Source organism: Myroides sp. DF42-4-2 (assembly GCF_030326445.1).
Lineage (GTDB): Bacteria > Bacteroidota > Bacteroidia > Flavobacteriales > Flavobacteriaceae > Flavobacterium.
Window position 1 is genome coordinate 57672 of record NZ_JACAKI010000012.1, and the last position, 56812, is coordinate 114483.

Annotated in this window: 56 protein-coding genes (1 of these 56 running past the window's edge); 22 read left to right on the plus strand and 34 right to left on the minus strand. The window is 36.8% G+C overall.

Features of this window, described 5'->3' with window-relative positions; translation table 11 throughout:
* The 4 genes from HX062_RS10185 to HX062_RS10200 all read right to left on the minus strand — a co-directional run.
* Positions 1–410: the start of a S9 family peptidase gene (locus HX062_RS10185; protein ID WP_286467302.1), read on the minus strand. 1651 nt of this gene lie to the left of the window's left edge; the window shows 410 of its 2061 coding nt (coding positions 1–410); its start codon is at positions 408–410; its stop codon lies beyond the left edge, outside the window.
* An 89-nt stretch (positions 411–499) separates the two neighbouring features.
* The gene (locus HX062_RS10190; protein WP_286467303.1) at positions 500–1165 is read right to left on the minus strand and encodes a GNAT family N-acetyltransferase; all 666 of its coding nucleotides are present in this window, start codon (positions 1163–1165) and stop codon (positions 500–502) included.
* A 100-nt stretch (positions 1166–1265) separates the two neighbouring features.
* Complete coding sequence (locus tag HX062_RS10195) at positions 1266–1817, minus strand: NADPH-dependent FMN reductase (RefSeq protein ID WP_286467304.1); 552 nt, start codon at positions 1815–1817, stop codon at positions 1266–1268.
* Positions 1818–1828: 11 nt separating this feature from the next.
* Positions 1829–2146, minus strand: a complete 318-nt coding sequence (locus HX062_RS10200; protein ID WP_286467305.1) for a GNAT family N-acetyltransferase — start codon at positions 2144–2146, stop codon at positions 1829–1831.
* A gap of 181 nt (positions 2147–2327) precedes the next feature.
* Between HX062_RS10200 and HX062_RS10205 the strand changes: the two genes are divergently transcribed.
* Both HX062_RS10205 and HX062_RS10210 read left to right on the plus strand, forming a co-directional pair.
* Positions 2328–2651, plus strand: a complete 324-nt coding sequence (locus HX062_RS10205) for a YbaB/EbfC family nucleoid-associated protein (RefSeq protein ID WP_286467307.1) — start codon at positions 2328–2330, stop codon at positions 2649–2651.
* A gap of 3 nt (positions 2652–2654) precedes the next feature.
* Positions 2655–3392, plus strand: a complete 738-nt coding sequence (locus HX062_RS10210; RefSeq protein ID WP_182627268.1) for a DUF4369 domain-containing protein — start codon at positions 2655–2657, stop codon at positions 3390–3392.
* An 80-nt stretch (positions 3393–3472) separates the two neighbouring features.
* Here the strand turns inward: HX062_RS10210 and HX062_RS10215 are convergent, their stop codons facing one another.
* Both HX062_RS10215 and HX062_RS10220 read right to left on the minus strand, forming a co-directional pair.
* The gene (locus tag HX062_RS10215) at positions 3473–4984 is read right to left on the minus strand and encodes a PH domain-containing protein (protein ID WP_286467308.1); all 1512 of its coding nucleotides are present in this window, start codon (positions 4982–4984) and stop codon (positions 3473–3475) included.
* Positions 4981–5559: a PH domain-containing protein gene (locus HX062_RS10220; protein ID WP_286467310.1), complete on the minus strand. Its 579-nt coding sequence runs from the start codon at positions 5557–5559 to the stop codon at positions 4981–4983. The genes HX062_RS10215 and HX062_RS10220 overlap by 4 nt, the downstream gene beginning before the upstream one ends.
* 495 nt (positions 5560–6054) lie before the next feature.
* On the opposite strand from HX062_RS10220, the gene HX062_RS10225 reads away from it, so the two are divergent.
* From HX062_RS10225 to HX062_RS10270, 10 genes are all read left to right on the plus strand, one after another.
* A complete protein-coding gene (locus HX062_RS10225; RefSeq protein WP_286467311.1) occupies positions 6055–6474 on the plus strand; it encodes a hypothetical protein in 420 nt (139 codons plus the stop codon).
* A 133-nt stretch (positions 6475–6607) separates the two neighbouring features.
* A complete protein-coding gene (locus tag HX062_RS10230) occupies positions 6608–7993 on the plus strand; it encodes a TolC family protein (protein ID WP_286467312.1) in 1386 nt (461 codons plus the stop codon).
* Between the two features lie 12 nt (positions 7994–8005).
* Positions 8006–11179: an efflux RND transporter permease subunit gene (locus HX062_RS10235; protein ID WP_286467313.1), complete on the plus strand. Its 3174-nt coding sequence runs from the start codon at positions 8006–8008 to the stop codon at positions 11177–11179.
* 23 nt (positions 11180–11202) lie between these two features.
* A complete protein-coding gene (locus HX062_RS10240; protein ID WP_182627256.1) occupies positions 11203–12285 on the plus strand; it encodes an efflux RND transporter periplasmic adaptor subunit in 1083 nt (360 codons plus the stop codon).
* Positions 12286–12294: 9 nt separating this feature from the next.
* Positions 12295–12825 carry a TlpA family protein disulfide reductase gene (locus HX062_RS10245; protein WP_182627254.1) on the plus strand — a complete coding sequence of 177 codons (531 nt, stop codon included), beginning with the start codon at positions 12295–12297 and terminating at the stop codon, positions 12823–12825.
* A 299-nt stretch (positions 12826–13124) separates the two neighbouring features.
* The gene (locus HX062_RS10250) at positions 13125–13472 is read left to right on the plus strand and encodes an SdpI family protein (RefSeq protein WP_182627252.1); all 348 of its coding nucleotides are present in this window, start codon (positions 13125–13127) and stop codon (positions 13470–13472) included.
* 316 nt (positions 13473–13788) lie between these two features.
* Positions 13789–14070: a DUF2089 domain-containing protein gene (locus tag HX062_RS10255; protein WP_182627251.1), complete on the plus strand. Its 282-nt coding sequence runs from the start codon at positions 13789–13791 to the stop codon at positions 14068–14070.
* Between the two features lie 25 nt (positions 14071–14095).
* The gene (locus HX062_RS10260; protein WP_286467315.1) at positions 14096–14680 is read left to right on the plus strand and encodes a hypothetical protein; all 585 of its coding nucleotides are present in this window, start codon (positions 14096–14098) and stop codon (positions 14678–14680) included.
* Position 14681: 1 nt separating this feature from the next.
* The gene (locus tag HX062_RS10265) at positions 14682–15617 is read left to right on the plus strand and encodes an alpha/beta hydrolase (protein WP_286467316.1); all 936 of its coding nucleotides are present in this window, start codon (positions 14682–14684) and stop codon (positions 15615–15617) included.
* 10 nt (positions 15618–15627) lie between these two features.
* A complete protein-coding gene (locus tag HX062_RS10270; protein ID WP_286467317.1) occupies positions 15628–15969 on the plus strand; it encodes an SdpI family protein in 342 nt (113 codons plus the stop codon).
* Here HX062_RS10270 and HX062_RS10275 read toward each other — a convergent pair.
* The gene (locus tag HX062_RS10275; protein ID WP_182627245.1) at positions 15966–18164 is read right to left on the minus strand and encodes a B12-binding domain-containing radical SAM protein; all 2199 of its coding nucleotides are present in this window, start codon (positions 18162–18164) and stop codon (positions 15966–15968) included. The two genes, HX062_RS10270 and HX062_RS10275, sit on opposite strands and share 4 nt — an antisense overlap.
* A gap of 135 nt (positions 18165–18299) precedes the next feature.
* On the opposite strand from HX062_RS10275, the gene HX062_RS10280 reads away from it, so the two are divergent.
* Both HX062_RS10280 and bshC read left to right on the plus strand, forming a co-directional pair.
* Complete coding sequence (locus HX062_RS10280; protein WP_286467318.1) at positions 18300–20204, plus strand: T9SS type B sorting domain-containing protein; 1905 nt, start codon at positions 18300–18302, stop codon at positions 20202–20204.
* Positions 20205–20306: 102 nt separating this feature from the next.
* Positions 20307–21896: a bacillithiol biosynthesis cysteine-adding enzyme BshC gene (bshC, locus tag HX062_RS10285; protein WP_286467319.1), complete on the plus strand. Its 1590-nt coding sequence runs from the start codon at positions 20307–20309 to the stop codon at positions 21894–21896.
* Between the two features lie 54 nt (positions 21897–21950).
* On the opposite strand, the gene HX062_RS10290 is transcribed toward bshC, so the two are convergent.
* The 5 genes from HX062_RS10290 to porU form a co-directional block, all read right to left on the minus strand.
* Positions 21951–22367 (minus strand): GNAT family N-acetyltransferase, encoded by a 417-nt coding sequence (locus HX062_RS10290; RefSeq protein ID WP_286467321.1) that lies wholly within the window; start codon positions 22365–22367, stop codon positions 21951–21953.
* A gap of 158 nt (positions 22368–22525) precedes the next feature.
* Positions 22526–23917, minus strand: a complete 1392-nt coding sequence (locus HX062_RS10295) for a hemolysin family protein (protein WP_182627238.1) — start codon at positions 23915–23917, stop codon at positions 22526–22528.
* Positions 23918–24137: 220 nt separating this feature from the next.
* Complete coding sequence (locus tag HX062_RS10300; protein WP_182627236.1) at positions 24138–24620, minus strand: cytidine deaminase; 483 nt, start codon at positions 24618–24620, stop codon at positions 24138–24140.
* Between the two features lie 84 nt (positions 24621–24704).
* On the minus strand, positions 24705–25847 hold the full coding sequence (gene porV / locus HX062_RS10305; protein ID WP_182627234.1) for a type IX secretion system outer membrane channel protein PorV: 1143 nt from the start codon (positions 25845–25847) through the stop codon (positions 24705–24707).
* A 40-nt stretch (positions 25848–25887) separates the two neighbouring features.
* Complete coding sequence (gene porU / locus HX062_RS10310) at positions 25888–29739, minus strand: type IX secretion system sortase PorU (protein WP_286467322.1); 3852 nt, start codon at positions 29737–29739, stop codon at positions 25888–25890.
* Between the two features lie 205 nt (positions 29740–29944).
* On the opposite strand from porU, the gene gldJ reads away from it, so the two are divergent.
* From gldJ to HX062_RS10345, 7 genes are all read left to right on the plus strand, one after another.
* Positions 29945–31471 carry a gliding motility lipoprotein GldJ gene (gldJ, locus tag HX062_RS10315; protein ID WP_182627230.1) on the plus strand — a complete coding sequence of 509 codons (1527 nt, stop codon included), beginning with the start codon at positions 29945–29947 and terminating at the stop codon, positions 31469–31471.
* Positions 31472–31537: 66 nt separating this feature from the next.
* Positions 31538–32842: a UDP-N-acetylmuramoyl-tripeptide--D-alanyl-D-alanine ligase gene (locus HX062_RS10320; protein WP_286467323.1), complete on the plus strand. Its 1305-nt coding sequence runs from the start codon at positions 31538–31540 to the stop codon at positions 32840–32842.
* Between the two features lie 64 nt (positions 32843–32906).
* Positions 32907–33359: an NUDIX domain-containing protein gene (locus HX062_RS10325; RefSeq protein WP_286467324.1), complete on the plus strand. Its 453-nt coding sequence runs from the start codon at positions 32907–32909 to the stop codon at positions 33357–33359.
* A 393-nt stretch (positions 33360–33752) separates the two neighbouring features.
* Positions 33753–33944 (plus strand): hypothetical protein, encoded by a 192-nt coding sequence (locus HX062_RS10330; RefSeq protein WP_286467326.1) that lies wholly within the window; start codon positions 33753–33755, stop codon positions 33942–33944.
* Between the two features lie 61 nt (positions 33945–34005).
* On the plus strand, positions 34006–35022 hold the full coding sequence (locus HX062_RS10335) for a hypothetical protein (protein ID WP_286467327.1): 1017 nt from the start codon (positions 34006–34008) through the stop codon (positions 35020–35022).
* Positions 35009–35422: a MauE/DoxX family redox-associated membrane protein gene (locus tag HX062_RS10340; RefSeq protein WP_286467328.1), complete on the plus strand. Its 414-nt coding sequence runs from the start codon at positions 35009–35011 to the stop codon at positions 35420–35422. Before HX062_RS10335 ends, HX062_RS10340 begins: the two co-directional genes overlap by 14 nt.
* Positions 35419–37458 carry an outer membrane beta-barrel protein gene (locus tag HX062_RS10345; RefSeq protein WP_286467329.1) on the plus strand — a complete coding sequence of 680 codons (2040 nt, stop codon included), beginning with the start codon at positions 35419–35421 and terminating at the stop codon, positions 37456–37458. The genes HX062_RS10340 and HX062_RS10345 overlap by 4 nt, the downstream gene beginning before the upstream one ends.
* Positions 37459–37677: 219 nt before the next feature.
* On the opposite strand, the gene HX062_RS10350 is transcribed toward HX062_RS10345, so the two are convergent.
* The 21 genes from HX062_RS10350 to HX062_RS10450 form a co-directional block, all read right to left on the minus strand.
* Complete coding sequence (locus HX062_RS10350; protein WP_286467330.1) at positions 37678–38151, minus strand: hypothetical protein; 474 nt, start codon at positions 38149–38151, stop codon at positions 37678–37680.
* The gene (locus HX062_RS10355; RefSeq protein WP_286467331.1) at positions 38148–38678 is read right to left on the minus strand and encodes a glycoside hydrolase family 73 protein; all 531 of its coding nucleotides are present in this window, start codon (positions 38676–38678) and stop codon (positions 38148–38150) included. The genes HX062_RS10350 and HX062_RS10355 overlap by 4 nt, the downstream gene beginning before the upstream one ends.
* Positions 38665–39195 carry a hypothetical protein gene (locus HX062_RS10360; protein ID WP_286467332.1) on the minus strand — a complete coding sequence of 177 codons (531 nt, stop codon included), beginning with the start codon at positions 39193–39195 and terminating at the stop codon, positions 38665–38667. Before HX062_RS10360 ends, HX062_RS10355 begins: the two co-directional genes overlap by 14 nt.
* Positions 39196–39206: 11 nt before the next feature.
* A complete protein-coding gene (locus tag HX062_RS10365) occupies positions 39207–40559 on the minus strand; it encodes a hypothetical protein (protein ID WP_286467333.1) in 1353 nt (450 codons plus the stop codon).
* A 5-nt stretch (positions 40560–40564) separates the two neighbouring features.
* Positions 40565–41605, minus strand: coding sequence for a hypothetical protein (locus HX062_RS10370; protein ID WP_286467335.1), 1041 nt, complete (start codon positions 41603–41605; stop codon positions 40565–40567).
* The gene (locus HX062_RS10375) at positions 41596–41799 is read right to left on the minus strand and encodes a hypothetical protein (RefSeq protein ID WP_286467336.1); all 204 of its coding nucleotides are present in this window, start codon (positions 41797–41799) and stop codon (positions 41596–41598) included. Before HX062_RS10375 ends, HX062_RS10370 begins: the two co-directional genes overlap by 10 nt.
* Before the next feature lie 5 nt (positions 41800–41804).
* On the minus strand, positions 41805–43490 hold the full coding sequence (locus HX062_RS10380) for a hypothetical protein (protein ID WP_286467337.1): 1686 nt from the start codon (positions 43488–43490) through the stop codon (positions 41805–41807).
* Positions 43490–44629, minus strand: a complete 1140-nt coding sequence (locus HX062_RS10385; protein WP_286467338.1) for a hypothetical protein — start codon at positions 44627–44629, stop codon at positions 43490–43492. The genes HX062_RS10380 and HX062_RS10385 overlap by 1 nt, the downstream gene beginning before the upstream one ends.
* Positions 44630–44736: 107 nt before the next feature.
* On the minus strand, positions 44737–46707 hold the full coding sequence (locus tag HX062_RS10390; protein WP_286467339.1) for a hypothetical protein: 1971 nt from the start codon (positions 46705–46707) through the stop codon (positions 44737–44739).
* Complete coding sequence (locus HX062_RS10395) at positions 46707–48800, minus strand: GumC domain-containing protein (RefSeq protein WP_286467340.1); 2094 nt, start codon at positions 48798–48800, stop codon at positions 46707–46709. Before HX062_RS10395 ends, HX062_RS10390 begins: the two co-directional genes overlap by 1 nt.
* Position 48801: 1 nt before the next feature.
* Positions 48802–49002 (minus strand): hypothetical protein, encoded by a 201-nt coding sequence (locus HX062_RS10400; protein WP_286467341.1) that lies wholly within the window; start codon positions 49000–49002, stop codon positions 48802–48804.
* A 149-nt stretch (positions 49003–49151) separates the two neighbouring features.
* Positions 49152–49400, minus strand: coding sequence for a hypothetical protein (locus HX062_RS10405; protein ID WP_286467343.1), 249 nt, complete (start codon positions 49398–49400; stop codon positions 49152–49154).
* Between the two features lie 103 nt (positions 49401–49503).
* The gene (locus tag HX062_RS10410) at positions 49504–49923 is read right to left on the minus strand and encodes a hypothetical protein (RefSeq protein ID WP_286467344.1); all 420 of its coding nucleotides are present in this window, start codon (positions 49921–49923) and stop codon (positions 49504–49506) included.
* 1 nt (position 49924) lies between these two features.
* Entirely contained in the window at positions 49925–50266 is a 342-nt protein-coding gene (locus HX062_RS10415; protein WP_286467345.1) for a hypothetical protein, read from the minus strand.
* Positions 50259–50792, minus strand: a complete 534-nt coding sequence (locus HX062_RS10420) for a hypothetical protein (RefSeq protein WP_286467346.1) — start codon at positions 50790–50792, stop codon at positions 50259–50261. Before HX062_RS10420 ends, HX062_RS10415 begins: the two co-directional genes overlap by 8 nt.
* Positions 50785–51120: a phage head completion protein gene (locus HX062_RS10425; RefSeq protein ID WP_286467347.1), complete on the minus strand. Its 336-nt coding sequence runs from the start codon at positions 51118–51120 to the stop codon at positions 50785–50787. The genes HX062_RS10420 and HX062_RS10425 overlap by 8 nt, the downstream gene beginning before the upstream one ends.
* Positions 51111–51653: a head-tail connector protein gene (locus HX062_RS10430; protein WP_286467348.1), complete on the minus strand. Its 543-nt coding sequence runs from the start codon at positions 51651–51653 to the stop codon at positions 51111–51113. The genes HX062_RS10425 and HX062_RS10430 overlap by 10 nt, the downstream gene beginning before the upstream one ends.
* A 31-nt stretch (positions 51654–51684) precedes the next feature.
* The gene (locus tag HX062_RS10435; protein ID WP_286467349.1) at positions 51685–52083 is read right to left on the minus strand and encodes a hypothetical protein; all 399 of its coding nucleotides are present in this window, start codon (positions 52081–52083) and stop codon (positions 51685–51687) included.
* A 3-nt stretch (positions 52084–52086) separates the two neighbouring features.
* Positions 52087–53358: a phage major capsid protein gene (locus HX062_RS10440; protein WP_286467350.1), complete on the minus strand. Its 1272-nt coding sequence runs from the start codon at positions 53356–53358 to the stop codon at positions 52087–52089.
* Between the two features lies 1 nt (position 53359).
* Positions 53360–53953 carry an HK97 family phage prohead protease gene (locus HX062_RS10445; RefSeq protein ID WP_286467352.1) on the minus strand — a complete coding sequence of 198 codons (594 nt, stop codon included), beginning with the start codon at positions 53951–53953 and terminating at the stop codon, positions 53360–53362.
* Positions 53946–55133: a phage portal protein gene (locus tag HX062_RS10450; protein ID WP_286467353.1), complete on the minus strand. Its 1188-nt coding sequence runs from the start codon at positions 55131–55133 to the stop codon at positions 53946–53948. The genes HX062_RS10445 and HX062_RS10450 overlap by 8 nt, the downstream gene beginning before the upstream one ends.
* A 105-nt stretch (positions 55134–55238) precedes the next feature.
* Between HX062_RS10450 and HX062_RS10455 the strand changes: the two genes are divergently transcribed.
* Complete coding sequence (locus HX062_RS10455) at positions 55239–56366, plus strand: hypothetical protein (protein WP_286467356.1); 1128 nt, start codon at positions 55239–55241, stop codon at positions 56364–56366.
* A 107-nt stretch (positions 56367–56473) separates the two neighbouring features.
* Here the strand turns inward: HX062_RS10455 and HX062_RS10460 are convergent.
* The coding region (locus HX062_RS10460; RefSeq protein ID WP_286467357.1) for a transposase at positions 56474–56812 on the minus strand (339 nt) is incomplete at its 5' end.

Here is a 56812-nt window from a genome sequence, read left to right on the forward strand (position 1 = left end):
TCGGAAACCGTAATCCCCCTCAAGTGGAAATACGCATAGGGGGCGGCCATTTCATTACAGTCGAACATAATTTCTTCAGCTGCCTCTAAGCTTCCTTTTTTACGCGCGTGAATGGGGTAATCTTTCCCTTGTTCAAAACGCGTAATATAGTAATACCCGTTGTAAAAATAGGGCACAGATGAATCATCTTCCTTGATGCGGTTCTTCATCTCGTGAAACAGGGCTTCTTGTAGGGGTTTTGTGTGTTGTGTAGCTGCTTGATAGTATGCTTTTTCTTGATTTAGGTAAGCAATTACTTCTGGGTTTTCTCTGTCGTTTAACCAAAAGTAATTGTCTACTCGGGTATGCTGGTGCGCGGTTAATTCACGCGCTATTTTTTTTGCTACTGGAGCTTGAATAGATTCGTTCATTTTTATTATTTAAAATACAAAAATACTAGTTTTTAATGGGCTTCACCAAGATTAAAGCGCTTAGTTTCCCCTGTAAAAATTCGACAGCTTTACAATTTTGCTTGTAGATTTTTTTTGGCTTCTTCCAACCATTCTTCTTTCAACAAGCCAAATACGGCACTATCTCTTCTTGTGCCATCCGTTCGGATTTTGTTTTTTCGCAAAATTCCTTCTTGTGTACACCCCAAACTTTTGATGGCAGCTAAACTGCGTTTGTTTTCATTATCTGCTTCGAACTCTACGCGTTCAAAATGCGCTTTTTCGAATAAAAACTCAAACAACAAATACTTGCAATTTTTATTCACTCCTGTTCCTTGGGCTGTTTTTCCATACCAGGTATAGCCAATTGCACTTACTTTATTGCGCAAATCCATGCGGTAATACCGGGTGGAACCGACGATTTTATTTTGTTTTTTATCCCATACTACAAAGGCATAGCCCTGTTTTTCCTTTCGCATAGCCAAAGCTGCTTTGATATAGAGGATCATGTTTTCGTTGGTTGTAGGTTTGTCTGAGGAAAAGTACCAAATATCCGATTCGTGTAAGGCATAGTACAGCAAATCTGCGGCATATTTTTCACTTAAAGGAATCAATTTTACGCGGTCATTTTCCAAAACATACTCTTGTGCAAAGTCAAAAGTGTGCAGCGTTAAAGTTTGAGGTTTAGTTTGAGCCATCATGTAGAGTTTTGGTTGCGCTAGTTTATTTTGTTGCATCTAGTATTCAAATATATTCATACTTTTTGGGCTATGAATGTACATTTAACAGCATACTAACAAAAAAGAGATAGCGTATTTCCCTATCTCTTTTCTATGTTTAGTTTACTTCTTTTATTTTTTCTTTGAATTGTGCTAGCGCTTGTTCAAATTCCATGCGTAATTCATCGGGTATAATTCCTTGTTCAGCAGCGAAATTCTCGTGAAATTTAGGCAATGAAAAAGTTTGTACGATATTACCTCCGAAAGCGGGAAATATTGTTTTAGCGATATTTAGTGCATTTTGTGCGGCATATCCTCCTGGTGAAGTGGATAGCAACAACATGGGTTTGTTTTGCAAGAGTTTGAGGTCCAATCGCGAGCACCAATCAAACAAGTTTTTAAATGCTGTAGTCCAGTTGCGATTGTGTTCTGCCATGGAACAAATCAACACATCAGCTTCTTTGAGTTTGGCTAAAAAAGCTTTTGCTTCTTCAGGGCAATTTTCTTTTTCGCAATCTACAGAGAAAATAGGTACTAAATAATCATTTAAGTCGATCAATTCAACCTCATCTTCTTTAAAAAACTCTAACGCATAAGAGGCAAAGCTTTTATTGATGGACGTTGAAGAAATACTTGCTCCAAATCCGATAACTTTCTTTTTATTTTCCATTATCCTGTTATTTATAATTTATCATAAGCAGGGAAGCTAGGGTCTACCAAGCGCTTCCATGCTGGATTTTTTTTAATAAATGCAAACACCAAGGGACAATACGGCATCACCTTCTTGTTATGCGTTTCAATAAACTGCAGGGTTTTCTCAATTAAGGCCGTTGCAACGCCACGCCCTGCTAGGGCTTCTGGGCTTTCTGTATGAGTTAAATGAATGCGTTCTGCCTCCTCTTTATAATCAATAAAAGCAGTATGTCCGTCCACCGTTAATTCAAACCTTTTGTTTGCTCTATGCTGTTGTACGTCTATGTCTAAAAACTCTTCTTTCATATTTTTATTATTTACGGATCGTGTACGTTCAAAAATACGAATTATAAAAACGACATCTCTTATTGTACATTAATTTTCACCGAAAGATCAGCTAAAAATAATTTGGTCTTCCCTCACATTTGAAACAAAACTTGAAAAGAATATACTATTTTTGTGGCAGAAAAATTTTAATTTATATATTATGTTTGGCGATTTAATGGGAATGATGGGTAAATTACAAGAGACCCAAGCTAAAATTGAAGAAACGAAAAAGAGATTAGACACCATTCTAATTGATGACAAGAGTAATGATGAATTGCTTCACGTTACGTTGACGGCAAACAGAACTATCCGTTCTATATCCATTTCGGATGAACTAATGGAAGATAAAGAACAATTAGAGGATTACCTCGTAATGGTATTGAATAGAGCGATAGAAAAAGCGACTACTATTCACGAAGCAGAATTAGCAGCAGCAGCTAAGGATGGTATGCCTAATATTCCTGGTTTAGATTTATTTAAATAGTATATGATAAGAAAGTATTTGGGTGCAGCTCTAGTTATTGCTTCCCTATTTGCCGCTTGTGGCAAAGACACAAAAGGAACTGAAAACTTAACGATCACTGGAAAAGTAGATGGTTTAAAACAAGGAAAAGTTTTCTTATACCACGTTCAAGACACGACATTTGTGGTTCTTGATTCGTTGGTTGTTGATGGTAAATCTTCTAATTTCACCTTCAAACACCATTTGGAATCACCGGAAATGTTGTTTTTATCTTTAGATCGTGGGCACAGCAGTTCGATAGACAACCAACTGTCATTCTTCGCAGAACCGGGGACTATGACCATTGAAACGACGTTGAAAAACTTTTTTAAAGACGCAAAAGTAAGCGGATCACAAAGCAATGAGCTATACAATGAATATTTAAAGTCGAGAGCGCTTATTACTGATCGTCAAAACGAGTTGTACGTATCGCTTTTTGAGGCACAAAAGACGAATAATACCGCAAGCTTGGACAGCTTGCAAGAGGTAAACAAGAAACTGACAGGCCGTTTGTTTTTAAATGCCATCAACTTTGCGTTGAACAACAAAAACTCTGACGTTGCACCTTATATCGCCCTAACAGAGCTGTATGACCGCAACATCAAATACTTGGACACCATTTACAACTCCTTATCTCCTGAGATCGTGAATCACAAATACGGAAAGAGTTTGAATGAATTCATTCAAGAAAGAAAAAAAGAAGAAGCGAAAGCAAACGAATAATTGTAAATTGTCCTTTTACTCCAAAAGGACAATTTTTTTTTATGCTATTTTACTGTTCACTGCCAGCTGTAAACTACTCTCTACATCCAAGCCTTATTTTTACTTTCGATTTCGTATAGCCATTGGTCTTTTAGCTGTTTCAATTGATTGTAATCAGAAGTATTAAAACTCACCATGCCACCAGCGGTAAATAGGGTTAAGCTTCCTACATTGGCCGATTTTTGCCACCATAGTTGAGACAAGACAATCTTTTGAATTTTGTGTGGTTCTACTATAGTGTGGGTAATATCCCATACCCCTGATTTCACCACGATAAAATTAGGAGTAATGATTAGACGACCAATTTTAAAAGAGCGCCAAATCAATAAAGTTACTATCGCAAAATAGGTTGCTGCGCTAGAAAATTTCCACGTATCTTCTACAGCATCGGAAATAAAAAGCAAGAACAACACAACGGGAATACACGCCAAGAGGAAAAAGCGAAAACCAAAATAACGATAGTTATGTTTGAGGGTGGTTCCTTCTAATTCAAGGGGTTTGTTAAAAATCATTTCAAAAAACTCCTTGGTTTCTTCATTGGAGCAACCAGGAATTTCTAGTGCTGTTTTTTGATTTAACGATTCTTTGCCAAAAACTTGATGAATTTTAAATCCCGCGATTCCCCATAATTTCTGAAAGTAATTGCGGACAATTTTCACCAACTGCACGCGAGAAGGCTTGATGATTGTGCTTTTTGTTTGTAGTAATCCGTATGATAAAAACAGTCTTTGGTGCTGTACAACCATTTTATAGTTGTAAAACTTAACCACCGTACGGATAATATTAGCCACAAAAATGGCAGCTAAAAAGAATAGCATCACAACTAATCCCACATACAAGGTCACTCGTTCCTCCAAAAAGGCATCAATAGCCTCATCGTCAAGTGAATCTTCAAAAAATTTAGATCCTTCGTATACTAAGGAATTGGCGAATAGCAAAACAATTCCCATCGTATAGAGGTAATTGGTTGTTGCACCAACTTTTAATAGGGTTCCAATGCTAATATGGCGAACATCTCTAGGGGAAACCGTTGGGTGTTCTACTGATGGATTGTTTGTACTTTCGGTAGATTGGATTACATTTTCTTTATACGTGAGTAGGGTTTGTTTTAAGGCTTGTGCTACTTCGTGAGAAACAGATTTGATGATTCCTTCTTTGGCAACACTACCCGCAGAATCTACTTCGATCGAATAGATCCCCAACAATTTATTGATAAATGTCTGATTGATATTTACTTGCTGAATTTTAGCTAATTTAATAGTCGATTTCGTTTTATTAAAAATCCCTTTTTGAACAACAAAAGATTCTGTTTCCTTTTCGATGTGAAAGGTAAAATTGCGGTAATTCAAATAGGCAATGAGGAGTACCACAACAAAAAAAGCAAGTATACTCAATACAATCCAGGGTATGATTAATGTCCATTCTCCTTTGGTTACACGCAACAGCATTAGGATGAGCAACGGAAAAAAGGCCCGCACTAATTTTTGTAATCCATAGACGAAATTAACGACAATTCCTATGGGTGCTTGTTTATTTGGGACAAAGAAATTCATTCGCCTTCTGAATTAAGGTTTACCTCAGGAGCTTGAGTTGTTTCTTCTGATAGGGGCAACACTTGCTCGATAACAAAGGCTTTGATCTTATCTGCTTCATGTAACAACAAACCTGGAATTTTGAGATCGCCTAAATTTCCCCCTGCCGTAAAGAATTCAATTTGACACAAGCCAAATAAGCGCAGTAAAAATCCTTCGTAAATCTCGACGTGTTGTACGCGATTAAATGGAATGATAATTTGTTTTTGGTTGATTAACCCGGTTTTGTACATAATGTCGTGTTCTCTAACTACATATCCTTTTTTATGAACACCTGCCATTCGCAACACCGCTAGGCTAACAGCCAATACGATGCTGCCTATCAGTATCATTTCTTTGTACGCTACTAATAGGGCTTGCTCTTCATTTAGTGGTAAATAAAACCCCGAAGCGCCTACTGCAATAAGAATCAATACAATTGCGAATGTTGTAATTAACATTACCTGTTTGTATTTCGCATGAAGCGGTTCAAATTGTACAGCAGTTATTTCTGGCAGTTGTGAATTTTTAATCTGTCGGTTGCTAAAGCTCTCCATATGAAATAGGTGATTTATAATGAACAAATATATTCTTTTTCCTTATTGATCGTACGCTCTTCTGTGGAAACAAAAAAATAGCCACCACACCAGGTGATGACTATTTTCCAAAATTGATTTATAGATATAGAATTAAAACTAGTCCGCTACGTCTAACTTATCAGAAAGATATTTAATCCTTCGGTTTACAGGACCAAAGAGACCTTTTTTTATCTTTCTGGAAGTAAGTATTCGCGTCTTTGTTGATTTTCCTTTTTTACTTAGCTGCTTACAGTAGCTAGCATTTTTCCTATTCCGTATTTTGCTTTAGGCGATATCCAACTACAGCAAGCTACATACTACTATGCAAAAGGTGTACCAAAAAAGTAAAAATAAGCGCTTGTATTTAAGCTTTCGTGCTAAAGGATTAAGCATTCACGCTTGACGTATTTCATTCAACACTTAAACGATAAAAATCTTGTATTTATATTTGAAATATTATATGTTTGTCTCCATATGAAAATAAACGCATTACATAGCACACTACAAAAAACGTACAAAGCCTTGGCTTTATTTTGTGCGGTATGGCTTATTTTCTCTACTTGTTCAATGCAGACAAGTTTGGCACATTTACTTCATGATGATGCTGTTTCCATCGAACAACGCATAAAAACCAATAAAGCAAAAAAACATACAACAGTAACAGAACGCAACTGTCAGCAAAATGTTATACAAGATGACAACGCTTCGCTTATACAACAAGCAGGTTGGGATATTGCCAATCCGTTTGTGGCGCTTTTCGTTTCTACTTTGTTATTTTTATTTTTTGGTTTTCGCATAACTGGCGATACAAACAATCACCCGTTATACAAAGATACTTCCCAATTTCAGGGCAAACTGCCTCTATTTATCGAGTTTCAGAATCTCAGAATTTGATTGTTATTGTTTTTACTGATTAGTGTAGTGTAAGCTGTGAAAAGCTCACCTATACGATAGCTAGTATCTAGCGTTCAAACAATTCAACAACTAAGAGGTCTATATGCTTAGATCTCCTTCAATTCTATTTCACATGAAAACGAATTTTCGTTCGGCTACATTGCTGTGGTTGACCTGCGTATGTATTACGGTACAGGCACAGGAACATCCAGTGGCAACTTTGGGTAGCTTATGGCAAAAAGTAGAGCATAATTATCCTGGTTTACAAGCACAAGAGGCATTGGTTGCGTCCACTGCTAGCCAAAAACAAGCCGTAAAAAGTCAAGCTTTACCCCAATTAAAATTTCAGGCCCAAAACTCTTATGGTACTTTTGAGGGGAGTAATGGGGCATTTTTTCCACAACCTGGCTTTTTTAACGTCAGTGGAAATCCAAATTTACTTGATGGCAGTGATCAAACATCTAATACGTTTGGATCGGCCGTCATAGAATGGGAGGTTTTTGCCTTTGGAAAACAAGTACAAGAAAACAAAGCTGCCTCAGCGCAGCACAACCAATCTATTGCACAAAAGGAGCTCTATGTGGTAGAGCTAAAAAAGGAATTAGCCCTTCGCCATATTAAAAATTTATATGCGACAGCTAATTTCGAATGGATGAGTAAAAATGCGGCTCGTTTAAAAAATATAGAAGGGATAACCAATAGTTTAGCCTTATCGGGATTAAAACCAGAGGCAGACAATTTACTGGCTCATGCTTCTTATTTACAAGCTGCGGGACAGCAAAAATTCTGGACAGGTACCAAACAAGCAGCCCATATTGCAGTAGTAGAACTTGTAGGCGAATCTTTAGTACCCATTGATTCTACAGCAGTACAGCGCTTCTTGACGCATGCGCTACTACAGGAATCAGTCCTTGAAGCTACTGAAAGTGTGGACCACCCTATTTTACAACAATACAAACAACAAGCTTCTTATTTTGAACACAGTAGCAAATCTATTGGTAGAGCGTCCTTACCTAGCATCAAACTACTCGGGGGCTATGCCCTTAGAGGTACGGGTATTCAGGCAGAAACCGTATCGGATAAATGGAAGGATGGTTTTTCAAATTCGGTTGATAACTACCTAGTAGGCATTGGATTAACTTGGAATTTCTCTTCTTTATTTACAAATCAACACAAAAAACACGCGCGGAGAAAACAAGCAGAAAGCGCGGAGAAAAAATACAGTACGTATGAACAAGCGCTTCACGCCAATATCGAAGCGAGTCAAATTCAGATTCAAGAGCAAACACAACAGCTCGTACAAACCCATCAAGCGGTAGAACAAGCCACACAAGCCTATGTAATGTATATGGCGCGCTATAAGAGTGGTCTAATCACTTTAACGGAATTACTGCAGATTCAACAGTTGCTTGAACAAGCAGAAAAAACACATATTGAAGCCACCCAACACTATTGGTTACAGCTTGTTTCTGCTGCAACACTAACGGCCAACTTCGACTTTTTATTTACTAATTTATAATATAGACTACTTATGAATCTTATCAGATTTGCCTTAAGAAGACCTATAGTCATTCTTATTATTGTAATGGCTTTGGGATTCTTATCGATTAATTCTATTAAGAAAATCAATGTCGATATCTTTCCAGAAATAGAACTTCCTTCGATTTATATTGCTATGCCTTATGGGGGGCTTTCACCTGCCTATATGGATGGTTTTATGGCGAATGAATTTCAGAAAGTACTTCTCTTTGTGGGAGGGGTACAAAACATTGATTTTAAAAGCGTACAAGGGTTAACCTTGATGAAGCTTTCTTTTTATCCTGGAACTGACATGGCACAAGCCGCGGGAGAAGTTTCAACACAGGTATCCCGAGCCATGGGGTTCTTACCTCCAGGTGCTGTGCCTCCGATGGTGGTGCGCTTTGATGGGAGCTCCCTGCCTGTGGGACAATTGGTATTCGAGAGCCCTCAGCGGTCTATTACGGAATTACAAACCATGGTACAAACTAGAATTAGACCGATGTTTGTTGAAATTCCTGGAGTTACAGCTCCTGCACCTTTTGGAGGAAACGTGCGTTCAATCATTGTCAATATTGATCCGCATGCCATGCAAGCCAACGGATTAAGTCCGGAAGAAATTACGTTAGCTATCACCAAAAACAGTCATCCCTCACCTGCTGGGAACTTGCGCATCGGAGATCAAAACTTCATGACTCCCATCAATTCTATTGCCAATAATCCTGAAGTTTTCCTACATACTCCTATACGCACAACATCCGATAGAACCATTTACGTCAAAGACGTAGCTCAAGTTATTGATGCGGCGGATCAAACCACGGGATACGCCTTGATCAATGGCACGCGTTCTGTTTATTTGCCTATTATCAAAAAAGCAGATGCCTCGACCATTGACGTGGTGAAAAACTTAAAAGCGTCTTTGCCAATGTTGGAAAATACGCTACCTGAAGACGTGTCGATTCGCTATGAATTTGACCAATCCAAATACATTGAGCGCTCCTTGACCAACTTGATTCACGAAGGGATTTTAGGAGCTTTATTCACGGGATTAATGATTTTCTTATTCTTGGGAGATACCCGTGGAGCCATTATAGTAATCCTGACCATTCCTGTAGCTATTTTATCAGCTGTGGCGGCTTTGTACTTCATGGGACAGACCATCAACATCATGACCTTGAGTGGCCTCGCCCTCTCCATAGGAATTCTCGTCGATGAAGCCACGGTAACCATTGAAAACATACACCAGCATTTTGAAATGGGGAAATCAAAAGCTAAGGCCATTTTAGATGCGCTTTTGGAAATTTCCATTCCTAAATTGCTCATTCTACTGTGTATTCTTGCGGTGTTAACACCTGCATTTATTATGACGGGGATTCCCAAAGACATGTTTATGCCGCTATCTTTAGCTGTAGCTTTTGCCATGTTCTTTTCTTTCTTGGCTTCTCAAACCTTTGTTCCCATTTTAGCCAACTGGTTAATGAAGAACAAACACCTGCAGATTTACGATAAGAAAACCAAAAGACAACGCAAGTTCTTTGAGCGATTCCGCTTGCGATATTCACAAGTTATCCGCGTTTGGCACAAGAGATCCTTCGCGCTTTTTGTTGGTTATATCGTTATTGCTGTGGGCTGTATTGCGCTTTTACTTCAATTTATTGGAACGGATATTATGCCTACATCTAACAGTGGTGATTTCCAAATTCGAATTGAAGCACCCCAAGGCAGTCGAATTGAAAAAACAGAAGAGATTGTGAAAGAGATCATCGGTGATATTGCTAGTATACTGCCAGAAAATGGAATCTCCATTACGTCTTCTTTTGTGGGGATGCATCCTTCGGGAACGCCGATTAACCCAATATTCTTATTCACTAATGCATCACACGAAGCGGTGTTACAAGTCGCTATCGACCAGCAAGTGTACACGGGATCGATTGCGGAATTAAAAGAGGAAATCAGAGCAAAAGTTAGCGAAAACAGGCCTGGTGTCTTGATCAACTTCGAACCGATGGAATTAGTAGAAAAAATCATGGGGCAAGGAGCGATGACGCCGATTGAGGTTAAAGTTGGCGCGAGACAAATCAAGATGGCGGAGAGTCATGCGAAAAAGATCGAACAAGAACTAAAGGAAATTCCTTATTTACGCGACATACGAATTGCAGAACCCCTAGATTATCCCACCTTACAGATTGAGGTAAATCGCGATTTACTTGGTCAATTTGGTTTAACGATGAGCGATGTGACTCGAAGTTTAGCAACAGCAACTTCTTCCACGCGTTATACGGACAAAAACTTATGGGTAGATCCCAATTCGGGATTAGTATTTCAGGTTCAAGTACAAATACCAGAAGGCACCATTGACAGTGCGGAAAAACTCAAAGCGATTCCTCTAAAAAAAGGTAGCTTACGCCCTATATTGGAAGATGTAGCCACAGTAAAACTGGTCAATGAAGCTGCTCAAGTGAATCGAAAAGGTCCGAATCGTTACGTAACGGTTATTGCCAATATTCACGACAAGGATTTAGGAACAGCATCCAAAGCGGTGAAAAAGGCTATTGCCAGTGTAGGTGAACCCCCACGAGGAACTATTGTGTGGACAGAAGGAACATTGAATCTCCTAGACGAAACCTTGGGTAATTTACTTATTGGGTTAGGTGTTGCGGTTATTACGATTTATTTGATGCTATCTGCTTACTATCAATCTTTCCGACTGCCTATGGTTATTTTATCGGTATTGCCAGCTGTAATCGCAGGAAGTTTGATTCTATTATACCTCAGTGGAAGTACCTTGAATTTGCAATCCTATATGGGTATCATTATGTCTATTGGTGTTTCGGTTTCCAATGCAGTTCTACTGATTAATCAGGCAGAATACTACCGCAAACAAATGAAATTGCGCACGGTTAATGCGGCCCGTTTGGCTGCGTCTTCGCGATTGCGTCCTGTACTGATGACTGCTGCAGCAATGATTGCGGGTATGTTACCCATGTCGTTAGGCTTAGGAGATGGTGGAGAACAAGTGGCTCCGCTTGGGCAAGCCGTTATTGGTGGACTAATCGCCTCTACTGTTACTATCTTACTCTTGTTGCCTCATTTCTTTACCTCAACAATGAACAAAGCGACATTAGTTGATCCATCGCTCGATCCAGAGGATCCCAAAAGTAAATTTCACTCACTTGAAACCCATTAATTTTGATTTTTAATAGCTCAATTATGAAACGATATTTCATTTTATCTATTGTTGTATTAGGGAGTGCTGTTTTAGCAACGGCATGTAAGGACCAGGCTACAGTAGAAACAACGGAAACAAAACCCAAAACTACAGTTGATTTAAGTACGTCTCCAATACGCGAGTTAAATCCTTCGTATTCTATTACCCTACCAGGGGAAATAAATCCTTATGAACAAGTAGCTTTACACGCTAAGGTTAGCGGATTCATCAAACAACTCTATGTCGATCGCGGTGACTATGTTAGAAAAGGACAATTGCTCGCTCTACTAGAAGCCCCTGAGATGAATCAGCGGGCGTTATCTGACCGTTCCATTCAGGACAAGGCCTACAGTGATTACCTCTTAGCAAAACAAGTATACGATCGCTTGGTTGAGGCTTCCAAAACAACTGGAGCTGTAGCTCAAATAGAATTAGATCGGGCACAAAGTTCGATGAACAGCGCGAAATCTGCTTTTGAATCTGCGAAAGCGAGCACGGCACAGGCCAATCAATTGCAAGATTATCTGCGCATTGTTGCTCCTTTTGACGGTATTATCACCCAGCGTAACCTATCTACAGGCTCGCTAGTTGGCAATGCGGCGAATCAACCGATTTTTGAAATGGCTCAAAATGACAAGTTACGCCTGACCTTATCCATTCCTGAAAAACATGCAGGATCGATTCCTGAAGCTGCTACCGCAACTTTTAGTATCAGCTCTTATCCCGGTGAAGTTTTTACAGCCAAGCTCTCGAGATCATCTGGTGTACTCAATTCAAAAGATCGTTCTCTTACCTTAGAATTTGACATCGACAATAAGGATCGAAAACTACAGGGAGGAGATTACGCCCAAGTGAAACTAAACCTACAACGTAAACAACCAACGCTGTGGGTTGCAACAAAGAGTATACTCAATACGCAGTCGGGCAATTTTGTGATCACCAAAAAAACAGGCGATGAATTAGCGCGAATCCCAGTCGAGTTGGGCGTACAAATGGACAGCATCACCGAGGTATTCGGCTCGTTACAAGCCTCTGATCTCGTGATCAATAAACCCTCTGAAGATATGAAAAACACAAAAAAATAATTTTACTAAATGAAACTACAACAAAAAATTAAACATTCCATTTGGGGAATAGCCTTAGCTATTACCTTAGGATTAGGGAGTCAAACACAACTATTTGCCCAGCAAAATTCTGCTCCTAAAGTCAATACTACAACTACAGATGCAGTGTTTCTCGATGCTACTGGTAAAAAAGTATCGTTGAGTTCACTGCAGGGCAAGGTGGTTTTTGTCAATTTCTGGGCGACTTGGTGCCCGCCTTGTATAAAGGAAATGCCTTCTATTGAAGCCCTGAAAAATAAAATGAAAGGAAAAGATGTAGTCTTCCTCCTAGTTGATGTCGATGGCAAATACGACAAGGCAAAAGCTTTTATGGATAAGCGTAATTTAGACTTACCTGTTTATACTCCAGCTGCATCTATATCTAGTACATATTTAGGTTCTTCTATTCCAACTACAGTTATCTTTGATAAAAAAGGCAATATGATACAGCGCATTGTAGGTGGCGTGGACTTTGCTTCGGAAGAAGTAGAAAAATTTATGGAGCAGGTTTTAAAACTGTAAATTCATTGTTTTCAAATAGTTATATTTAAGGGTTCACTTCTAGTAAGTGAGCCTTTTTTTTGTAATTGTCCCCCTACCACCCTCCTACCGACTATAACACTTCTTATATTAATTACCCAATTTAATTGAATTAACAATAATAAAAACAACTCTTAACTAAAAACAAAAGAATAATCAAGGAGGTATACCTTAATTTATTGAAAAACAAATAATTCTCACTTTTTACCATCAAATATTAAGTTTAAGTTAATTTTTTGTTTATTTTAGCAAATACCAAAAAACAACAAAAACATATTATTATGACTATTCTATATTTATTTCCTATTCTACTCGGTAGCATAGGTATCCTAAATTTTCTCTTTCATCACAAACAAGTGCATCTTGTGGGGTATAGAAGTCACAATGCAATTAAAGATGATAAGCACTGGCGTGTAGCGCAAAGAACAAGTAGTTCATCCTTAGTAGCGGCGTCATTATTCTTACTATGTTTGAATTTTACGCTAACTCAATTTGAATACGCCTTGCAAACACAACAAGCGATAATGATTACCGCAAATATATTTTGTGTGTTATACACCATCATCCATACAGAAACTGTATTGGAGAAAGTAAATCAGAAAATCAACCAAAACTATATTCAAAAATAATTTCAATTATTATTATTTCTTCCTCTTTCTTGTGCTAACGATGACAACAGCCAGAAAATATTTACTTTGCTTTAAATCACTACTACTATATTAGTCAAGAAAGAGGTTTTTTTTTAAGATAATTATTATTTTACTTACGTTAAAAAAGGTGTAAACTAGCTTTTAGTTTACACCTTTTTTAGTTCATATTGAGGTAATCGTCTCCTTCTTATAAGGAGCAACCTATAAATACCCGAAAATAAATGTAATTATAATATACATATTTCTTATTTATAAATGAATTTTATTAAATTAGCTTTTAATAAAATTAAACAAATTGAAAACAAAACATAAATTACCTACGCATTGTCCGAGTTGCACAAATAAGCTTCACGTTACCCAATTAGCTTGTGAAAATTGTGAAACAACGGTAGGAGGACAATTTGAATTACCTCTACTCACTCAATTGACGCAAGAGGAGCAAGACTTTATCTTACAATTTTTTCTTTACAGCGGTAGTTTGAAGCAAATGGCACAACAGATGAACATTAGTTACCCAACTGTTCGAAACAAATTAGACGATATGATTGAACACATTAAAACGCTACAAGACCTATAACACAACCTTAACCACCACCAACAACATGAAAAACAGTTTACTCAAACCTTTTACGTATTTTCAAGAAAAGCAACTACTAGTCTTTGGACTAGGTATTAGTCTACTTTTTTGCTTGGTTCAATTGACCACGCATTCACGTACCATTTCTATTTTGCAAATCGCTAGCGTTGATCAGGCTCCTCCTACTTTGTTACAAGTGCTTGCTGATTTGGCAATTAGTTCTGGTATTATGACTCTTGCATTATATATTTTTGGTCGTATCATTAACCCAAAGACTCGATGCATTGATATTTTTAATACAGTAACCCTTGCAAGGATTCCTTTATTTCTTTGTATCCTTTTTGATGTCAATGGGTATTTGAGTTCAAAACAAAAAATTCTCCTACAATATATTAACGATCCCGAAGCCCTTGCAAGTCAAACAGCACTTCTTATTCCACTTGCGATTACCGGCATACTTACTATACTTCTTTTAGTTGGCTTCGGATATTATATCTATCAAGGCTTTAAGACCGCTACCCACATGAAAAAGCCCCTGCACATTATTGTATTTATTGTGCTAATTCTAAGTGTTGATCTATTAACCCGTTTATTAACAACAGTATATTAATATGAAAGCATTTATTCACTTCTTTATTTATCTCCTAACAACTCTATGTGCGTTAATGGGGTTTGCACAAGCACCACAAACCAAAGAGATTACAATTGATTCTCAGTTAATTGGCGATTTATACAGCAGGTCGACGGAAAACGACGATCTCGTTATTATCGTTCCAGGATCGGGTCCAACCAATCGCAATGGCAATAGCCATATTGGATTAAAAGGAGATTCTTATAAAATGTTAGCCACCGCATTGTCGACGGCGTCGTTGGATGTATTTACCTATGACAAACGCATTATCGCTCAATTAAAAGCCAATCAAGTTAAAGAAGAAGATAGTCGTTTCGAAGATGGAGTGGCTGATTTAGCCTTGATTGTCGATTATTTTGCTCCCCTATATTCTCGTATTACCTTAGTGGGGCATAGTGAAGGTGCTTTACTAGCTAATCTACAAGCAAACAAGTCTACGGCAATTACAAAGTACGTTTCTTTAGCAGGAGTAGGCACAACTGCTGATCAAATCATTTATGATCAAATCATGCAACAACTACCAATCTTAGGTCCAAGGGTAAAAGAAATCAATAGCGCATTAAAAAGAGGAGAAACGGTAGACCATATTCCTCCCATGCTTATGGCTTTATATCGTCCTAGCGTACAACCTTATCTAATTTCATGGATACAATATGACCCTAGTGTCGAAATAGCAAAAATAAAACAACCTACCTTGATTATTGATGGGGATAAAGATCTACAAGTTCCTGTCAAACAAGGAGACTTACTGAGCCAAGCAAATTCCAAGGCAAAACGCGCGACTTTAAAAAATATGAATCACGTCTTAAAACAAATAGAGAAAGACGAAGATAATATGAAAAGCTATGGGGATCCTTCTTATTCACTACATCCTGAATTGGTTCCAACCCTTGTTTCATTTATTCTAACACCTTAAACAATTTCATATGTCAGATAACCTTCTTTTTAACCACTTTTTTACACCTGTTATATTTCTTGCCATCGCTTTTATTCTGCCGCAGTGTAAGCAAATTGGTCCAGTAGGATATCGCACGCCACGTAGCATGAAAAACCAAGAAAATTGGGATTATTCACAGAAACTAAGTGGACAACTCCTACTTATTTTTGGTCTAACCCTACTCCTTGTCAATACGCTTTTTTACTTTGCTATCTTACCTTCCATGTATTTTACGTTAGTTGAAATGATTTTGATTGGTGGTGGTCTTCTTTCAATTATTCTCTATACAGAATATCGTTTATATCGCTTTGAAAAAAGCAGCAAAATTTAAACCACGAGCAAAGCCATTTCGCGTAACTGTTGTACGGGCTTGGAATACCAAAAGGGTTCAAAGTCCGTAGAACAAGTAGCTTCAAAACTATTTTTCATCTCTTGGTAGGTCTTGGTCTGTGTGGTACTTCCTTTTAATTCTTCAATAAACGCCGCAAACCAGTCTCCTTCTTCTCGATTCAGACTAACCGTAAGCGTATCATTCTTAGTGTAAAAGATGAGGTTGACCATCTCAAAAACATTTCCTTTTTTCTTTTTCTCGAAATACTCTTTATATGGATAGGTCCCCAACCAAATAATCTTTTGATTTCCTCTGTACGTGGGCAAAAGCTCACTTTCCAAGCAAGTCGCAATATAATCAGGCGGAATGGATGTACGGGGTACTTTGAAGTCAAACCATTCATTCAATGGCCAATCCAAACACATGCCGTGCATATAGTTAAACAAAGATTTCTTTAAGCCAAAGGAAAACTTGTCGTGTATAGCTCCATTCATTTCTACGTGGGGCACATCATTATTGGCAAAAGCACTGTGTTCCGTTTTCTGTGCAATGACTTTGTATTCCTCAGGATTCATTCCTACGGGAGAATGGGCTGTCATCGCAAATTGATGCCAAAAACCCGATTGCATAATCCCCGCTTCAAACAACTGGCGTACCATTTCTAGACTATCAATGGTTTCTTGTGCTGTTTGTGTTGGAAATCCATACATTAAATAGGCGTGTACGAGAATACCAGCTTCGGTAAAATTTCGATTCACCCGTGCCACTTGTTCCACGGTCACTCCTTTTTCAATGAGCTTCAACAAGCGATCAGAGGCTACTTCTAATCCTCCTGATACTGCAATACAGCCAGAAGCCTTTAACAAGAAGCACAAATCACGGGTAAAACTCTTTTCAAAGCGAATATTTGTCCACCATGATACTGTAATTTTTCTTCGGATAATTTCCAAGGCAACTTCGCGCATCAAGGCAGGTGGTGCCGCTTCATCTACAAAGTGAAAGCCTGTTTCGCCTGTTTGTTCAATTAACGTCTCCATGCGATCGACAATCAACTTGGCTGCTACAGGTTCGTAAATCTTAATATAATCTAAGCTGATATCGCAAAAAGTACATTTTCCCCAATAACATCCGTGTGCCATAGTCAGCTTATTCCAGCGTCCATCGCTCCACATGCGATGCATGGGATTGACAACCTCTATAACCGAAATATAATCATTGAGTTTGAGATCAGTATAATCTGGCGTTCCTACTTCTGCTTGTTTATAATCGCGTTTTAATGGATTATTGATGTAGAGCACTTCCTTGTTTCGACAAATAAACGTGCGTTTTAATTCCTCTTGAGCGATCTTCCCCTCTACGTATAGAATCAAATTTTCTAAAGGAGCTTCACCATCGTCTAAAGTAATAAAATCAAAAAACTCAAAAACGCGTACATCAGACAACGAACGAAGTTCTGTATTTGGATAACCGCCTCCCATGGTGGTTTTTATTTCAGGATGGTGTTGCTTAATCCATTGTGCACAGCGAAAAGCACTGTAGAGATTCCCCGGAAAGGGAACTGAGAATCCAACGATTTTGGGAGTAGTCTCCGTCACTAAAGGCGCTAAGAGCTCCAACGTCAACTCATCAATAAAGGTCAAAGGTTGTTGGAGCGAATGATATAATTCGTCAAAAGTATGAGCTGAACGCCCTAATCGCTCTGCATAACGGCTAAAGCCAAAATGTGGATCTATCGTGTCTACAATGAGATCGGCAATATCTTCTAAATACAAGGTTGCCAAATGCTTGGCTTGATCCTGAATTCCCATGGACCCAAAGGCCCATTCCAATTCTTCTAGCTGATCGAATCGGGAGGCACGTGGCAAAAAGTCTTCCTTTATAATCGTATGTGCAAACGTGGGATTTTTTCCCTGTAAAAATTTTATTACTGCATCGATCGTAGCAATATACTCTGTTTCTAACGCCAACATTCGATGGGTATTGCCGTTTACTTCTTCTACAACGCCGTGAATGTGATCAAACAATCGCGTCATTCCCTTTTTACTAAACAGCTTTAAAATAACTTCTATTCCCAAGTCACTATGGTGACTCGAAATGTTTAGGGTATTTAAAAAACCCTTGATATAAGCAGTAGCTGGATAAGGCGTATTCAGCTGCGTAAAAGGTGGTGTAATTAAAGTAATGGTTGTTTGCACAGTACAAAATTTGAAAGCAAAATTACCTACAATTTTTCACTCTAAATAATATTTTATTTTTTTCTACTTTTAATCGTAAATTTAAGTTAATATTAACTTATATTTACAAATAACCAATCCTAAAACAATAACCATATGAAATATTTTTACCTATTAATACTAGCATTATGCTCTAATTTAATACATTCACAACGAATAAACCCAGAGGATGTGATTCTAGTTTGTTCTAATCAGCAAATTGTTGGACAAACGCCACAAAACACTGCATACAACAATTTATATACCAGTTGTAGTGACATATTCTCTCCACTGACGAGTTCCCTTGCCTTATTTTTTGTTGAGATAGAATCAGGCAGTACCTTTACGTTTACCATCAGTCCTCAAGGACCCGTCGACTATGACTTTGCATCTTGGCAAAATCCCGATTTCAATAATTTAGGTTTATCCGATCGAGGTTCTCAAAACGATGGGGTTAACACTGCTTTATACGATATTGGATTATCATTAACCGAAACCATGTTATGTGAAGGTCCTGGGGTTCGCCCTGGAACTGGTGCTGCAACAGTACCTGGTTTTGTACGCTATTACGATGTGCAACCTGGAGATGGTATTCTTATTGCCATCAACCGATGGTCACCAGAAGACGCTGGATTTACACTTTCTTTTGGAGGAGATGCCGTGTTAAACTGTGATATATTGGGAAAAACATATGAAAAATGTGATATCAATCACGACAAAAAAGAGGTTTTTGATCTACAACCGATTAAAGAGGAAATCAACAATATCAACAATACCTTTATCATTGACTTCTTTGAGTCGATTGACGACGCGCGAAATGTAAATGCAACCAATATTTTACCTTCTCCTTATACTGTAAGTGTAGAAGATTATATAAAGAAAATTTACGCACGATTTAAAAGAAGTAATGGACTTTTTGTCAAAACAATAGAAATTACGTTAATTGCCAATGAAACACCTAAAGTACCCGATGAAGCCTTAAAAGACGCCTTGTGCTATCAAGAAGTGATAGCTGGTAAAAATGTGGCCACTTTTGATTTAACAAAGTTCGAAACGCAGCTTTCTGAGGGACATATCAATCCTATTACTTTCAGCTATTGGGAACAAGTCAATGGTCTACCTCAACAAATTGCCAACCCAACAGCCTTTAAAACAAGCGGTCAACCGATCACTATTCACATGGAGATTAATGGAAAATGTCCCGTTGAAACTACGCTCACCTTGACCGTAAATGATTTGGGTATTGAACCTACATCTTTTGTGTATTCAGAGTTTTGCGGTATAGAAACCGAAACGGGGATTATGTACAACCTAGAACAGACTATTCCTATCTTACTTCAAAACAAAGATAAAGATCCGTTTAAGTTACAATTTTTCACCAGCCTTCAAGATGCTGAAAACGAAAACAATGAGATCGTAGATCCTGCGAGATACTTGCTTCCCTATGACCAAGTTCAAACTCTTACCGTTAGGATAAGCGATGACAATTCTTGTTTTACCTATTCCGAAATTACACTAAATGCTAAACCAAGATTTAGAATAGCGGATCAGGTGAACACCGATTGTACGCCTTTTCTATTACCTAGTTTACCAGAAGGATATACCTATTATTTGAAAGCAAATGCAGAAGGAGAATCCTTGGATCAAATGGCTGCTCCACATCTCTTTTATGGGCCTAAAACAATTTATATCCACGCCAAAAAAGAATATGACCAACCGACATTAAATGTGTGTACGTTTGAAGATAGCTTTACCATTACAACAGAAGGATGCATAATTCCAAAGGGAATTTCACCGAATGGAGATGGGAAAAATGATTACTGGGATTTAACGCCTTATGGTGTACTCAACCTGAAGATTTTCAATCGCTATGGGGTTGAAGTATACAAAAAAACAGGGGGATACAAAAACGAATGGTATGGACAATCCAATGGCAACACCAAATTACCAAGCGGCACCTATTGGTATTACTTCGAAGGACTTACAGGTGTTTATACCGGATGGATTGAATTAATCTATTAATATTTGAAATAAAACCGTATTTTTACTATACTTAAAAAAGTTTTACTATCGATTAGTAAAACTTTTTTTTTAAAACAAACTTTCTAATTGGCCTTGTGTCTTATGCATATACCTACTATTACATTTCAAAACTCAGGTTACTTTTCCAAGTTGATGGTGGATTACCTCAACCAAGAAGAGCACATCAAACCGTTATATCAACATTTTCCAACGTTAGAGAACTTTAAACTGCAGCTGCAAGCGAAACAAAAACATTTTTCCAAAGACAAACGCAGGGTGCTACACCGCGCGCTACTCGAGCAATATAAAACAATAACTCCTTCTGCTAAAACGCTTCAAAACATAGCGCTATTGCAAGAGGAAAACACATTTACCATTACAACAGGGCATCAGTTGAACTTGTTTACAGGTCCGTTGTATTTCTTGTACAAGATTGTTTCGACAATTAACTTGACCGTCCAACTCAAACAACAATACCCTGATTATAATTTTGTGCCGGTATATTGGATGGCTACAGAAGACCACGATTTTGAAGAAATTAACCACTTCTATTTCCAAGATAAAAAAATCTGTTGGGATCAAGAAAGCAAAGGTCCTGTTGGGCGATTGAGTACCGCAACTCTTGACAAGGTATTTGATGTGTTCAAAGGACAATTGAACGCCGGAACGAATGCTAAAAAGTTAAGAGCGCTATTTGAAGCCAGCTATTTGCAACACGAAAATCTAGCAGATGCTACGCGTTCTTTAGCCAATGCGCTGTTTGAATCCCACGGCTTAGTTATTGTAGATGGAGATCACCCTCAATTAAAAAAGGTGTTTGCTCCTTCCATACAGCAAGAACTACTACAGCAAAACGCCATCAGAGAGGTAGAAAAAACCTATGAGATTCTACAAGACTACTTTATACAAGTAACGCCGCGTGATATCAACTTATTCTATATTCAAGATGATCTGCGCGAGCGAATTATCTGGGAAGACAACCTGTATAAGATTAACAATACCAAACTTTCTTTTACCAAAGAAGAGATTCTGTTGGAACTAGATAATCACCCAGAGCGATTTAGTCCCAATGTCATTTTACGCCCTTTGTATCAAGAGACCATCTTGCCTAATTTATGCTATATCGGAGGTGGAGGCGAATTGGCGTATTGGTTGCAATTAAAACCCGTTTTCGATTTACATCAAGTGGATTTTCCTATGCTGTTATTGCGTAATTCTGTACTTCTTGTAACTGAAAAACAAGTCAAAAAAATGAACAAGTTACAGCTATCTTGGACCGATATGTTCCAGGATACGGAAACCTTGCTCAACAGCAAATCAGCTGCTTTATCTGATGTTTCTTTCGACTTTGAAGCGCAGCGTCAAGTCTTACAACAGCAGTTCGAAGCGCTGAAGATTATTGCCAAACAAACGGATGCTTCTTTTATTGGAGCCGTAAATGCACAAGAGAAAAAACAGCTCAAAGGTCTAAACCACCTAGAAAAACGCTTGCAAAAAGCAGAAAAAAGAAAAAATAAAGAAACGCTGGATCGAATCATTGCGATTCAACTGGAATTATTTCCTAAAAATAGCCTACAGGAACGCTATTACAACTTCGCTCAATTCTATCAAGAAGCAGGCGACACCTTATTGCAAAAGCTATTTGATCAATTAAAACCTTTATCACACGATTTCGATATCATCGAACTATAAAAAAAACGCAAAGCTTAAAGCTTTGCGTTTTTTGTTCATACTCACTTGGGGTTCCTATTTTTTTGTATAGCCCATACCACGAGAGACAGGCCATACATCCTTGAATCCATATTGTTCATACAAGCGATAAGCTTCGCCGTCTGCAATTAAATTAACATAACAAGAATCGGGTATATTTGCCTGAATGAATTCATCTAATTTTGTCATGATTCGTTTACCTAACCCGCGTTTTTGATGCGCTGGAAGAACACAAATATCCACAACTTGACAATGACAGGCACCATCGCCTACTAGACGTCCCATTCCTATAATTTCGTTGTTATTCTCTCCATCTAATACGGCAACACAACAAAGTGAATTGCGCAATCCAATGGTTGCTGCTTCTGGTGTTTTGGGAGATAATCCCGATTGTACACGTAAGTTACAATAGGTGTGTACGTCTATATTTTGGTAGATAACTTGGTAATTCATTTTTTTGTAAAGTTTGTTATTTGCTCTTTGTGCGGTTTGCTCTTTGCGCGGTTTGCTCTTTGCGCGGTTTGCTCTTTGCGCGGTTTGCTCTTTGCGCGGTTTGCTCTTTGTGCGGCTTGTTAACCGTAAACCAAAAAGGAACCTTTCGGTTCCTTTTTTTAGCTCTGCGCTATATCTTCTAAATGTTCGTCTTTTAAGGTTAACTTCATCTTTTCTACTGAATTTCGATACATATTCTTCACTTCTCCAGTATAGTGTTGTAAATCGACGACATCTCCTTCTTTTAATTCTTGATCTGGGCAAACTTCGCTGATTAATCCCGCTAGGGTATCGTAGTGTTCACTTTCTTCAAATTTGAAAGGCAACCATCGGTTGATATCTGAGATATTAGAGTGGGCATCGACCATATAAACTCCTTCACCAACAGATACTACAATCGGTTCTTCGTTGTCGTATTCGTCCTGAATTTCACCTACTAATTCTTCAAGAATATCTTCCATTGTAATAATTCCGGTGAATTCTCCAACCTCATTCGTCGCAATTGCCATCTGCAAGTGTTTCGCTTGAAACTGTTTCAATACGTTTTTAATCAACGCATTTTCTGCTATATAAATAGGCTCTCTCATCAAAGAAGCAAGGGATACATCTTCTTTTTCTTTGATCATTGCTTTCATCAAATCCTTGGTATAAATTACACCTTTGATATCATCTAAAGAGTCATCGTAAACTGGAAAACGAGAATACCCTTCCGTAATTGCATAATCGATAGCTTCTTTTACACTGGTGTTAATTTCAATGGCAGAAACATTTTTACGCAGGGTCTGAATATTGTTTACACGTCTATCGTCAAACTCGAAAACATTTTGAATCAACAGGCGTTCTGTTTCTTCAATTGCTCCACCAGCTTGACTTTCGGTAATAATCATTTTTAGTTCTTCTTCTGTGTGTATATCTGCCCCATGTACAGGAGTAATACCAAACATACGCAAGATACCATTTGCTAATCCATTCATCAACCAAATAATTGGTTTAAACACAAAGTAAAACACACGCAAAGGCAAAGCAATCGAGAATGTAGTCTTTGTAGGGAAGTGAATCGCTATTGATTTAGGAGCTAATTCTCCAAATACGATGTGTAAAATAGTAATGATCGCAAATGCTATAGGGAAAGATACACTTTTAGCTACTGAATACCATTCAGGTCCGGTCATACCGAATAATTCAAAAACCTTCATGATAACTGGAGTCAATGAACTTTCTCCAACCCATCCTAATCCTAGTGAAGCTAAAGTAATACCTAATTGAGTAGCAGCTAAGTAAGCATCTAGGTTTGCTACAATATTTTTTGCAACACCTGCTACTTTAGAATTTAATTCTTGGTGTACTTCAATCTGTGAAGTTCTTACTTTTACGATTGCAAATTCTGCTGCAACGAAAAATCCATTTAGGAATACTAAGAATAAGGTAAGCAATAACTTACCAACTGAAATTTCTTCTGGTACAATACTAACGTTAGCTAATATTGTCGTGATCTGGGGGTATATGTCCATTTTACAAATTCAAAAGGTCCTGGTTAGATTTTTTAAGGACCTATAGAGCGAAGTTTTAGTTTCATCGCCAATTCATATCAAAATTAATAATTATTTTGATATAATATCAAGGTTAACACTCGTTTTTTTTGCAACGAGCAATTAACTCGGTATCAAGGAAGTAATCAACTAGCCTTTCTACTTTTTTTTCTGAGTACTTGTACTTCTAATGCTGTGTATATCACATTGATTTTGCTTCAAAATGAAAAGGCAACATATTAATTAAGGAAGGGGAATAGCATACAATTCCCTCAGCCCCCATAAAAAACAGTTCGATGGGTTGTGCTTGTTTCACTTCGTATTCCAAAATACTCTGCCTACACGCTCCACAAGGAGGAATAGGATGATCTGTTACTTTTAAGTCTGAGGTTGCTGAGATTGCTAGTTTTAAAATTCTTTTTCCTGGATGCAAAGCCCCAGCTTGAAAAATAGCCGTTCGTTCTGCACATAAACCTGAGGGAAATGCTGCATTCTCTTGATTTGAGCCTAGCACTATCGTTCCATCTTCCAAAAGCAAGGCCGCACCTACGCGAAATTGCGAATATGGCGCATACGCATTTTTTCTTATTTCAACAGCTTGTTGCATCAACACTTGGTCTTGCTGTTCCAATGCCGCTAGAGATTCATACTCTATAAAGGTTGTTGTAACTTCTATTTTTTTCATAACTCAAACAATTAGAGATAAAAAATCCAAACTCGTTTTTACTTCAACGGTTTGGATTTGGTTACAAATATAATACTTTTCTATTTATCCTTTGTGATAGGTCTTTCTTCCTAAGTCAATACTCAGTGAAAAACGCAAGGTATTTTCAAGTGGATTGGTTACTTTGGAGGTAGAGAACAAATACGATAAATCTACAGTAATAGCACTGTATTTGAATCCTGCTCCTAAAGTAGCATATTGTCTAGCCCCCTTGTTTTTGTTTTCACTAAAATAACCTGCGCGGAAGGCGAACACATTGTCATACCAATATTCTGCTCCAAACGACCAAGCTATTTCTTTCATTTCTTCGCTAAATCCTCCTGGTGCGTCTCCAAAAGATTTGAATACACCTTTAAACCAACCAATGTCGTTATACTTGCGCATTTCTTCTGAATCTCTGATATCAGCTGGAGGCGTCGGTACCATTAATTTATTAAACTCCGCACCAATTGTTAAGGTGTTATAATCATCTAAGATAAAATCAAATCCCGCACCTAATTTTAGGTTAGCCGGTAAGAAATCTCCAGTAGGTCTATCGCTATAGCTAATTTTAGGACCTAAATTTTGCAAGTTAAAACCAAATCTCCAACGACCGTCAAAATCAGCAAAAGACATGCGATCCGATTGATAGAATCCTGAAATATCCACCGCAAAAGTGCTAGCACTATTTGAATCTCCATCTCCTGTATCAGGTAGTTTTAGATTGGAATTGATGAAACGCCCGGTTACAGCTCCTGAAAAATTATCACTTAATTTCAAAGCGTAAGAAGCATCAATGGCAAATTCACTTGGTTTATAGGTAGATCCCATACTGTTGTAGTCTTGTCGATAGGTTACCTCCCCCATTCCAAAATAACGAAATCCTACGGCAAAGGCACTTCTCTCGTTGTATTTGTTGTAATAGTTCATTTGTGCCAAAGACATATCATTGGATATTTTTGACATATAAGGAGTATAGCTCAGCGCTACCCCTTGGTCTTTCTTAGCAAAAGCGTATTTTGAAGCATTGTGTTGTTGTGAAAAAACATCTGTCGTTGTAGCCACCCCCATGTCTCCCATACCTGCGGATCTAGCATCGGCTGCAATTGTAAGGAAGGGCACTCCCGTTGTGATCGGATGCATATCTGTTTGTGCATACAAGGCAGATCCACCAAGTATAGATAAAACTAATGCGGTAATATTTTTCATCCAGTTGTGTGTATTAATATTATACAAATATAATTGTTTCCTAAAGTATAACTAATTTTTCTATTTTCTCTACTTTTTTTCCTGTCTGCGTAGAACGGACAGTCATGCGGTAAATGTACACTCCTTTTCCTATTCGATCGCCAAAGTCATCTCGACCATCCCATTGGATTTCTCTACATAAATTTCCTTCTGTGACCACCTGCTGGTTAATTGTTTTTACAATTCTTCCAGCAATAGTCATGATTTGTACTTGTACATCCAATGGCTCTAACGGTCGGTTATGAGTAAACCAAAACTCGGTATAGCTGACAAAAGGGTTTGGGTAATTGAGGACATGCTCAATTTTTAAAGCCTCGTCTTGTTTAACCACAAATTGTATCTCACTTGTTGACAAATTATTGTAAACATCCCATACTTTAAATTGTATGGTATGTACTCCTGGCTCAAGATCTTTCAACTGATAGGTGACCTTTCCCTTTCTGAAGTTGTCCACTTCTGTTTCGTAATAATCATTGAGAACAACAGCTTGTTCTTCCTTGTCATTTACAACAATTGAGATATCGTGTCCGATCCCACTTGCGGTATTTATCCCACTCTCATCTTCAACAAACGCAAGAAATATTGGATTATTGTCTGTCAATCCTCCCGAAACAAAAGATTCATTGTCCATATAAAGTCTCGCCATCGGTGGTGTAGTGTCCTTTGGTGCATTTTCATTAAACCCTCCTATCACTACCTCATCATTACTTCCGGTGTATTCGACTTGATTATTAGCAGAATAAAAACTCACTTTGCCCTTGCCTTCATTCAGACGAATGTCTTTAGGCATAATAAAATCAAAGGAAAAAGCCCCGTTTTTCACACTGGCATTTCCGCGAAAAACAACTTCGCCTAGCGTTTGAAAATCCATTAAAAGCAACCCTTCATTTGTTGATACATTGTCATTACCTAAGGTTTTCTTATCCAAATACTTATCAAAAACCTCAACCGCTAAACGACCCGTATACGATTCGACTAGGTTGTCTTGTTCGTCTTGTACCTCACCTTTCATTTGCACATAATCCAGCGCTTTAACCGGTTGTTGTGTCGTTTGATCCACCTCGTTCTCATTTACTTTGGACAACACAACCTTTAATTTGGGCAGGGCGATTTTTAATGCTGGATCTCCAATAAAAGACACGACATTTTTATCGCGATTGGTATATTTATTTTTAGTGTGGCGCAGCGCATCTGCTACAGAATAGGTTGTTGAATGCTCAAAAAACAAATCCGTAAACGTGCGGTTTAACAATCGTCCAATATCAATTCCGATCTCTCGTGTAGTCCCTACCAAGGCGATTGCTCCTCCTTTAGTATTGTTGTACAGCACTTCCCCTCCACTCGTATAGTTTGGATCGTCAAAACGACTAAACTCACATGTAATGATCGAAAATACAGGGTATTTGTTTTCATTGGTTAATTTTCGGGCGTCCTCAATTGTAAATACGCGTTCCTGTCCTAGACCATCTTCCCCACCGTGTCCTAAATAATTGACAAATAACGCGCCCTTTTCAATTCCATCCAAGAAATCCATACGCGCTTGAGGATAGCGATTTCCACCCGCAGCTGTTTCTTGTACATAGGCATCTAGGTAAATTTTCTTTGGATTAAAGAACGGATGATTGGCAACAATTCGCTTGACAATCGTATCGGTTTCAACTTGCAAGGCATAATCTGATTCTTTATCGACATCATCTGCCATGGCGATCAAATTGTTCTTCCAACGTCCTTTTGCCTCCTCTCCGTAGTACGTTATAATTTTTTGAACCGCTTGATTGGCTTCATCTAAATTCTTGACCAACATTCTTCCTACCGTTACGTCAATTCCAAAAGCCAAGCTATACATATCGCCCTCACCTTCATCGAGCAACCCGTAAAAATCATCCGACATAAAGGTGGTATACATCGAGAAGTTGGCATTGCTATTTTGGGCTTTTTTGTTTTTATTCATCCCATAATGCAACGGAACAATATTTGTATTTTGCTCTATGCGCTGCTTGTAATCATAAGATCCTGTTCCTACTATATTAAGGTATCTTAACTCACTGCCTTTTTGTTGCATCGCTTCGGAAACAAAGCGAACAAAGTTACGAATTGCCGTACCATCTTGCTGACCTGACGAAAATTCATTGTAAATCTGCTCCACAGCAACCACTAAGGGGTTCAGTTGACTGTGTTGACGGTGAAACTGTGCCAACTGCTGTGCTGCTGGAACTAAGGCCTCATTAGTAATAAGGAGGTAATCTACTGCAGCTTGAGCGTGAACCATGCCTTTGAGATCCTGATTGCGCACCCGACTGTTGTTCACCATTTTTGGACTATAGTAATCCGATGGAATTTCAACTTGAAAGTACTGTGTGCTTCCTCCTTGTGTTTTAAAGCTAAACTGCGGTTGATTTCCTACGGCAATAACGCGAATCGCACTCGGGTCAGTGACTTCCCAAATGCGATGTACCGCGTTGGTTTGGGTTAAACTCCAACGCAACACACCGGCCGTTGTTTTTGTTTTTGCATTGGAAAAACGATACTGTTTATTTCCTCCGACCAAAGTCCCTGTGTATAGGAATTCAATATAATCCAAATAGCCTGTCGAATTGGGAACACCTCCATTTTGGTAGGTTACGGTTACCTCAGCAAAAGGAGAACTCAAATACTCTTCCTTCTCTACATAGCTTTCGTAGGCTTTAGTCGTTGCACTGCGTATAGGAAAAAAGGAAACTCCTCCTACATATCTGCCATTAATTTCAAAGGAAAAAGAAGTATTTCCATAGGAACTTGAAGCTGAATTAGCTCCAAACACAACCGGTATACTAGGATTCAAATGCAGTAGCTCGACTGAAAAACTCCGTTCATTTACCAAACCAAACTCCTCACCAAACCACTTGCGTCCCAGTTTTCCAATATTGACCAAATCGCGTTCGTGAAAAACACGTCCATCAAATTCTGTAATTGTCTCTACTTCTCGTCCGCTAGGTTCAACCATATTGGAGATGCGCAATCCCTGTTGTTGTCCATAGGTAAGGAAGTAGATTCCCTCATCTGTATATAAATTTTGATAGGTTAAACTCTCCTCATTCCACTGATCTACCCCCGTGGCATAAAACAAAATATAGTCATTTGCATCTAGGGATCCCTTTTCTTCTCCGTGTACGTAAATACTATTTTCTTGCAGGTCGGTCGGATAATCGCCTTGATTGACGAGGGGCAACATGCTTCCTCCACTTCCGAAAATCTGAATCGTTCGTGGATCCACCCCTTGAGGCACCCCCAACTGAGTCAGAAAATTGCGATCAAGCTTGTAAATTCCAGTTTTCTCAACACCAAATTTGAACCAATTTCCCTGGCGCAAGACGGATGCAGTGGCGCTATTCTGTCCCGTTAAGAGTCGTCGATTCTGCACTGATGAAGAGGATATAGACTGATTTTCGAGACTATAGGACAAGCTTTTTACGCGTTTTAATCTACCATTTTCGTACACAATAGGAGAAAAATACAGCAAAACTTGTGGTTGATTGTTAGTATAAATCGTCTTTAATTGGAGATTTAACCCCTCTTGATATAGATTTTTCTTCTCACTTGACAGCAAATTACTGTCTAATTCTTCGTACGAAACTTGCACAATTCGTGCAGTATTTTTAAAATTAGTTGAATTATTTATTTCTGAAATTATGTAAATTAACTTATTATTAACACTTTCAAATGTTAAATTTTTATCTATTTTGGACACATCAAAATCAGAAGTTGTCAACGCGCGTTCTACCAGATTATTGTCCCACTTCAGCTCTAATCGGTTAGATTGAGAAAAAAGTGTAAAGCAAGTAAGAATCAGTAGTGTATTAATAATTATTTTCATATATATTTGCATGAGGAAGAATTGTTCCTAGGCAAAAATAATTATTTTTTCCATACACAATACGCTTCTAAAAAAAGCGTTATTTAAGTGATCATTATTATTTTGAAACATAAAAATTAAGTTTTTTTTAAAATATTCACAGCAAGGATATTGCTAATTAATCGTTAATTCTTATATTGCGTCAAATTATTTACCCGTTTTTAACATGAAGATTAATAGACTTATGACTTTACAACTGCTTGCTGGCCTACTAGCTACAGTTGGTTTAACGAGTTGCAGTAACACAAATAATGGAGTTTCTTCTGCTACTGGTTGGAAAATAAATGATAAAAAAGGAGGCTTTCAGTACAACACTAATTTTGAACAGCAGAATCCTAAGGGTATGGTATCCATTGAAGGGGGTGCTTTTACAATGGGAAGAGTACAAGATGACATCATGGCTGATTGGAACAACAATCCAAAGCAACAGTATGTGCAATCTTTTTATTTAGATGAAGCTGAGACAACAAACATCGCGTATAACGAATACTTATACTGGTTAAAAAGTGTTTTCCCTCCTACGAATCAGGTGTATGCAGAAATTTACAAAAGCGCTTTACCCGACACAACAGTTTGGAGAAGTGGTTCTGGATTTAATGAAACACTAATTTCCAGCTACTTAAGACATCCTGCTTACGCAAATTACCCTGTAGTTGGAGTAACTTGGTTGCAAGCCAATGATTATGCAAAATGGAGAACAGATCGAGTTAATGAATTAACGTTAGAAAGAGCTGGGTACCTAAAAAAAGATGCTAAAATTGTGGAGGCTTACGCTGATGCACACTTTAGCACTGAAACTTATTTAGCAAATCCTGAAGCTGTATACGGTGGAAATAGTGATATCGTATACCGCGGAGTAAAAAATAAAGCAAAAGAAGGTGAGAAAAACCTCTATGCTACAATGAATTACGGACTTTTCACTGCAGAATACCGCCTACCTACTGAGGCAGAATGGGAATATGCTGCAATAGGAATGGCTGGAACAAGAGAATACAACAACTACCAAGGAAGAAAAACATATCCATGGGAAAATCCTACGAAAAAGAGAGGAAGCAATGGACGTAACAATACGTTAAAATCACAATATGCTAACTTTAAACAAGGTCGTGGTGATTATGGAGGAATTGCTGGTTGGGCAACTGATAACGCAGATATTACCAATGCGGTAAAATCATATGCTCCAAACGATTTCGGTCTATACGACATGGCTGGAAACGTTGCGGAATGGGTAGCTGACGTTTACGATCCTCAAATCGACCAAATTGACACTGATTTCAACTTCTTCAAAGGAAACATCTACTACAAAAATCAAATAGGTCCTGACGGAAAACCGCAAATTGTAACAGATCAAACGGTTGTGTTTGACACTTTATCTAATGGTCGTCTACGCGTGCGTAACTTACCTGGACAAGTAGCTCAAACGGTGTATGATGCTAATACAAATGAGGCTACAGGAGAAGAAAACGCTGAAGAAACACAAACTTCAAGAGCGAAAAAACAAACGCAAATTGCCAATATTTACAACGAGAAAAGCCGTGTAATTAAAGGTGGTTCATGGAAAGACAGAGCTTATTGGTTAGATCCTGCTACAAGAAGATTCCATCCAGAAGATCAAGCTACTGATTATATCGGATTCCGTTTAGCCATGACGAAAGTGGGGCAAAAACAAGTAATCCGCAAAACGAAAAACTAATATATAACGCTATATTTCTTTTAAAAGTCCTAATTTTAATTAGGACTTTTTTTTTACTTTTGACTTATGAATATACAAGAACTATACAGCTGCTTCTTAGAGGCTGACGGCATATCAATTGATACGAGAAATATTACTCCTAACAGTCTTTTCTTCGCTTTAAAAGGTGATAACTTCGACGCAAATGAATTTGCACAAGAGGCTTTGAACAAAGGTGCGCGTTATGTGATCATGGACAATTCCAAACTCGTAACGGATCGCGATAAGATGTTTCTTGTTCAAAATTCTTTAGTCGCGCTCCAACAATTAGCCAATTACCACAGACAACAATTGGGTCTTCCTATTATTGCACTAACGGGAAGCAATGGAAAAACAACGACCAAAGAATTGATCAAATCTGTTTTAAGTCAAAAATACAACGTCAAAGCAACCCAAGGGAATTACAACAATCACATTGGCGTTCCTTTAACTCTGTTGCAATTTGACGACGAAACTGATATAGGCATTGTAGAGATGGGTGCAAACCACCTCAACGAAATTGCTCTTTTATGCAGCATTGCACAACCTGATTACGGCTATATTACCAACTTTGGCAAAGCTCACTTAGAGGGATTTGGCGGTTTTGAAGGCGTAATTAAAGGGAAAAGTGAGCTCTATGACTACCTTGAAGACAATCATAAGATGGCATTTGTCAATGCAGATGATCCACGTCAAGATGCCAAAACGATGACCTTTTCACGATTTACCTTTGGCTCCAAAGACACAGAACCCAACCTAGAGGTTACTTATCTTCCTACAGCAGAAGTAGCTCGTATTCAAGTCGGTAATCAAGAGATACACTCACACCTCACTGGAACATACAACGCCACAAATATGGCTGCAGCAGTAGCCATTGGACATTATTTTGGTGTTAGTCTTGATGCTGCAAACCGAGCCATTCAAAATTATGTTCCAACGAACAATCGCTCACAATGGATGAAACAAGCGCCTTTTACCATTCTACTTGATGCGTATAATGCCAATCCATCAAGTATGGAGCTATCTATTGCCAACTTTGATCAATTGACTGCCACTACGCCTAAAATTTACATCTTAGGGGATATGTTTGAGTTAGGAAGTGCAAGTGAGAAAGAACACCAAGCCATCGTACAACAACTAACAGAAACCACACACGCCAAAGCGTTTTTCATTGGTAGAGAATTCTTCAAAACAAAAAAATCAACTCAAGTAGAATCCATGGAGTTCTATGAAACCCTCGATAATTTCTTTACGCAATACCCCAAGATAGAAGAACTCTTGGCAAATAAAACCGTTTTAATTAAAGGTTCAAGAGGAATGGCTTTAGAAAAAATCGTTTCTTTTTTAAAATAATCCAAAGGCTGAATAACGTATTCAGCCTTTTTTGTTTTACCTTCATCTCCTCAAAACAACAAAAATGCAAGAAAAAGTTTATCCTAACGCAATTCCCACAGTGGATATTGCGGTACTGCGTTTAAATGCAGACCAAACCTATTCCCTATTACTGGGTAAAAAAGAAAATGAACCCAAATGGCGTTTTGTAGGCGGATTTGTCGATGCAGATGATTCTAGCTATGAATCAGCCGCTGTAAGAGAGTTATTCGAAGAAACCAACCTCGTAGCTACTCCAGACGAGATACGCTACTTAGGCTCAACTAAAATCGATGATCCCCGCTACCGCAACCACAAAGACAAAATCATCACCCATTTGTATCTGTTAGAAATTCCTGCAACAACAGCAGATATTCAACCCAAAGATGACATCAAAGCCTTACAATGGTTCCCGCTAACTACTTTCTCTACAGAAGAGGTTATGGAAGTGCATCATCCCATCGTTACGCTGTTTATGCAGTATTTTGAAAGACTTTAATTTCCTAAAATAATCAGGTCAAGGATAAGCTCAAAAGCTTATCCTTTTTTATTTTCATCAAAACAACTCTTTCTCATTTTCCTACATTACGCTTTTACAAAAAAATCACATCGTGAGCTCATTGGAGTAAAATCAATAAGTACCCACTAAATTTTGACTATACTCTAAGTATTAAAAGGGGAACTAGAGTCGTCAAAATTAAGATCATTATGACATATTCAGAGTTTTTTACAAAAGATTCAATGTATACGAATTGTCTTCTTCTTCTACTTACCATCTACTTTTATAAATTTCATATTTCACCTCCTAAATACGAATACTTTCGAAATAAATTAAAAAACAGGACTGCTTTTTGAAGGCATCATGAATATAACAATTTAAAATTTTTATACCATGAAAAAACTACTTTTATTAGCCCTATTATTTCTATCTATTGGTTTGTATAGCTTTAGTGATGCTTTAAATCTTAATCAATTAGAAGGTTGTATGGATGATGGTAACACTAGCGCTATGAATACGGATGCTCCAACATGTCAAGGTGGAGCACGTACTTGTTGTGTTGCAGTAAGTCAGAAACATTCTTAATCTACAAGGAATTAGTAAAAAAAAGGAGGTTCGATTAAGCCTCCTTATTGCACTCGAGAACATGAAAAAAAAAATAATTAATATCTTAGTTATCTTACTTTGTTCACTATCATTCATATTTTTATTATTGATAATATCAACTAAGGAAAAACAAAAAATACAATTCATTGGTGAACGATCTTTTAAAAACACTCCTACAATTATCAGCAAAACACAGCTAGATAATAATTACGCACTTTTAAAAATCTACAAAGAAGATATCCTTGTTACAAGTTGGGAAGGAGATAATAGAGGGGTGATTTTTAAATTAGACTTAAATTCTAATAAGTTCAAACAATTAATAAATTTAAAAGAAATAGTAAATAAAAACACTTCAATAGCTGATTATCAGTTCATTAATCAGGATGGAAATGATTTATTATATTTTGTAAATATTTCAGATTCAAAGAATATATTTATCGCTTCGAAAAATAAAATTATCGACAAATACTCGACTAATCATGCTATTCAAAGAGTAAATTTTAGCATAGAAGGGATATTTACTACAACGTGGGATTCTACTATTAGTCCTCAGTATTTTAAAAGTAACTTAAAAAATAGAATTACCAAACCTATTCCCTTTAATTATTCTAGTAAATTTAATTACGATGGAATATTACTTGACGGAATTGTTAGTTCTAATGAAAATTATATAACTATAACTTCTTATGCACAAAATGTAGTATTAATATTTGATAATAATTTTACATTTATTCGAAGCATGAATTTAAATTTTGTCAATCCTGAATTTAAATTTAACGAGATTTCAGGTAGAGGTCCTGTAATTAATCCTAATAATATTTATCCTAATATACATGCCGATTTATATAAAAAGCATTTGTATGTTTTGACTAATGATACAGGTGTGTTTGAAGATGGGGACTATTATATCGATATGTATGATCTGGTTACAGATAAGTATTTAAAAAGCTATAAGTTTAATTTTTTAGCAGGAGAAACACCAAAAGAGATTAAAATACTAGAAGATAAAATCTATTTATTAACTAATAAAGCTTTATATATATATGAGAAAAATTAGTTTAAATACTTTCAGGTATGGATTAGTTATTTTATATTTTTATACTTTAATCCATAAGCTTATGGACTTGAGTTTTCTTGAAGAGAATTTAAGAAAATCAGCGTTATTAACAGATTATGCTCAAAGTGTTAAATATATACTTCCAGCAATTGAAATTTTAGTAATTATTTTGTTGGTGTTTAATAAACTAGCTTTAAAGGGGCTATATTTTTCATTATTATTGCTTCTATCGTTTACATTTTATTTAATTGCTCTCAATAACTTTTCTTTCTTTGAGGGGTGCTCATGTGGTGGTATTTTCAATGAAATGGAATATCAAACACATGTCTTTGTAAATATCGCTTTTATTGTGTTCAATGTGATTGCTATAATTTTATATGATCCTAATGATTTGATATGATAAAAAAGGTATTAATTATTTTGATACTCTTTCATCAAATGAACGGCATTGCTTCTGATTATTTTTTATTGTTTTCAAAAGGGATAATACAAGATACTATTTCAATAAAGAGTCAAGATTCAATAGTAATGAAAGAAATTATAATTACGAAGCAAGATTTAAAAACAGATAAAGGAAACGTTATTTTTGATGTATGGAGTTCAAGGTTTAAAGAAGGTTTTCAATCAACTGATATATTAAAAAGAATGCCATTTATAATTGTTTCTGATCAAAACATATTTATTAAAAATCGAGATAATATCATTGTGTATGTAAATAATGTTAAGATAAATTTAGAAGGAAAGGAGTTGATCGAATATCTTAATAATCTCCCTACTGATAAGATTAAAAGAATTACGATTAGTGGAAATAATTCATCTAAATTAGAGTCCAAAGTTGGAGGTGTAATTTATATAACATTAAAAAACACAAAAAATGAAATTGGATATTTTTTAAACTCCTCTGTGATACAGAAGCAGTACACCAATTATTCTAATAATTTTTCAACTAATTACAATAAAAATAATCTTACTCTTCGTTATAGTCTAAATTTACTTAATAATAACACTATTTCTGATGTAGAATCTGAGTTTAGAGGAAAAGAATCTCAATGGCTTAAGACATTTTCTAAAGTTGATAGAAATAAAATTTCTCAAAATTTAGATTTAGATTATCAAGTAAGTAGTAATTTAAATATAGGGATAAATTATAATTTAATATTAAATAAGTCAAATGTAGAAAGCAATAACCAATTAAATAATAATGATTTAAATAGTCAAGAAGATTATTATAAGAGAGAAAATATTAAAAATAATATTTTACTTTTTTATTCATCCTATAAAATAGATAGTTTAGGGAGTAATTTATCTTTTAATACAACTTACTTAAGTCAGCAATTAACTGATAATAATGAGTTGTATTCTTTGAACTATTTAGATTATAAAACCTCTACTCAAATAAAAAATTATGATACTAAATTAGATGTATTATTAAAAAGAGAGAAGATATTTTATGAATTTGGTACTAAGATTAATTTAACAAATAATGCTTACACATTAGAAGAAACATTTAATTTTAATGAAAATCTTTATAGCTTTTATGCAACTACAGGATTTAAAATTATTGAACCTATAGATATAAAAATCGGTTTACGATATGAAAATTATAATTATAAAATTGTTGAAAATTATATTAATAGAAATTTTTTAATTCCTAATCTATTGATTTCTTATACAAATAATCAACATGCTTTGAGTTTTTCTTACAATAAAAGAGTTATAAGACCCTATTTTATATATCTTAATCCTCATAAACGATGTACATCTAGTGAATCATTTATACAGGGTTCACCAAGTTTAAGCCCCTCAATATATCACGATTTGAATTTAACTTATTCATTGGACAACAAATTTTTCTTTAATTTATATTACTCTGATATGAAGCAGCTAATTTCAGCTACTGATAAATTAAATCATGGAGTAATAGAGAAAAAATATGTTAATGATTCTGATTTAAGAGTTGCTGGTACAACAATAAATGTTTTATTATCTCCATTTCCTTGGTTAAGTTCGCAGATGCTATTGGATGGACTTTATTCTAATTCTATCTTGTATGATAAAAAGGCTATTTCCAAAAGTGGATTTGCATTTAATTTTTATTTAAATACTGATTTTAAAATAAATGACAATATTTTCCTTTCAACTTCTTTTTCATATATCCCATCAAGTGCTTCTTTAAATGTTATTTATAAATCAGAATCGTCTTTATCACTCGCAATGAAAGGGACAGTGATTAAAAATAAATTAACATACAGAATATTTGCAAATGATATTTTTAGGCAAGGACGAAAAGATCAAAAAGTTTATTTCCAAGATTATATAAATATTGTGCATAGTTATAATGATAGTAGAAGTATAGGCTTTTCTTTAAATTATAAATTTGGAAAAAAAGTAAAAAGTAAGTATTCAAATCTTACTATGGAACGTGTTGAAATATGATAAGAGTAAGTAATACTGCCTATAATAGTGTTCTCTCATAAAAGATACGGAGAATAAAGGATAATGGATAACCATAAAAAAAGCAACTTAAAAGTATTTTTTAAGTTGCTTTTTTTTATTACTGTGACCGGAATGGGATTTGTTTTAAGTCAAAAATAAAGGATACAATAAGCTATAATTCAATAAATTACTAATTAAAAATAAAATAAATTGTATACTTTATGTATACTTAATTTTTTTTAATGGTTTTCTGAATAAGTAAATTAAAAAGGCAATTACTGCTATTGGTATAATAATCCCCCACCAATTAAACTGTTTTCGATCAATCTTTACATCGTCTCGACCTTCTTCTTTCTTTTCATTTTGGTTAATGTAAAGGTTAGTATTTTCTTCCTTTGTTAATTGATTTTCTTGTTCTTCCCCAGCCTCTTTATTTTTCAAATCAATCTCATCGCCATTGGCCGTTATGGAACCATCAGTATTAAAAGTAATAGATCCATTACGAATATTCAGCTCTCGCATAATTTCAAACACCTTCTTACGATCAAAATGAATCTCAGTCACTTTGGCTAGTTCCTGGAAAGAACTGTTCGTTTCTTCAATAGACAGTTTACTGTGCTTCTCAACTTTTCGCGATCCACAAGATTGTGCTGCTAAACCTAACAGCACAACCAACAACACAACTACTCTCATAAGCGTTTAATTACCGATTTAGCGACGCTTTTAAGGTAATCTGCGTAATTATCCGCAGTTGCATATCCAGCTTTGGCAATCTCTTCAAAAAAGCGATTGTAATCACCGCGAACTTCCCAAGCTTTAGCATAGCGCTTATTCTCCTGAAAGAACAAAGCATGGTCCTGAAAGCTTTGTTCCGGTGTATCGTATTTTCTAAAGTAATCTTTCACTTTATAGACGTACTTTCCATCTGCGCGTCTTGTCATAGATAATACTTCAGGAAATTTCACATTTGGACTCCAAAGAATTTCAGTTGTTGTAACGAGCTGCTTCTCTCCTTTTCCGGTCCATTTGATACCAAAGAAGTTATTTCCAACCACTTTTAATCCCCAACCACTCTCAAGCGCTGCTTGTACCAGAATAGCAATGTAATTCAAACCTGTTTGCTTCTCGATCTCTTTGGCTGCTTCTTTGTACGTATGTACAAAAATTGAGGCATTGTCGAGTGACAACGCTTCAAATACTTCAAAATTAATCTCCTTCATTTTCTTTTCCTTTTTTTAATTTTTCAACACTTAAATCCTTTTGGAAACTATCAAACTTGCCAACTAAAGCAGCTGGAGGGAACACCCCTCTTGTTACAAAATTCATATTTCGCATTGCGGATAGTCCTGGGTAAATACACACAATTAAACGCGTTGTCATCTTGAGATAAGTATAGACTAAATCTTGTTCTTTGGTAATATGTGCCAACCCTTCAAATATTAATCCGCCACACAAAACCATGGATAGTTTAATCATCAAACCAATGATATTCTTTGGCCATTGAAAATCCTTCTTTAACCATAGATGCACACCAGAACCCAACAAATGATCTACTGCAACTAATCCCAGAGCGATTACAACATAATCGATATTCTCACTCCACCACTGCGTAAATACTCCAGACACATTTCCTACAACTACTGCCAATACTCCTACCACTCCTGATAATTTTACACTCACCCCAATCTGCTGCAGATTATACAACAGATATTCTTGTAAATCGATTAAATACTTCATTGTTTTTTTTTCTATAAATTTTGAACTAGCTGAGCGTACCATTTACCATCTACCATAAAAAACATCCAAAATTGATTGCGATTGATTTCTACCTCTTGCATATTAGCAGTGTAATATATATCACTCCCACCATCTACACGAACCTTAAACATATAAGTATCGTATAATGTTCTTAAATACAATACCTTCCCATTGTGATTAGAATTAACACCTGGATTTGGTAATTTTAAATCAATCCGCCTAGAATTACCATGACACAACAATAGTCCTGCCTGAAGGTAACGATCGTAGGTTAGATATTTCACGTATTGATTTCCTTCAATAAAATCGTAATCAGAATTTCCAATCACCAAGGCGTAGATATTAAATCCTCCATAAGCCCCGGCAGTAACATTTATTGCATAATTAGCATTAGAAGGACCGTGAGAAGATAACTCTATTGCAGGATTAGGTGTATTCACTAGTGCCGATTTAGATTCTACCTTTATAGCACCAACCCCCTGATTAATTACATCCGGTTGCTCTTGAGAATATCCTCCAATTAATACCTTTTTACTAGTATGAGTACCAAGGACATTTTGAACCCACAACAACATATTATTACGCTCAACCAACCCTTGACCTTGATTAGACAAGGCATTTCCTGATAGAAATAAATTTCCAAACCAACCATGTTGAGCCTGAATTGCGCCTCGAAACACACCATCTGTAAAAACTACCTTACCCGTCTTCCCATCTATAGAGATAATCGGATTACCATCCTGATCCTTATCCTGACTAATCAGTTTATTTTCCTTAAATATTAAACCTCCTAAATTCGCATTTTCAGCAATTAATAAATTTACTGCCAACTGCTCCAAAGAGTTCAACTGGATAAAAGCGTTGCTTGGATATATTCCTGCAACCACATTATTATATCCTGGCTTTAATTTCCACCAACTATCTGTTGCACGGTGATAGATGTAATCAACTACTTCGTCATTGTTTCGGTAAATATCCCCAACCTTCCATTCGCGTTGAATAGGCAATTGCCCTGGACGACCTTGCGGACCGTCTATAACCTTTGAAATGGATATCGAATCTTCGTATTCTTGGTTTTGGTTGTTCTTTACAACAACGCGATAAGTTTCCACTGTAGCGACTTGGTTGTTTGCTACTACAAAATTTTGATTTGTTCCCACAATCACAGCTCCTGCCCCTTTATACCAGGCATAACTAATCGCTTCAAAATTCTGTGCAACTGCCTTTAAAGTAATGGTTGAAGGAGTGTTGCTTTGAAACTGTGTCCCCGTAGCTTGAATGCGCACCGATTTGATGCGCTCTCTAAGCCCTATTCTTCTTGATCCTCGTACTACTTGTCCCATACACTTTAGTTTTCTTGCGCTTCAAATAGCACACTAATTTCACTTACCCCTGCAGCTTCAATTTCTGCATAAGTAATTGTCAAACTAGCGCCGGTTGTTTGCGCCCCGATATTCGAACCATTCAGTTTAATTTTTTGATACTTATACGTCCATGTACCCGATGCAGGAGTAACCGTTCCTCTATACACAACCTTAGGCGTATACTTGATCGATCCTCCAGGTTGCAAGTCGTCTTCAATCCCTTCAACATTATACATCAGCTCTAAACTATCCGTTTCATCTCTCACCGGCATTGTAGTAGACTTAACGAACTGACCATTTTCAAAAATATCTACCATATAGGTATCGTATGTTTGAATATCCGCTGCAGTCAAGGTCAACATTTGTTGTGTTTTCCCAGGCAATAACATGCGGTTATCTGCTATTGGATCGTTAGCCAAGTCTTCTGATTCATCCAATGTACTTTTATACCACTGATAGGTTATCCCTGTTGTTGTGACAATTCCACCTTTCTCTAAGATTGCTTTTAAAGTCACCGTAGGATAGGTTGTAGTTATCGTCGCTCCACGTCCATTCGCATCGACTATGTACGCATTATAAGTGTTTGCACTTATGTTTTCCTTGACTACATTAATAAGCGCAGAAATCGCAGTGGTATAGCCTCCGGTGTATGCATTCGCGTTAAACTCAATTGAACTTGTTGTATCGATTGAATTCATGATATCCGCTTTAATCTTTAAAGCAGGCACTTGAACAGATCCGATATTATACATTGTTTTTTCAAAACGAGTATCTTCGTCTGATATCACTTGTCCATTGAACTTCCAAACAGCGCCTGTTAATTGCGCAGTTGACAATGGTGCATTGGTAAGCGATGTAAGAACCTGCGCATACACTGTGCGGTGTTCTGCTTCATTGCTCCAAGAACCAACTACAACACCATTCTGATACTTGGCTACAAGTGGCTTATCTGCAATAAGCGAACTAGAGATCGTATCACCTTTTTTCCCGAGTTTAATCGTTCTCGCTCCTCTAACTAATTCCATGATTCAATTCTTTCAATTGCTTCTCGCGTTTCTAATTCTTCATATTCGAAATCAACCTGATTCCCTTGCTGACCAAAAATGGTCAAGATATCCTTTTTAAAAATCACGTCACCATCCTTTTGAGGATAGTAATGACCTGTTGGAATAACCCCTTTCTCAATAGCCGTAGCCTCTTGCATTAATACATACTTCATTTTCTTTATGGTTTTAAGGTTAAATCTTCGCGCAGTTCGTAGTCCAATTGTTTATTTGCGTCGTTCAATGCCTTGATGTCCGCAATCGCTATATTGACTTTAAATCCCTTGTATTTAAAAGTACCATTCGCTTGCTTGAGCCATCCAACAGAAAAGAATCGCTCCGGTTGTTGGATAATTCCATTGTTCGTATTTAATACCATTTCCACTTGTACTGTCGCTGACTCAGGCGAAACAGAAGTAGGATATAACACTTCTTCATGATACTCAGGAAACTTTTTCATCAGCATGAAATCTGCTGTATAAAGTTTCGCTGGTTTTGGATTAGGACGATAGTTTTCTGGGAGAGATGTTTGCGTTTTGTAGTATTCTTTTTTTTGATTGATTAAATCCTGAATATCCTTTTTAGAAGGAGACCAAACTTCACTTTCAGTATTAACTGAGAGCTTTAAATTTTTAAAATAGAAACCAAAATAATTAGGGTTAGAGTATTCTCCAGCAGGACGCCTAGCACCAATTAAAAACCTTGCGCCAACCATGTTTCGAGGAACTGAGAAAACTAATTCCATCATATGTCCTTTATTATTAGCTACAATATCCACATCAGTTATTTTTTTCCATTTAATAACATCTAACCCAATATTACCTGAAGGATGCATTATATAACAGTAATTCAATAGTGTTTTCAAGTCAGGATCAAAATACGGAAGTGCGAGTAATTGCACTTTATACTCAACATCTTTAATCAAATCGAAATTCGTCGAATTAATTACTCCCACAGCAGTAGATGTCGTATCATTTACCTTCCAAACACGCACCGAATCGTAATCAGGTATTTTAACTACATTAGTATAAGTAGCCCATTTTCCCCAATCAGAATTATATTTACCAATTAGGTTCTCAGACTCTTGTTGATACAATCTTCTCCACTCAACCACCTCCGGATCCGCTTCGACTTTCTGATCAACCAAACCATTAAAATACTCTGAACAATCCGCGACTTCGCACTTAAATACATCACCCGTTTTTGATAAAGCTGAAGCAGGAACAAATAATTGATTCTTTGCTGTACCGAAATAACCATTACTATTGGTGAGTAGGGTATTTCCCTTATACCACCAGTAAGCAGCAGGAAGCTTTTCAGCCCCTTGATACAAATCAGCTTGACAAACAAGCCCTTGGTTGTTTTCCGTTGGAAATAGATTGTATCCCACAGGCGCACTAGTTTCGATCAATATTGGCGCCTGAGCAACAGGTAACGTTATAAGATTAAAAGACTCTTGAAAGTTTACGACACGCTTTGTCGTGCTATCCATGAATCTTGCAGAAAACAAAATAGTTACTGGATCCGTATCGCTTACATTTTTAAAGATGGTGATCTTTCCTTTGTCTGCTCCAGTACCAATTTTAAACTCTCTATCAGTCGCCTCGATTTCTTTGTAACCCGATGGTGTTGATTGCTTCCAGCTAACATCGGTTAGATTAGCATTAACCAATCCCGTTACAATATCGTGCGTATCGTTTACCCCGCACTCGACAAGCACAACGTACGGGTCAATACGCCGATCAGGCTCAAAATAACGCGTGTTAGCGTTGTAATTTTGTCTATTTGAACCACTGCGCACAACTACATTTTTGTACGTGTTTAACGGCTTGTAATCTACTTTTATCTTTAGAATTCCCTTTTTCATTATCCTATATTTGTTTGAGCAATTAAACGTTGATTTTGCACGATCGCCTGGCATGTGAATACAATTGATCGCGAGTAAATATTTGGCGTAAAGTCAGCTGCTGTTAAGTGAATAATTCGTTCGGTTTTTCCTTGGGACCATATTGCATCTGAATCGTGATCTTCTTGTGTATCACCTGACTCGCGAAACCATTGCCAAGAAACAACCTCGTTGGTGTAGTCGTTGAAGTATCGCTCGACTGTTGCCGTTAAAGTGGTTTGTAAATTATCTGCTGCGATGGTTTCACCTTCTGAACTGTCGATGAATAAATGTAGAGAATCAGTCCCTAGGATATCATCTACATTTTGATAGGTCAATTGGATATCTAATCCACCACTGACAACAAAGCAAGCTTCATTTTTGACATATTTTAAAACGATAGTTTCATTCGGGCGCAGAAAATAATCCTTTTGCGTGTACAGCTTAATTGGAAAATCAACCCCTACAGCATCGTGAACAATGGTTATATAATCCGTTCGTCTGTTTCGTATCGATACTTCAAAACCATCAGGAAAATTTTGATCAACCAACAATCCGAACACTCCGTTCATCACACCATTAATAAAACTATTCCCACCGATCACCTCAATATTTCGCTTATTAACATCAGCTGCTAAAAGTTTATCCTGGTGATTGACTTGCACCCAACGATACGAAAGTTTAGATACAAAATCACCCACAGCTTCAGATCCTACATTTTGCAAGCCTACATCACTCACATACAAATATAGATACGGTAAGTAGTTTCCTGCTATACGAGGAACAACGTATCCCTCTGCGTTTTCTATTCCAGTGATGAGCTCAAACGAACCACTTGCATTTGCCGCAACTACATCCACTCGATACTTTGCCCAATCCGCTCGCGATACAATAAAAGTAAAATCAACAGCACTTTCAATTTCTTCACCACCAATCTGCCATTTAAAGCCTGTATTGAGCGTAATCGAATTACCCATTAAAGAATACCCTGCATCGTAAATAAAATAATCCTTCTGAGCAATTTTGTCGATTCTCTCATCTAGGTATTGAAAGTTTCCATCCACTTCTGCAGCATTCAACTGCACCCCCTTCTCTCTTCTATATACTATTCTATCTGACATAATCTTCTACACAATATTCATCTACACAATAAATTCGCTCTCTTGTTATGGGGCCAAATACCTCTCCTGGTACGCGAATAAAAACTACATGTCGGATCCAATAATCATTAGTATACGCCTGCAACATGTTCAAATACGTTTTCAATCATTGTTAATTCTGTCTTCCCTTCTGAAAAATCAAGCTCAATACGTGTGGGAATAAACTTTTTATTTTCTCGCCAATGGAATTCAAATAACGTCAACGGACTATGAACCCCAACTGCACGGCCATCTATTTTAATATGTGGTTTTGGTTGCACATCGTGCACCATGCGAGCAAAACATTCTCCATAGCGCAAACTCTCATTTACCCCATTTCGTTTCCAACTTTGTCGCCAGGATTTCTGCTCACTTACCCCTTCTCTTTTAAAAATGAATTTTTTCTTACTATTATCTTGCGCATTGTCTATATGGGACAATCCTATTGTTTTTTTAGTAGAATAATCAATCAAACGAATCTTATTTGAAATAAATTTATTTTTCGAGGATACTTTAATAGACAACTTCGCAATACCAATATCATTGAAAACCGGATCGAAATTATTTAACAATACTGGAGGATATAATCGCAACTGCAACCAACCACTCTTATCGATAAGAAGGTGTTGTTTTTTTACTTTACCACTCAAAGAACTACGAGATTCTATCCACACACGATTGACACCAGTACTATTTTCATTCTGCCACTCATTACGACCTTGAGAAAAACGCAAATCCAAAACAGAATCTTTATACTTTTCTGAATTCGGAAAATTTGAATTCAAAACTTCATTCCCTAATAACAATTCGTAACGCATTACATCCTCATACTCCTTATTATCAAACTTTTCCTTAGTACCATTAACCGTATAAGCCACCAGCTCCAGTTCAAAATCTACTTTTTTCCATTCCCATTGCGAATCGGACTTTTCTATCCATATAGGTTTCTCCAATTCGATATATGATCCACGGACATCAGACTCTATTTTCCACCCAGCCGGACCTATAACTCTAGGCCAACCAGGATTTATATCAGGAAAGGTCTGCCCTGGATAGGTAAACTCATAAAACCATTTACCCTCAGAAGGAACCTCATTAATAGCACAGTTGACTCTTTTCCAATGAACGTAAGGATTATTTGAAAATACCGTCTGATCCTTTTCATAAAACTTCTCATTCACGACATCCTTATCCGCATCATAGGAAGCAGTAACTTCCACCCTCTTCCAAGGAGATTGAACTGAAATCAATGGATCTGATAGAAATGTAACTCTTTCACTATGCAGGGACACTTGTTCCACACCTTTATACACACCATCATACCCATAACGAAAGCAAGAAATCACATCTTTATGTTGCTGATTTATACCAATCAACCACCATTTTCCATTAAACGTAAATAATTTACAGCCTAGATCATGTACAATATTTTCAAGAACATCATAAACAGAATCCTTTTCCCAAGTTCCCGCTATTCCAAACTCATCCTCTTCATAATCTTCTGTATAAAGTCGGCCGTTTACATAAATCTCATCCCAACGGAAACCATTTCCTGCAACAATTGCAGGAGAGAAATACAAATCTTGCAAAAGTCCGGTTGCTTCTAAAGCCTTACATAAGTAACTAATAATTGAATTATCACTGGTGTAGTAAGTATTATCCGAAAACTCTTTTCCCTCAAGAGCCGCAATACCATCTGTTGCTGTCATAGACACAAATAACGTTGGAGATTTATAAGGCTCACTATACTGATCAGGCAGCAAAAAACCTCGCCATAAGAGCACATTATGTTCATCCGTTAAATCCACTCGATATCGAGTTTCAGAACCAGTAAACAAATGATAGAATTTACCATCAGCCCCATCTTTAACCAATAAATCAAACACCAAAGACGATGTCATTAAGGATTGATACTTATCATCAGCCCCTTCATAGATAAGTTTTATAGAGCTTTTCGCAGCTTGATTTTCAATTGTTTCAAACGGAAATAACGCTGAATCAATAGACTGAACAACAACATTTCGTTGTGTATCAATAATCTTAATCACAACTTGCTTCATTATCCTACTCTTTTACGTCTTGTTGCATGTCGATCTAGTACTAACTGTAAATCGCTTCCACTAGCTATCAATTTACCTCCTAATAAAATTTGAGTCACTCCACCATTCGCTGGCTCAATCAAATCTTTTAGTTTATTCAAAGGAGCAATAACCTCCGGGTTTCTAGTTGCCCCAGCATATTCCCCCATTAATCCCAAGGTAGGACCGTATACAACCCCACCATCTGCAAATTTTGGAATAGATGCAAATGCACCTAATATTCCTGCAATAGCTGTAGCTATAAATACCGGAGTAGTAAATACAGCAGCAGGCCCTGTAGAATTTGCTGATTGCGTTGCTCCCACAATTGCATTAGCCATAGCATTGGACAATGCCATTGCAATTAGCTTTAAGATTGTTGCTGCCATTGCTTGCCCAAAGCGTGCCAATCCATCTTCAGCTTGCCCCATGGAGTCTAAGAAGCTATTACTCATTTGACCAAAAGCACCACTAACAGATTCGGCGTAAATAACCGCTTCTTCCCGTTGTTGTGTTAACAGCTGCTGACTTCCCTTTGCTTGACCTTCAATAGAATCTTGAAGGTTCCTGATCGATTCTTTTGCAGTACTTAAGGCAGATTCATTCGTCTTAACTTTAATTTCAAACTCAATGTCTTTAATTTGATTAGACAAGGCTTGATATGCAATATTAGCTTCGCCAAAAACAACTCGGATAGCTTCCCGCTGTTTCTCTAATGTTTTAATTTGTTTTTCCAAAGCAACTGTCGACCCCTCTATTGACGGACTATAATCAACCGTCACTGCAGTTGCTTTTTGTCTTTTTCCTGTAATAGCATCAATCTTCTGTTGTACAGCTTCAATCTTAATCGCAGTCGCATTAAATTCATCAACAGTTAAAGCTTGCTCATTTTGATATTTTTTAAGTTCAGCAATCTGCGACTCGTAAAATTTAATCGTATCTAATTTGACAGCATCAAGTTGTTTGCTTTTTTTTGACGAAACAGAAGAACCTCCTTCTATATCAGCAATTTTAGCTTTATAACCATCAATTTGCTTTTGAATAGCCTTATACTGGTCTGGAGATTTCGCAGTTTCTTTTTGAAGTTTTTGCAAAGACTTGATTTGCTCTTCATAATAAGAGATTGTATTTTGGCTAGAATTTTTAATCACACCCGATTTATCTCTCTCTGCCTTTGCATACTTATCAAGTGCTGTAATTTGCCTATCATACATAGCCAAATCTTTTTCTCTCTGTTTTAAGTAAGGTTCATAAACAGCTAACAACCTCTTTGTATCTTCCTCAGTTTTATTCAAAGATTTAGCATAATCTAGAATTTCTTGCTTAGTTGAAAACACTATATCGGATTGAACACCCAAAAAGGAAAACAATGCATTTGAAGCATCTTGCAAAAAACCCGTTTCCCCCAATTTACTTGTTTCGAGCTCAATTTTTTTTTGAAAAAGTTCAGTTTTCTTAGCCACCATAGCTTGCTCTCTAGCCTTTGAGTTTAACGCATCTATATATTGTCCTATTGCATCAGTTGCTTTTTTCGTATTGATTGTTTCTAGATCAATATTTCCTAAATATTGAGGAGAAATTTCATTAAGCCTCTTAATCGCATCCAAACGATCCCTTTTCATCGCCATTCCATCTTGAGCAACAAGCAATAGTGAGTCCAATTCCGCACGTTCTTGCGCTGTATTCTTCAACGCTTCAGCATTCACATCGTTTAACATTTTTTGCATTTGAGCAGCTTCACTTCCTTTTCTTGTAAAAAAATAAAGCGCCGTTCCAGCCGCAGTAATAACAGTCGCTAACGCAACCCAAGGATTAGCAATAAGAATCGCATTAAGTTTCGAAATACCTGATATAATCTCAGGAATAAAAGCTACTACGCCGCCTATTGTTGAAATAACAGTCCCAGCCATTTGATCTACATAACGACCGATATACATACCTGCTTGACCAATAGCGCTTCCTATCTCTTCAAATCTAGCCTTATGCTCCTCCAACTTAGCAGCCGCTTGATTTAATTTATCAGCCAATTCCTTTACGTTAACCTGAAAACCTACATTTATTGATGCTACTGACATACTATCTCTTATTATTTAATTCCCTTTGCCTATCTACCTTTTCCCAATACGCTTTCTGCTCCTCCACTTCACTAATTTCTTCTTCTAAATCAACCAATGGATCCAATTCTTTTTCAAAATCCAACAAGAATAAATCTTGCTCTTTAAATCCTTTCTTTTGATAAGGCAAAAGACAGGCATACATTATTTTTCGTACCAACATCAAAGACTCATTTTGTCTAAATTGTTTCTTCTTAAAATAACCTTGACAGATGTTAGAGAATTGGCGCATAGTCAATGTATAGAAGTAATCCAACTGCAAACCAATCTCACCACAGGCTAATTGTTCGTAATCATCCCAGGTGAGGTTATTTACTTTCCCAAATCTTCTGATCCTTTAGGATTATTTTCTGCCGGAGCTGAAATCGCCTCAATCAACAATTCAATGACTTGTACAACAACTTCAGGATTACTTCCTAAATAATCCAAAGCCTGATCCTTACTTATCAGATCATCTGAACACTCAACTAAAATATCTGATAGCACATCCAAAGCCTCTAAACTGATATCACCATCTATAACAGCACACACCTTGACTACTTTTTCAAGAATCTTATTCACAGACTCCAAACCCCACTTTTTCCCAAGCCTATACAAGACTGAAAAAGGAAAGTGCAGATTTACATCTACACCTTCAACACTTATTTTAATTTGCCTTTTCATATTATACAACCACCTCTCTTGTTAAATCCCCTTGTCCTACAAAACTAAAAGACCCTTTTACCGCTGATCCCGTAGACGCATCAACGGACGCCTGAGATACTAGCACTTTTCCCTTCAAAACAAAATCTCCTGTTACCGATGTAGTAAACTCAAAATCCAATTCCGTACCGGCTAATTGATAATCAATCAAATCCATCGCGTCTGCTTGGGTTGAATTTGCGGGTTTATCTGCTACTAAAGCTTCTGTTGATGCGCTCCAAGAATACCCATCAGGCACACTAATTTTTCCATCCGTATCCTTCGTTGCTATTTCTTCTAGTTCCGTTGATATATCAACCTTACAAGAAGTAGCGTGGTACAGCGTTTTTCCACCTAAGGAAATACGCACTTTTTTTCCTTTATAAAATTTTTCACTCGCCATTTTATCCTATTGTTTTAAAATATATTGAAACTACTATACTTTGATCCTTATCAATAAAGTCAATTCCTGAACCCTCATAAATGAAATTATCATCTATAAACTCACGCAAAGAGTCAACAAACCTCATTGCCTCACTAATTTTGTTTGGAGAGAAGTAGGTATGCAACCCTACACTATACTCATCACCATCAAGAGAAGCAGGTAATTGCTGAATATTGTAAATTGAAAAAGGATATTTAACTCCCTCACCAGCAACAACTGGAAAGATTCTTTTTTCCACCACAGAAGTAAATAAATCTGAAGTAGAAAAAAGCTGATACAATTCTTTACTTAACTCAAGCATTGTTGTTTTGTTTTATCAACGTTTCTAAATTGACCCCTACTTTGTTCTTCAATGAAGTTTCTAAACCTCTCTTTTTACTTTCAAATGTTTTTGTAATGAACGGATCCGCTTTTACATGTCCTTGAGTTTTTTCAGGTAGTGTTTTCTTACGCCATCGCTTCAAAGGATTTCGCTTTAGCGTGTTAATATTTCGATAAATTCGATGTCCATTGTGAACCATTTGAGCATACCAACCATCAAATCCATTTTGCACTCTAGCGCCAACCCAAACACGCACATAATTTTGACTATTTGAATCGAAAACACCAATCGATTCTTTCAAATTACCAGCTCTTTGCTGGACCCTGCCCGCACCATTTTTTCGACCAGAAGAAAAAGCCTTTGATTTAACCGGAGTTTTACTCTTAACTGATGACGACAACTCAGAAGCAACCTCAGTCAAAATCTTCCGATAACGCCCCTTCTCTCTCGCCCCATCAGCCAATTGCTTAAGATTGCTACTCACCTGAATCGTTGCCTTAATCATAAACGAAACAAATCAATTGTAGATTTGATCTCCTCCCAATCTCAGCAACATGCGTAATGTTGTAAAGCTGCTTATTGTACTCTACAACAAACTCATTTCCACGTTCGAAAATGACCCGGTTGAAGCGAATTGTAAAACTCTTGTTCAGCAAGTGACGAACATTTCCTTCAACTTTCTCCGATCCTGTATCCGTATCCACTCTTGCCCAACACTCAGCAATCTTTTTCTTCTCCTCTTTAGCCTCTCCAATATCATTCTGCGTTTTGATATTTTCATAGACGACTATCTTACGATCCATTTGCCCGATGTACGGTTTTCTTACTGCCATTTTCGATAAGGTCTTAATAGATTATTTACTGCTGTATTATTTCCTTGATTTCTATCCTCCCGCTTTTCGTACGCATCTCCAATCATCAAAAGCATTGCTGATAAAATATCTTTTGGCAACGTTTCCGAATCAAAGCCCAACTCAATTGTTACTTTCAATTGTTGCCCCGGATCTAGCACCACATCCTTAAAAGATACTTCATAAATCTCTGGACCTCTTTTTGTTTGAGAATAAGCAGAAGCAGGAAGAAGAACTGAACCAACACCTTCTTCCAACACTTCTACCTTTTGAACCTCGTCATTCAAAGACGATCTTTCAATAACTATCGATTCAGCATTATGAGTCAAAAATTCAATTATCCCCTTCTTTAAAACTCTTTCAGTGTAGTTTTCCGCTTGAGTAATAGCAGATGCTATCGCTACCTCAATCAACATATTCTCATCGTCATTATCAACATCCAAGCGCAAGTGCTTTTTTGCTAATTCCAACTTCACTACCTCTACATTTTCTATAGCAATAACATCTGCATTCATACCAAACAAACTATTTATTATGAAAGATTTTTTATTTCACGTATTCTGCGTATTTCGCTTCTACGATTTCCGCTGCCACTTCCTTATCCATAGCGACTTCTTGACCTACATTGTAAGGAAGTTTAAATTTCCCCGCTGGAGACAAAGTGAAACGAATAATTGTTTCGTCTTTTTTTGCCTTCACTTGCTTTGGCTGTTTCTTTTCCAACTCCGTAATCTTAGCTTCAGCCTTCTCCAACTTCCCTTGCAACTCAGCCTTTTCTGTTTCTAAATTCTGAATCAAGGTTTCTTTTTCAGAAACAGCAGCCTCCAATGCTGTCACTTTCTCTTCTAATCCTTCAGCATTTGCATTAGAAACTGTTTCTGTTTGCTCTGAAAGGCCAGGAGCTTTTTCCGCTCCTGGTCCTTGTTTTTTATTGTCTGTACTCATGACTTACGCTTTTAAGAATTTATTTACTGCGAACGCTTCAGGATTAGCTGATTGAATATCCGCATACAAGTTAGAATACAACAATACCTCTCCTGTGCTAGCACCTGTAGCCGTATCAGTAGTAAAGTTCACACCACCCCATTGACCGATATACAACTCAGAGAAGTTTCCATAAATCAACGTTTGCAAGCCTGCTAACTCTTCAACTAAATTGGTAACGATAGTTTTTTGCCCGTCAATCAATCCATTTTCCATAACAAAGCGTCCGCTTCCCGCATCCTTTTTAGTTGTTTTGGCTGCTGCTGCTAATTTTGAATTAAGAATAAACACCTCGTTCCCAGCATCCGCATTCGCTCCAGCAATCAATCCCCACAATTCAACGGCCGCTTCATAAGACATTTCCTCTTCAGCAACAGCTTTCGCAAGCTGAACACCTGTCATGTTTAAAATACCCAGAGGTTCTTTATTACCATCGCCATTCAAAGCTGCTTTATTCAAGGCTCTTGCAGCTGCAAAACGCAACTTATTGTAAAGCATATTCTCTACAGCAACAGACGACTGCAATATCAACTGTTTCGAAACAGAAACCCCAGCACCCGCTCTTTTTGGTTTCATAATTGGCCCATCGATTTCTTCTGCCTCTAATTTGATCTTCTCTCGCTCAGACAACCATTTGTATTCGTAGTCTGAAAATTTAGGTAAGGAAACATTTCCAACTAACCCCGATAAGAAACTAGCACCTACATCTTCAAGAAACAATCTTGGAATAAAACTCTCCACTACATTAATATCTGTAGGCACCAATTTCCCCCCAAACTTTCCTGAATCTTCAGTAACTGTCTGCCCGGTTGCGCGAACCATAGAAGCAGGAATAGAGAAACTGTTTTTTGTATCAAACCCCAAATGCAAACGGGTAGCTTCTCTAACAGCTTCGTCGTTCATTTCTTTTTCTACACCGTCTAATGCTTCTTCCGTAATAACACTTCTAGCTGCTTTTAAAAACGAATAACGTTTTGCAATTTTTTCAATTTCCGCTCCTTCACCATCACCCACAGAAGCACCCGCTAACCCAGCAAATCTTCTTTGCCTTTCCTCGTGCTTCTCAGCCTTTTCAATTTCACCATCTAGATCCGAAATCTCTGTATCAGAATCATCCAACTCAGTTTGTTCTTCCGCAGACACCTCTCTATTTTCCTTTTCAACTAACTTGTAAATAGCTTGTTGACGTTGCAGAAGAGCCATTCTTTTCTGCTTTAATTCATCAGACTTTTTCATCTTACTTTAACATTTTAATTTTTAAATCAACCAAAGCAGCTCTAACTGCATATTTATTTCTCACATCTCCTCTTGCTTTAGGAAATCTTTGTTCAAAGTCACTTTTGTATTCCGCTGATCGCTTTAATGCATCAGGATTACTCCCAATTGGAACGATACTCCATTCCAACAGTGATTGTCTATCGAAGTACAATAAATCGGGATTCTCACCTTCATCAAAATCACCCCAATGCCAATCGTGTATATCCGCCCCAATGGATGCCATTCTAAGCGTTCCGTTTTGAACTTTTCTAAACACTTTTTCTGCCAATGGATTGTCTTCCGCGTTCTCAAAGGTTACTGTAGCAATCAACTCTCCATTTTCAACCCTCACAACAGAAGTACCAATTACCATATCCGGATCACCTGAATAGGATTTATGCGCATATAACACCACCGGATTGAGCGCATATCGCTCCAACTCCCAACCATCTATTTTAAAGACCGTTCCGTATGTATCTGGAGTTTCCGAACTGATTACAAACTCAGCTTGTCTATTTTCAATCTGCTCTTCAGTTAAAACTCGTACAACTGCTTCCCTAACTACCTTACTCATTCTTCAATTCCTTTTTATTTTTATCAATCATAAAGCTCAACAATTCCATATTCACAGGAGTAAGCGGCTCATCAAGCCCTTCAATTGGATTCAAATCTTCCAAAGCCCTTACTTCATTTCTTGTCATTATTCCTGCGTAAACCATGGCTGAATAATAAGATTGCCTTGCTTGTAAATCCCCTCTTAACAAAACTTTTTCATTAAACTTCACGTATAGCGATTCTGAACTTTCGCGAGCAAACATCTTTCTATTTAATTCTTGCTCAATCCTTGTTATCCAGGGAAGCAAAGAATCTTGAACGTGTTCGATACTTTGTGCTTGAATATTACTGTAGTTTGCATTGGTAAGGTCCTTTAGCTTATGAGGAGCAATGTTCAACCAACGGGCAATTTCTGTAACAGAATGCTTATTAGTCTCTAAGAACTGAGCTTCTTCAGGAGTCACACTAATAGCTTTATATTTCAAACCTTCATCAAGAACAGGTACTTTAAACTTATTCTTCTCAGCCATCTTTTTAGTAAATCCCTCTGAGATAGATTTTTTATTATCTACATGAATAGCTTTGTCACTCTCAATAACTCCATATCCAATACCACGATCACTATAAATAGTAGAAGCGTATTTTTGTGCATCTAGATTTACTCCTAGATTATACGCTGCCCATTTTATTACAGGGATTCCCATAATTCCATCTATACTAAATGCAATAAAATGCAATATATCACTAGACAAAAACACTTCTCCTTTTATTACATAAAACAGCTCGTCACCTACACGCTTAACATCTACATCATAACCGTCTTGAATGACAAGCTTTTCTTCTATTCCCATGCTATTACGGTGAACACGCACATAACAATTACCCTTAAGAATTACTTGCAACCCAATCGCTTTCCAAAAATTAAAAGCTGTCATTAGGTTTGATGGCGCAGTCGATATTAGATAATTCAATGGATGATCCGGATATCTCTCACGATGATCTCCATCTTTTTTAAAAACTGATTTAGGTAGTTTAGCTATATCGTTGCTTATCTGATCAACCGCATTATAAAATGCAGACAATGTTAATGCTGACGAAGCAGTAGCTATCGTTCCTTCTCCTGGAGGACCCATGAAGGAAATGTCCGAAGAAATCGAACTGTCAGAAGTTTTAAAAAGTCTACCTAAGAATCCAAACACTATCTTATCATTTGATGATTACATAGCAAACTTAAGTAGCAAAACCTTGACATGGTGACAACAATGTTGTCGAAGTTTAACTATATTTGAACTAAACTGTTATATATGAGTAATTATTTTTTTATTAGTTCAGAATGGGATTGGGTCAAAAATGAGACAAAATTCAAACCACACTACAAAAGACGGACTTCAGACACAGAAAGTTTTGTCCTTAATAGTATTCCTCAATATCCAGACATGTATGATTTATTATCCCAGATGAAATCAGATAGTAAAAGATTAAATAAATTATATAAAAAATTAATTAAAATAACTGGAGCTGAAAGAATTACAGACAAAAAAGATTCTTTTATAGAAAATCAAATCAAAACATTAAATTTGAGATTAGATAGATACATAAATCAATGTATAAGACTACAAATCTGCACACAATATATCAAGTTTAATGAAACTCCGGGATGGGGAGATCAAATAATAATAGATTTACAAAACACTTTTTTAGAAGAATTCAAAGATTTATACAGCTACTATATTAAAGAAGTTGACAGAAAAGATCTTATAAAAGTTGTTGACGAAACTAATTTTTATGAATTCATAGGAGTTAACAAACGAACAATTACCAACAATGAATTACCTAAGAAAGTCGTTGACGAAATAATACTTTTTTTAAATAACTCTAACAAAGACGTACTAAAAAAGACATTATACGTCTTTGGATACGCAAAATCTGACCCTCCACATTCATATTTAACTAAAAATATTTATTATAATTATCATTCAACACTATTTAAATTATACAACATAGATTATGAAGTTACAATTAATCATAAAAACCATTCTTTATTTAAAAATAAATTAAACCTTTATGATTTAATAAGTACTCATTATTTTAACAAACAACTAAAAAGTAACAATTCAAAAAGTTACACTTGTATAAATGAATTATTAAAAAATAATTCTGATTTAATTATATGGGCTATATTAAATATTAATTTCTTTACGGTTGAAGATTTTATACTTACCCATCCTAAATTGTTTAAAAATAATGATTATTTAAAAGCAGTCACAATTAACAAAATTAAATCTGTTTATCTAAATAGGTTGGTGGTAGAATATGAAAAAGAAGATTATGATGATGATGGATATTATCAAGAAGACGAAAGAGAAAATTATGATGTTGCTAGAGATGCGTTTGAAGGAGACTACGACGCATATAATATATGGAACGATTAATCAGAAAGGAGCTATTGATTAGCTCCTTTTAAAACTCCTTATTAAAAAAAAGGCACTGTCTCTTAAAGTGTGTAAGTTCAAAAATAAAGCTTGGGTTAGGTTTTACATTAAAGTCTAACCCTTTCTTGATATAGGATTAAGAATTGATCAATAATCACACCCCAGTTTCTCACAGGCATTGACCATTTTTTAGTTGCTTCTCTTACAGCCAAATATACGGATTTCATGACAGCTTCGTCAGTGGGGAAAGATAATTTATTTTTGGTATACTTCCTGATTTTGCCATTTAGATTCTCAATAAGATTGGTTGTATATATGATTTTTCTAATATCTACGGGGAATTCAAAGAATACAGTAAGATCTTCCCAGTTGTTTCTCCAGCTTTGGATTGCATAGGAGTATTTATGTTCCCATTTAGCAGCAAAGTCGTTTAGCGCAGCTTCAGC

What these genes read in the sequence shown, in the direction of transcription:
- bshC (WP_286467319.1), top strand. Translation starts at nt 20,307, where the DNA reads ATGCATATACCTACTATTACATTTCAAAACTCAGGTTACTTTTCCAAG.
- HX062_RS10290 (WP_286467321.1), bottom strand. Translation starts at nt 22,367, where the DNA reads ATGAATTACCAAGTTATCTACCAAAATATAGACGTACACACCTATTGT.
- HX062_RS10235 (WP_286467313.1), top strand. Translation starts at nt 8,006, where the DNA reads ATGAATCTTATCAGATTTGCCTTAAGAAGACCTATAGTCATTCTTATT.
- HX062_RS10320 (WP_286467323.1), top strand. Translation starts at nt 31,538, where the DNA reads ATGAATATACAAGAACTATACAGCTGCTTCTTAGAGGCTGACGGCATA.
- porU (WP_286467322.1), bottom strand. Translation starts at nt 29,739, where the DNA reads ATGAAAATAATTATTAATACACTACTGATTCTTACTTGCTTTACACTT.
- HX062_RS10445 (WP_286467352.1), bottom strand. Translation starts at nt 53,953, where the DNA reads ATGAGTAAGGTAGTTAGGGAAGCAGTTGTACGAGTTTTAACTGAAGAG.
- HX062_RS10280 (WP_286467318.1), top strand. Translation starts at nt 18,300, where the DNA reads ATGAAATATTTTTACCTATTAATACTAGCATTATGCTCTAATTTAATA.
- HX062_RS10440 (WP_286467350.1), bottom strand. Translation starts at nt 53,358, where the DNA reads ATGAAAAAGTCTGATGAATTAAAGCAGAAAAGAATGGCTCTTCTGCAA.
- HX062_RS10330 (WP_286467326.1), top strand. Translation starts at nt 33,753, where the DNA reads ATGAAAAAACTACTTTTATTAGCCCTATTATTTCTATCTATTGGTTTG.
- HX062_RS10375 (WP_286467336.1), bottom strand. Translation starts at nt 41,799, where the DNA reads ATGAAGTATGTATTAATGCAAGAGGCTACGGCTATTGAGAAAGGGGTT.
- HX062_RS10395 (WP_286467340.1), bottom strand. Translation starts at nt 48,800, where the DNA reads ATGTCAGTAGCATCAATAAATGTAGGTTTTCAGGTTAACGTAAAGGAA.
- HX062_RS10335 (WP_286467327.1), top strand. Translation starts at nt 34,006, where the DNA reads ATGAAAAAAAAAATAATTAATATCTTAGTTATCTTACTTTGTTCACTA.
- HX062_RS10215 (WP_286467308.1), bottom strand. Translation starts at nt 4,984, where the DNA reads ATGAATTTCTTTGTCCCAAATAAACAAGCACCCATAGGAATTGTCGTT.
- HX062_RS10205 (WP_286467307.1), top strand. Translation starts at nt 2,328, where the DNA reads ATGTTTGGCGATTTAATGGGAATGATGGGTAAATTACAAGAGACCCAA.
- HX062_RS10355 (WP_286467331.1), bottom strand. Translation starts at nt 38,678, where the DNA reads ATGAAGGAGATTAATTTTGAAGTATTTGAAGCGTTGTCACTCGACAAT.
- HX062_RS10365 (WP_286467333.1), bottom strand. Translation starts at nt 40,559, where the DNA reads ATGGGACAAGTAGTACGAGGATCAAGAAGAATAGGGCTTAGAGAGCGC.
- HX062_RS10200 (WP_286467305.1), bottom strand. Translation starts at nt 2,146, where the DNA reads ATGAAAGAAGAGTTTTTAGACATAGACGTACAACAGCATAGAGCAAAC.
- HX062_RS10380 (WP_286467337.1), bottom strand. Translation starts at nt 43,490, where the DNA reads ATGAAAAAGGGAATTCTAAAGATAAAAGTAGATTACAAGCCGTTAAAC.
- HX062_RS10240 (WP_182627256.1), top strand. Translation starts at nt 11,203, where the DNA reads ATGAAACGATATTTCATTTTATCTATTGTTGTATTAGGGAGTGCTGTT.
- HX062_RS10325 (WP_286467324.1), top strand. Translation starts at nt 32,907, where the DNA reads ATGCAAGAAAAAGTTTATCCTAACGCAATTCCCACAGTGGATATTGCG.
- HX062_RS10265 (WP_286467316.1), top strand. Translation starts at nt 14,682, where the DNA reads ATGAAAGCATTTATTCACTTCTTTATTTATCTCCTAACAACTCTATGT.
- HX062_RS10435 (WP_286467349.1), bottom strand. Translation starts at nt 52,083, where the DNA reads ATGAGTACAGACAATAAAAAACAAGGACCAGGAGCGGAAAAAGCTCCT.
- HX062_RS10415 (WP_286467345.1), bottom strand. Translation starts at nt 50,266, where the DNA reads ATGCTTGAGTTAAGTAAAGAATTGTATCAGCTTTTTTCTACTTCAGAT.
- HX062_RS10455 (WP_286467356.1), top strand. Translation starts at nt 55,239, where the DNA reads ATGAGTAATTATTTTTTTATTAGTTCAGAATGGGATTGGGTCAAAAAT.
- HX062_RS10220 (WP_286467310.1), bottom strand. Translation starts at nt 5,559, where the DNA reads ATGGAGAGCTTTAGCAACCGACAGATTAAAAATTCACAACTGCCAGAA.
- HX062_RS10230 (WP_286467312.1), top strand. Translation starts at nt 6,608, where the DNA reads ATGAAAACGAATTTTCGTTCGGCTACATTGCTGTGGTTGACCTGCGTA.
- HX062_RS10345 (WP_286467329.1), top strand. Translation starts at nt 35,419, where the DNA reads ATGATAAAAAAGGTATTAATTATTTTGATACTCTTTCATCAAATGAAC.
- HX062_RS10195 (WP_286467304.1), bottom strand. Translation starts at nt 1,817, where the DNA reads ATGGAAAATAAAAAGAAAGTTATCGGATTTGGAGCAAGTATTTCTTCA.
- HX062_RS10420 (WP_286467346.1), bottom strand. Translation starts at nt 50,792, where the DNA reads ATGATTAAGGCAACGATTCAGGTGAGTAGCAATCTTAAGCAATTGGCT.
- HX062_RS10245 (WP_182627254.1), top strand. Translation starts at nt 12,295, where the DNA reads ATGAAACTACAACAAAAAATTAAACATTCCATTTGGGGAATAGCCTTA.
- HX062_RS10225 (WP_286467311.1), top strand. Translation starts at nt 6,055, where the DNA reads ATGAAAATAAACGCATTACATAGCACACTACAAAAAACGTACAAAGCC.
- HX062_RS10250 (WP_182627252.1), top strand. Translation starts at nt 13,125, where the DNA reads ATGACTATTCTATATTTATTTCCTATTCTACTCGGTAGCATAGGTATC.
- HX062_RS10190 (WP_286467303.1), bottom strand. Translation starts at nt 1,165, where the DNA reads ATGCAACAAAATAAACTAGCGCAACCAAAACTCTACATGATGGCTCAA.
- HX062_RS10260 (WP_286467315.1), top strand. Translation starts at nt 14,096, where the DNA reads ATGAAAAACAGTTTACTCAAACCTTTTACGTATTTTCAAGAAAAGCAA.
- HX062_RS10425 (WP_286467347.1), bottom strand. Translation starts at nt 51,120, where the DNA reads ATGGCAGTAAGAAAACCGTACATCGGGCAAATGGATCGTAAGATAGTC.
- HX062_RS10370 (WP_286467335.1), bottom strand. Translation starts at nt 41,605, where the DNA reads ATGGAATTAGTTAGAGGAGCGAGAACGATTAAACTCGGGAAAAAAGGT.
- HX062_RS10295 (WP_182627238.1), bottom strand. Translation starts at nt 23,917, where the DNA reads ATGGACATATACCCCCAGATCACGACAATATTAGCTAACGTTAGTATT.
- porV (WP_182627234.1), bottom strand. Translation starts at nt 25,847, where the DNA reads ATGAAAAATATTACCGCATTAGTTTTATCTATACTTGGTGGATCTGCC.
- gldJ (WP_182627230.1), top strand. Translation starts at nt 29,945, where the DNA reads ATGAAGATTAATAGACTTATGACTTTACAACTGCTTGCTGGCCTACTA.
- HX062_RS10350 (WP_286467330.1), bottom strand. Translation starts at nt 38,151, where the DNA reads ATGAGAGTAGTTGTGTTGTTGGTTGTGCTGTTAGGTTTAGCAGCACAA.
- HX062_RS10360 (WP_286467332.1), bottom strand. Translation starts at nt 39,195, where the DNA reads ATGAAGTATTTAATCGATTTACAAGAATATCTGTTGTATAATCTGCAG.
- HX062_RS10410 (WP_286467344.1), bottom strand. Translation starts at nt 49,923, where the DNA reads ATGGCGAGTGAAAAATTTTATAAAGGAAAAAAAGTGCGTATTTCCTTA.
- HX062_RS10385 (WP_286467338.1), bottom strand. Translation starts at nt 44,629, where the DNA reads ATGTCAGATAGAATAGTATATAGAAGAGAGAAGGGGGTGCAGTTGAAT.
- HX062_RS10340 (WP_286467328.1), top strand. Translation starts at nt 35,009, where the DNA reads ATGAGAAAAATTAGTTTAAATACTTTCAGGTATGGATTAGTTATTTTA.
- HX062_RS10400 (WP_286467341.1), bottom strand. Translation starts at nt 49,002, where the DNA reads ATGTTGGTACGAAAAATAATGTATGCCTGTCTTTTGCCTTATCAAAAG.
- HX062_RS10390 (WP_286467339.1), bottom strand. Translation starts at nt 46,707, where the DNA reads ATGAAGCAAGTTGTGATTAAGATTATTGATACACAACGAAATGTTGTT.
- HX062_RS10300 (WP_182627236.1), bottom strand. Translation starts at nt 24,620, where the DNA reads ATGAAAAAAATAGAAGTTACAACAACCTTTATAGAGTATGAATCTCTA.
- HX062_RS10270 (WP_286467317.1), top strand. Translation starts at nt 15,628, where the DNA reads ATGTCAGATAACCTTCTTTTTAACCACTTTTTTACACCTGTTATATTT.
- HX062_RS10430 (WP_286467348.1), bottom strand. Translation starts at nt 51,653, where the DNA reads ATGAATGCAGATGTTATTGCTATAGAAAATGTAGAGGTAGTGAAGTTG.
- HX062_RS10210 (WP_182627268.1), top strand. Translation starts at nt 2,655, where the DNA reads ATGATAAGAAAGTATTTGGGTGCAGCTCTAGTTATTGCTTCCCTATTT.